The sequence below is a fragment of the Brevibacterium zhoupengii genome, from assembly GCF_021117425.1.
Taxonomy (GTDB): Bacteria; Actinomycetota; Actinomycetes; order Actinomycetales; family Brevibacteriaceae; genus Brevibacterium; species Brevibacterium zhoupengii.
Window position 1 is genome coordinate 2,704,095 of record NZ_CP088298.1, and the last position, 57,671, is coordinate 2,761,765.

The 57,671-nt window shown below is 62.5% G+C and carries 45 protein-coding genes and 2 rRNA genes (2 of these 47 cut by a window edge); 12 read left to right on the forward strand and 35 right to left on the reverse strand.

Annotated elements, in window-relative coordinates; all coding sequences use genetic code 11:
• Nucleotides 1-704: the 5' portion of an MFS transporter gene (locus tag LQ788_RS12335; RefSeq protein ID WP_231441388.1), read on the reverse strand. Its footprint begins 535 nt before the window's first position; 704 of the gene's 1,239 nt are visible here — the first part of the coding sequence; its start codon is at nt 702-704; its stop codon lies beyond the left edge, outside the window.
• Nucleotides 701-2,131, reverse strand: coding sequence for a sodium:proton antiporter (locus tag LQ788_RS12340; protein ID WP_231441390.1), 1,431 nt, complete (start codon nt 2,129-2,131; stop codon nt 701-703). The genes LQ788_RS12335 and LQ788_RS12340 overlap by 4 nt, the downstream gene beginning before the upstream one ends.
• Nucleotides 2,132-2,157: 26 nt before the next feature.
• On the opposite strand from LQ788_RS12340, the gene LQ788_RS12345 reads away from it, so the two are divergent.
• Nucleotides 2,158-3,849, forward strand: coding sequence for a sugar porter family MFS transporter (locus tag LQ788_RS12345; RefSeq protein WP_394801307.1), 1,692 nt, complete (start codon nt 2,158-2,160; stop codon nt 3,847-3,849).
• 52 nt (nt 3,850-3,901) lie between these two features.
• On the opposite strand, the gene LQ788_RS12350 is transcribed toward LQ788_RS12345, so the two are convergent.
• Both LQ788_RS12350 and LQ788_RS12355 read right to left on the reverse strand, forming a co-directional pair.
• The gene (locus tag LQ788_RS12350; RefSeq protein WP_231441393.1) at nt 3,902-4,402 is read right to left on the reverse strand and encodes a DedA family protein; all 501 of its coding nucleotides are present in this window, start codon (nt 4,400-4,402) and stop codon (nt 3,902-3,904) included.
• A 180-nt stretch (nt 4,403-4,582) separates the two neighbouring features.
• Nucleotides 4,583-5,797, reverse strand: coding sequence for a metal-dependent hydrolase family protein (locus LQ788_RS12355; RefSeq protein ID WP_231441395.1), 1,215 nt, complete (start codon nt 5,795-5,797; stop codon nt 4,583-4,585).
• A gap of 334 nt (nt 5,798-6,131) precedes the next feature.
• Here LQ788_RS12355 and LQ788_RS12360 point away from each other — a divergent pair, with 334 nt between their 5' ends.
• Entirely contained in the window at nt 6,132-10,124 is a 3,993-nt protein-coding gene (locus tag LQ788_RS12360) for a Pls/PosA family non-ribosomal peptide synthetase (protein WP_231441397.1), read from the forward strand.
• Entirely contained in the window at nt 10,054-11,415 is a 1,362-nt protein-coding gene (locus LQ788_RS12365) for a M1 family metallopeptidase (protein WP_231441399.1), read from the forward strand. Before LQ788_RS12360 ends, LQ788_RS12365 begins: the two co-directional genes overlap by 71 nt.
• Before the next feature lie 81 nt (nt 11,416-11,496).
• Here LQ788_RS12365 and LQ788_RS12370 read toward each other — a convergent pair whose 3' ends face one another.
• Both LQ788_RS12370 and LQ788_RS12375 read right to left on the reverse strand, forming a co-directional pair.
• A complete protein-coding gene (locus LQ788_RS12370) occupies nt 11,497-12,264 on the reverse strand; it encodes a GNAT family N-acetyltransferase (protein WP_231441401.1) in 768 nt (255 codons plus the stop codon).
• Nucleotides 12,261-13,577 carry an MATE family efflux transporter gene (locus LQ788_RS12375; protein ID WP_231441403.1) on the reverse strand — a complete coding sequence of 439 codons (1,317 nt, stop codon included), beginning with the start codon at nt 13,575-13,577 and terminating at the stop codon, nt 12,261-12,263. Before LQ788_RS12375 ends, LQ788_RS12370 begins: the two co-directional genes overlap by 4 nt.
• Nucleotides 13,578-13,869: 292 nt before the next feature.
• On the opposite strand from LQ788_RS12375, the gene LQ788_RS12380 reads away from it, so the two are divergent.
• On the forward strand, nt 13,870-16,380 hold the full coding sequence (locus LQ788_RS12380; protein WP_231441405.1) for an HNH endonuclease signature motif containing protein: 2,511 nt from the start codon (nt 13,870-13,872) through the stop codon (nt 16,378-16,380).
• A gap of 39 nt (nt 16,381-16,419) precedes the next feature.
• Here the strand turns inward: LQ788_RS12380 and LQ788_RS12385 are convergent, their stop codons facing one another.
• Nucleotides 16,420-17,619: an acetyl-CoA C-acyltransferase gene (locus tag LQ788_RS12385; RefSeq protein ID WP_231441407.1), complete on the reverse strand. Its 1,200-nt coding sequence runs from the start codon at nt 17,617-17,619 to the stop codon at nt 16,420-16,422.
• 126 nt (nt 17,620-17,745) lie between these two features.
• Nucleotides 17,746-18,489, reverse strand: a complete 744-nt coding sequence (locus tag LQ788_RS12390; RefSeq protein ID WP_231441409.1) for an SDR family oxidoreductase — start codon at nt 18,487-18,489, stop codon at nt 17,746-17,748.
• Nucleotides 18,490-18,948: 459 nt separating this feature from the next.
• Here LQ788_RS12390 and LQ788_RS12395 point away from each other — a divergent pair, with 459 nt between their 5' ends.
• The 5 genes from LQ788_RS12395 to LQ788_RS12415 all read left to right on the forward strand — a co-directional run bounded on the left by LQ788_RS12395 (nt 18,949) and on the right by LQ788_RS12415 (nt 23,688).
• Nucleotides 18,949-20,172, forward strand: a complete 1,224-nt coding sequence (locus LQ788_RS12395) for an ABC transporter substrate-binding protein (protein ID WP_231441411.1) — start codon at nt 18,949-18,951, stop codon at nt 20,170-20,172.
• Between the two features lie 102 nt (nt 20,173-20,274).
• Nucleotides 20,275-21,141 (forward strand): branched-chain amino acid ABC transporter permease, encoded by an 867-nt coding sequence (locus LQ788_RS12400; RefSeq protein WP_231441412.1) that lies wholly within the window; start codon nt 20,275-20,277, stop codon nt 21,139-21,141.
• Nucleotides 21,138-22,214 carry a branched-chain amino acid ABC transporter permease gene (locus tag LQ788_RS12405; RefSeq protein WP_231441414.1) on the forward strand — a complete coding sequence of 359 codons (1,077 nt, stop codon included), beginning with the start codon at nt 21,138-21,140 and terminating at the stop codon, nt 22,212-22,214. Before LQ788_RS12400 ends, LQ788_RS12405 begins: the two co-directional genes overlap by 4 nt.
• The gene (locus tag LQ788_RS12410) at nt 22,211-22,984 is read left to right on the forward strand and encodes an ABC transporter ATP-binding protein (RefSeq protein WP_231441416.1); all 774 of its coding nucleotides are present in this window, start codon (nt 22,211-22,213) and stop codon (nt 22,982-22,984) included. The genes LQ788_RS12405 and LQ788_RS12410 overlap by 4 nt, the downstream gene beginning before the upstream one ends.
• Nucleotides 22,984-23,688, forward strand: a complete 705-nt coding sequence (locus LQ788_RS12415; protein ID WP_231441418.1) for an ABC transporter ATP-binding protein — start codon at nt 22,984-22,986, stop codon at nt 23,686-23,688. The genes LQ788_RS12410 and LQ788_RS12415 overlap by 1 nt, the downstream gene beginning before the upstream one ends.
• Nucleotides 23,689-23,848: 160 nt before the next feature.
• Here LQ788_RS12415 and LQ788_RS12420 read toward each other — a convergent pair whose 3' ends face one another.
• The 24 genes from LQ788_RS12420 to LQ788_RS12535 all read right to left on the reverse strand — a co-directional run bounded on the left by LQ788_RS12420 (nt 23,849) and on the right by LQ788_RS12535 (nt 48,879).
• Nucleotides 23,849-24,469, reverse strand: coding sequence for an L-threonylcarbamoyladenylate synthase (locus tag LQ788_RS12420; protein ID WP_231441419.1), 621 nt, complete (start codon nt 24,467-24,469; stop codon nt 23,849-23,851).
• Nucleotides 24,470-24,597: 128 nt separating this feature from the next.
• Nucleotides 24,598-25,998: an AI-2E family transporter gene (locus LQ788_RS12425; RefSeq protein WP_231441421.1), complete on the reverse strand. Its 1,401-nt coding sequence runs from the start codon at nt 25,996-25,998 to the stop codon at nt 24,598-24,600.
• Nucleotides 25,999-27,510, reverse strand: coding sequence for a ribosome biogenesis GTPase Der (der, locus tag LQ788_RS12430; protein WP_231441423.1), 1,512 nt, complete (start codon nt 27,508-27,510; stop codon nt 25,999-26,001). It lies immediately after the preceding gene.
• Nucleotides 27,507-28,166: a (d)CMP kinase gene (cmk, locus tag LQ788_RS12435; RefSeq protein ID WP_231441425.1), complete on the reverse strand. Its 660-nt coding sequence runs from the start codon at nt 28,164-28,166 to the stop codon at nt 27,507-27,509. The genes der and cmk overlap by 4 nt, the downstream gene beginning before the upstream one ends.
• The gene (locus LQ788_RS12440) at nt 28,163-29,263 is read right to left on the reverse strand and encodes a prephenate dehydrogenase (RefSeq protein WP_231441427.1); all 1,101 of its coding nucleotides are present in this window, start codon (nt 29,261-29,263) and stop codon (nt 28,163-28,165) included. The genes cmk and LQ788_RS12440 overlap by 4 nt, the downstream gene beginning before the upstream one ends.
• Entirely contained in the window at nt 29,260-30,120 is an 861-nt protein-coding gene (locus tag LQ788_RS12445) for a pseudouridine synthase (RefSeq protein ID WP_029416991.1), read from the reverse strand. The genes LQ788_RS12440 and LQ788_RS12445 overlap by 4 nt, the downstream gene beginning before the upstream one ends.
• An 18-nt stretch (nt 30,121-30,138) precedes the next feature.
• Nucleotides 30,139-30,771, reverse strand: coding sequence for an SMC-Scp complex subunit ScpB (gene scpB, locus LQ788_RS12450; protein WP_231441429.1), 633 nt, complete (start codon nt 30,769-30,771; stop codon nt 30,139-30,141).
• Nucleotides 30,768-31,646 (reverse strand): segregation and condensation protein A, encoded by an 879-nt coding sequence (locus LQ788_RS12455; RefSeq protein ID WP_262908353.1) that lies wholly within the window; start codon nt 31,644-31,646, stop codon nt 30,768-30,770. The genes scpB and LQ788_RS12455 overlap by 4 nt, the downstream gene beginning before the upstream one ends.
• Nucleotides 31,643-32,512 carry a ParA family protein gene (locus tag LQ788_RS12460; RefSeq protein ID WP_231441433.1) on the reverse strand — a complete coding sequence of 290 codons (870 nt, stop codon included), beginning with the start codon at nt 32,510-32,512 and terminating at the stop codon, nt 31,643-31,645. Before LQ788_RS12460 ends, LQ788_RS12455 begins: the two co-directional genes overlap by 4 nt.
• A 39-nt stretch (nt 32,513-32,551) precedes the next feature.
• On the reverse strand, nt 32,552-33,499 hold the full coding sequence (gene xerD, locus LQ788_RS12465; protein WP_231441435.1) for a site-specific tyrosine recombinase XerD: 948 nt from the start codon (nt 33,497-33,499) through the stop codon (nt 32,552-32,554).
• Nucleotides 33,500-33,508: 9 nt separating this feature from the next.
• Complete coding sequence (locus LQ788_RS12470; protein WP_231441437.1) at nt 33,509-34,156, reverse strand: NUDIX domain-containing protein; 648 nt, start codon at nt 34,154-34,156, stop codon at nt 33,509-33,511.
• 11 nt (nt 34,157-34,167) lie between these two features.
• Complete coding sequence (locus LQ788_RS12475) at nt 34,168-35,850, reverse strand: CTP synthase (protein ID WP_394801340.1); 1,683 nt, start codon at nt 35,848-35,850, stop codon at nt 34,168-34,170.
• 8 nt (nt 35,851-35,858) lie between these two features.
• Nucleotides 35,859-36,995, reverse strand: coding sequence for a group 1 glycosyl transferase (locus LQ788_RS12480; RefSeq protein WP_231441442.1), 1,137 nt, complete (start codon nt 36,993-36,995; stop codon nt 35,859-35,861).
• 33 nt (nt 36,996-37,028) lie between these two features.
• Entirely contained in the window at nt 37,029-38,189 is a 1,161-nt protein-coding gene (locus tag LQ788_RS12485; protein WP_231441445.1) for a glycosyltransferase family 4 protein, read from the reverse strand.
• On the reverse strand, nt 38,186-39,919 hold the full coding sequence (gene murJ, locus LQ788_RS12490; RefSeq protein WP_231441446.1) for a murein biosynthesis integral membrane protein MurJ: 1,734 nt from the start codon (nt 39,917-39,919) through the stop codon (nt 38,186-38,188). Before murJ ends, LQ788_RS12485 begins: the two co-directional genes overlap by 4 nt.
• A complete protein-coding gene (locus LQ788_RS12495; RefSeq protein ID WP_231441448.1) occupies nt 39,916-40,785 on the reverse strand; it encodes a hypothetical protein in 870 nt (289 codons plus the stop codon). Before LQ788_RS12495 ends, murJ begins: the two co-directional genes overlap by 4 nt.
• Before the next feature lies 1 nt (nt 40,786).
• Complete coding sequence (locus tag LQ788_RS12500; protein ID WP_231441450.1) at nt 40,787-41,737, reverse strand: copper transporter; 951 nt, start codon at nt 41,735-41,737, stop codon at nt 40,787-40,789.
• Nucleotides 41,730-42,968 (reverse strand): putative cytokinetic ring protein SteA, encoded by a 1,239-nt coding sequence (gene steA / locus LQ788_RS12505; RefSeq protein WP_231441452.1) that lies wholly within the window; start codon nt 42,966-42,968, stop codon nt 41,730-41,732. The genes LQ788_RS12500 and steA overlap by 8 nt, the downstream gene beginning before the upstream one ends.
• A gap of 15 nt (nt 42,969-42,983) precedes the next feature.
• Nucleotides 42,984-44,687 carry a DNA repair protein RecN gene (recN, locus tag LQ788_RS12510; RefSeq protein ID WP_096146996.1) on the reverse strand — a complete coding sequence of 568 codons (1,704 nt, stop codon included), beginning with the start codon at nt 44,685-44,687 and terminating at the stop codon, nt 42,984-42,986.
• Nucleotides 44,688-45,629 (reverse strand): NAD kinase, encoded by a 942-nt coding sequence (locus LQ788_RS12515; RefSeq protein WP_009883072.1) that lies wholly within the window; start codon nt 45,627-45,629, stop codon nt 44,688-44,690.
• Nucleotides 45,626-46,429 carry a TlyA family RNA methyltransferase gene (locus LQ788_RS12520; RefSeq protein ID WP_231441454.1) on the reverse strand — a complete coding sequence of 268 codons (804 nt, stop codon included), beginning with the start codon at nt 46,427-46,429 and terminating at the stop codon, nt 45,626-45,628. The genes LQ788_RS12515 and LQ788_RS12520 overlap by 4 nt, the downstream gene beginning before the upstream one ends.
• Nucleotides 46,426-46,629: a hypothetical protein gene (locus LQ788_RS12525; protein WP_231441456.1), complete on the reverse strand. Its 204-nt coding sequence runs from the start codon at nt 46,627-46,629 to the stop codon at nt 46,426-46,428. Before LQ788_RS12525 ends, LQ788_RS12520 begins: the two co-directional genes overlap by 4 nt.
• A complete protein-coding gene (locus LQ788_RS12530; protein ID WP_231441458.1) occupies nt 46,622-47,656 on the reverse strand; it encodes an HAD-IIA family hydrolase in 1,035 nt (344 codons plus the stop codon). Before LQ788_RS12530 ends, LQ788_RS12525 begins: the two co-directional genes overlap by 8 nt.
• Complete coding sequence (locus tag LQ788_RS12535) at nt 47,653-48,879, reverse strand: hypothetical protein (RefSeq protein ID WP_231441460.1); 1,227 nt, start codon at nt 48,877-48,879, stop codon at nt 47,653-47,655. Before LQ788_RS12535 ends, LQ788_RS12530 begins: the two co-directional genes overlap by 4 nt.
• A 285-nt stretch (nt 48,880-49,164) precedes the next feature.
• Here LQ788_RS12535 and LQ788_RS12540 point away from each other — a divergent pair, with 285 nt between their 5' ends.
• The 3 genes from LQ788_RS12540 (at nt 49,165) to LQ788_RS12550 (ending at nt 53,895) form a co-directional block, all read left to right on the forward strand.
• On the forward strand, nt 49,165-49,824 hold the full coding sequence (locus LQ788_RS12540) for a hypothetical protein (protein WP_231441462.1): 660 nt from the start codon (nt 49,165-49,167) through the stop codon (nt 49,822-49,824).
• 1,016 nt (nt 49,825-50,840) lie between these two features.
• Nucleotides 50,841-52,319 carry an aldehyde dehydrogenase family protein gene (locus LQ788_RS12545; RefSeq protein WP_096146993.1) on the forward strand — a complete coding sequence of 493 codons (1,479 nt, stop codon included), beginning with the start codon at nt 50,841-50,843 and terminating at the stop codon, nt 52,317-52,319.
• A gap of 13 nt (nt 52,320-52,332) precedes the next feature.
• Nucleotides 52,333-53,895, forward strand: a complete 1,563-nt coding sequence (locus tag LQ788_RS12550) for a GMC family oxidoreductase (protein ID WP_231441464.1) — start codon at nt 52,333-52,335, stop codon at nt 53,893-53,895.
• A 256-nt stretch (nt 53,896-54,151) separates the two neighbouring features.
• Here the strand turns inward: LQ788_RS12550 and LQ788_RS12555 are convergent, their stop codons facing one another.
• From LQ788_RS12555 to LQ788_RS12565, 3 genes are all read right to left on the reverse strand, one after another.
• On the reverse strand, nt 54,152-55,948 hold the full coding sequence (locus LQ788_RS12555) for a BCCT family transporter (RefSeq protein ID WP_009883059.1): 1,797 nt from the start codon (nt 55,946-55,948) through the stop codon (nt 54,152-54,154).
• 284 nt (nt 55,949-56,232) lie between these two features.
• A 5S ribosomal RNA gene (rrf, locus tag LQ788_RS12560) occupies nt 56,233-56,351 on the reverse strand.
• 157 nt (nt 56,352-56,508) lie between these two features.
• Nucleotides 56,509-57,671 (reverse strand): 23S ribosomal RNA (locus LQ788_RS12565); it runs 1,951 nt beyond the window's last position.

Sequence of the window (57,671 nt, forward strand, 5' to 3'; positions counted from 1 at the left end):
AGTGCCATGAGCAGAATGGCTCGCTTCGAACTGGGATGCTTCGCACTTGCAGCATCGCTGGAATCTGCAGCCTCGCTGGGACCGGCGCCAGCCTCGGCGACGTCATCGAGACTGGAATTCGCAGGACCGTTGCGAGGAACGGTATCGCCGATCAGTCGACGAGCCAGCAGGATCACGATAATGGATGCCACCGTGATCAGTGCCAGGTGGAGCCTCATGTCCATCCCATTGGCAGCGGCGATCGTGGCAAGGGCACCGCTGACGAGCCCACCCAAGCTCCACAGCGCATGCATCGACGAGAGGATGACTCGCGACAGGCTCTCCTGGACCCCGATGCCCACGACGTTCTGGGCCACGTCCACAATGGCATCGAAGAAGCCGACGAGGAACAGACAGACGGCCATCATCCATCCGTTGACCGACCACGCCGTTGTGGCCGCCGACAGGCCCAGCAGCACGGTGCCTCCGACGACGACGGCGTTGGCTCCGAACTGTGAGATGAGGTGCGCCGGTACGACTGAGGACACGATCGCGCCGAGCGCGAACGATGCGACGACGAGTCCGAACTCCCACGAGCTCAGCCCCAGCCGCTCGACCAGCAGCGGATACCACGGCAGCAGCGCCGCAAACACGAAACCATTGCAGCTGAAATAGAGCCCGACACCGGCGATTGCGCGCGCACCGGCGCTGGGCCGAGGACTCATTGGCCGGACTCACTCGCCCGGTCGTTCGAGCCTGCCCCCTTCTTTGCCACGAGCCTGCCCTCTCGCATGTTCAGACCGGCACGTCCGAGCACCAGCAGAGTCACCAGGATGCCGAGGAGCTTCCACCAGAGACCGTCGGTCATGAACAGCAGCACCATCGCGGCCAGAATCGGAACCAAGTGGGTCATCGACCACCCGACATACCCGCCGAAGCTCGGCATCGTCACGTTGGCCGAGTCAGCAACGGATTTCACCATGAAGTTCGGACCATTGCCGATGTAGGTGATCGCCCCGCCCATGACAGCGCCCAGGGACACTGCGATCAACAGAGTTTCCGCGACGCCTGCCACTCGGGGCTCGCCCGGCACCTGGGCGGCCATTTCGAAGAAGGTCACATACGTCGGAGCATTGTCGAGCACCGAGGAGAGTCCACCGGTGAATACGAAGAGCGAGATCTCGTTGAGCGGAATCCGATGCGCAATCTGACCGAGGTAGGCCAGCGCGGGCATCATCGTGAGGAAGATGCCGATGAACAGTGCCCCGACCTCGAGGATCGGTGTCCACGTGAACTTGTTGAGGTTGAATCGGGCACCGCGGTCGCCGAAGAGGAATGAGGCGAGTGCGGCGGCGAGCATCACGATTTCGCGCCAGGGAACGAATTGGGCGAAGCTTGCGTGCCCGGATTCGACCGCATGCATGTCGATCGAGGGGATGAACGCGACGGCGATGATGATCACGGCAAGATAGATGAGTCCGCTCGCCCCGCGCAGCCCGAGTTTGGTGGCGTACTCCGCGTCCTTTTCCAGCGCCTCGGCGGGTTCCTTCGCATACATCTTGCGATCCAGGGCATAGAAGCTGATCAGCAGCAGCGAGTTGACGAAGAGCCAGTAGGGCCACAGTCCGAACGTCCATTCGAAGGGCACTCCACGCAGCATTCCGAGGAACAGCGGCGGGTCGCCCAGTGGGGTCAGCAGACCACCGCAGTTGGCCACGATGAAGATCGTGTAGACGACGGTGTGGGTCCGGTGCTTGCGGTCCTGGTTCGTGTTGAGGATCGGACGGATGAGAAGCATCGCAGCCCCGGTGGTGCCGATGAACGAAGCAAGCACCCCACCGACGGCGAGGAAGATCGTGTTGTTCTTCGGAGTCGCCTTGATGTCACCGACAAGGAAGATTCCTCCGGAAGCGACGAACAGGCTGCCGACCAAGACGATGAACTGGAAGTACTCCACCAGAGCGTGGGAGACAGTGGAACCGGCTCCGCCGATGACGAACCACACGGCGATGGGAACACCGAGGACCAGAGCCACGGTGAGTTTGACGAGATTTCGGTCCCAGATCTTCTCGGTGGCAGGAATGAGCGGCAGGACCGCAATGCATCCCAAGAGCAGAACGAATGGGATGATACTCCACCAGGCAACAGCCATGCGGCGGTCCCTTTCTCATAGTGGTGATGACGAGTTCCACCGAGCTCGTCGACGGCGACGTGGCACTTACTCTACTGACAATTCGGCTCCGCTCCCCGCAGTCGCTCATTTCTCGGACAGTCGGGCTTCTCGGACAGTCGAGTTTCTCGGACGATCATGTGCCGGACATCTTCGCAGTGGCATACCCTGGGGTGCAGCTCATCGACGTCGCATTCGCACCAGGTGCCGAATGTCATTCACAGGAGGAGTCCCACTTGCCTCACAACGACCCATCCCCCGACGGCAGACTCCACGGTCGAGAACGGGTGAACTCCCGCATCGTCGGGATCTCGCTGGCCGCCGCATTGGGCGGATTCCTCTTCGGATTCGACACTGCCGTCATCAACGGCGCCGTCGACGCCTTGGCCGAGGAATTCGCCCTCGGTGCCGGAGTGAAGGGCTTCGCGGTCTCCTCAGCCCTGCTGGCGTGCGCGCTCGGAGCCTGGTTCGCGGGCAGCCTGGCCAATCGCTACGGCCGCCTCCCGGTCATGGTCGTCGCAGCAATCCTGTTCCTCGTCTCTGCCATCGGATCAGGTTTGGCCTTCGGCGTCACCGACCTCATCATCTGGCGCATGGTCGGCGGTCTCGGTGTAGGTGCCGCATCCGTCATCGCCCCTGCCTACATCGCCGAGGTGTCTCCCGCCCGAGTGCGCGGTCGCCTCGGTTCCCTGCAGCAGCTGGCGATCGTGACCGGCATCTTCGCCGCGCTCCTGTCGAATGCCCTGTTGGCGTCGCTGTCCGGCGGGGCCGCCGATCCCCTGTGGTTCGGCATCGAGACCTGGCGCTGGATGTTCATGGTCGAGGCTCTGCCCGCGCTGGTCTACGGGCTCATGGCCCTGGGACTGCCCGAGTCCCCACGGTTCCTGGTCGCCCGCGGCAGAGAGGACGAGGCGGCTCGGGTTCTGCGCGTCTTCACCGGGGTCACCGACACGGATTCGCTCATCGAGCGCATCCGCGATTCGATCCGACGCGAGGACAAAGAGTCCTTCAAGGACCTCATCGGTCGCCGTTTCGGGCTCAAGCCGATCGTCTGGATCGGAATCCTGTTGTCCGTGTTCCAGCAGTTCGTCGGCATCAACGTCATCTTCTACTACTCCACGACGCTGTGGAAGTCGGTCGGCTTCGACGAATCCAGTGCCCTGCTGACCTCGGTGATCACCTCGGTGACGAATATCGTCGTGACGATCGTCGCGATTCTCCTCGTCGACAGAGTCGGGCGTCGGAAGATGCTCTTGGCCGGTTCGTTCCTGATGGGAATCTCATTGGCGATGATGGCGGTGTCGTTCTCGTTCGCCGAGCTCGCCACGGCTGCCGATGGCACCACCAGTGCCCAGCTGGGTGCGCCGTGGTCGATCATCGCGCTGATTTCAGCGAATGTGTTCGTCGTCGGATTCGGCGCCACCTGGGGTCCCCTGGTGTGGGTGCTGCTGGGAGAGATGTTCCCCAATCGGATTCGCGCCGGCGCGCTTGCCGTGGCCGCCGCAGCCCAGTGGATTGCGAACTTCGCCATCTCGACGACGTTCCCGATCTTCGCCGATATCAGCCTGACCTTCGCCTATGGCTTCTACGCCTTCTTCGCGGTGCTGTCGTTCTTCTTCGTCTGGTGGAAGGTGCCAGAGACGAAGGGAATCGAGCTGGAGGATATGACCGAGGATCTCCCGGCTCGCCCGCGAGACTGAGTTCGCCGAGGTGGCTCGCCTTTCAGGGGACCGCGCCGAGGTGGCTCGCCGTTCAAGCCGAGCCGTGAGCGGCGTGTTCGGGCTTCTCGTCCTTCTTCTTCAGACCAATCACGAGTCCGACGATCGCCAGCGCGAAGCAGGCGCCGAGACCGACAGTCAGGCCCGGCTCCGCATTGTAGGCGGTGGCCAGGGCCTTGAACCCGATGAGACCGACAGTCGAGTAGATCAAAGCCCACAGCGAGCCGCCGACGACGAGCGCGGGAATGTAGCGGCGATAGCTCATGCCGCTGGTTCCCGCTGCCAGGTTGAGAACGGTCTGCACCCCGATCATGAGGAAGCTCAATGCGATCACCGGGGCGCCGAAGCGTTCGATCATGGCCTCGGCCTTCCGGTACTTCGGTCCCGACATGATCGCGTCGATGCGTTCGATCTTCCTGATTCCCTTGCGCGCCAAGCGCCCCAGGAGGAAGGTCCCGCCGGCCCGGGCCAGAATGATGCCGAAGAGAATGAGCCAGGTGACGGCGATGGGAAACGACCAGTCCAGTGGGTTCATCGCATATCGACGCCTCTGCCAACGTCCCGGGCGCTGTCCCTGCCATTGGCGCTGCACGGATGGTTTCGATTGCTCACGCCGCAATTGTACGCCAGGTGAGGTTAGTCTCCCCTCACCTGGCGCACATGGTCAGCCTCGTGAGCGAGTCACGTCAGTCTTCTCAGTCGAACGTCAGTCTCCTCAGACGAGTTCGCCGCCCAGATGAACCGAACTGACACGTGACTCGATTCCTCTGACGTCTGCGGTGCTGAGATCACCGTCGACGACGACCAGGTCGGCGAGCGCACCTGCCTCGATCCGCCCGACGTTGTCATGGCCGAGCAGTTCGGCCGCAATGGACGTGCCGGCCGCCAGGGCTTCTGTAGTGGAGAGGCCGACCTCGGCGAGAAGGCTGATCTCTTCAAGGTTCTCCCCGTGCGGGCCGACGCCGGCATCGGTGCCCATCGCAATCCTGACTCCAGCCTCATGGGCCTTCGTGATCGACGCATAGTGGGCTTCGATGACGGAATACGCCTTGTCGACCACGGACTGCGGCAGAGCTGAACCCGCCTCGGCGGCCTTGATCACTGCCTGCGGAGCCTGCAGGGTCGGGACCAGGAAGGTGCCGTTCTCAAGCATCAGGTCGATGGCTTCGTCATCAAGGTAGATGCCGTGTTCGATGGAACGCACCCCCGCGCGGACCGCGTTCTTGATTCCTGGGGCACCTTGGGCATGGGACATGACGTGCGCGCCCTGGGCAGCCGCCTCGGCGACGATGACGGCGATCTCAGCCTCGGTGAACTGGGAGTGCCGGGGATCATCACGGGGTGAGAGCACGCCACCGGTCGAGCAGATCTTGATGTGATCGGCACCGGCTCGCAGCAGCTCACGGGTCTTGCGCTGCACTCCCTCGAGCCCATCGGCCACGCCAGAGGGCCGACCAGGGTGAGGGGCGAGGAATGGCGAATCGGCGCCCGAGACCAGGTGGAAGTCACCGTGTCCTCCTGTCTGGGACATGATGTTCACGGCAATCGACATACGCGGCCCACGGACGATGCCCGTCTCGGCTGCGACCTTCGCACCGAGATCGGTGCCACCGGCATCGCGGACAGTGGTCACTCCGCCCTTGAGCGTCTTGCTCATATTGTCCACGGAGTTGTAGAACTGCAGTGAGAACGGGTCATGGAATGACGAGGAGTTGCTGGCCCCCGTGCTCATCAGGTGCACGTGGCAGTCGATGACGCCGGGAATGACTGTCTTGCCCGCACAGTCGATATAGGTGTCTCCGGCATCATGTGAGCCCTGGCCGCCCTCGGTGACGGCGGTGATGGCTCCCCCATCGACGACGATGTCTCGCACCCCCGGCAGGAACCGGAATCCGTCGAAGACCTTGGCGTTCTTGAAGACTGTGACCATTGACTCTCTCCTCATCATTGAAAATCGCTCGGGTGACGTGTCTCACGCCCGCACTTCAGCTCTATCACGGACATCTGCGTCTCGTCATGCTGTGGTTGAGCCGTCATGCTGCGGTTCGGCCCACACGCTGTGGTTCACACAATAGTGAAGGCTCTGCACCATAGTGAAGATGCCCATGGTCCGAGACTCACCTGCGATCAGGATCGAGACCGCGCCACACCCTGTTGCCGGGCTGCGTGTTCACATTCACGACACCTTCGAGCTATAGAGTGTTGGTCGATGATGGCTGGCACGTAGGCCGCTGTCCGTTTCTCACGCTCGACCCGGAAGACCTGTGACTGTATATTCTGCGCAATTTCCCGCACCTCCGCGACCACGCGAGGATCGCACCCTCATCGACGTTCTCCTGGAGATCGCCGGAGCTCATGGCGACCAGCCCGCCATCGATGACGGACAGCAGGTTCTCAGCTATTCCGAGCTGATCGTTGAGATACGTGACCTCGCACTGCGGTTGGCCTCTGTCGGAATCGGCCCCGGGGACAAGGTCGGCGTGCGTGTGCCCTCCGGTTCGGTCGACCTCTACGTGTCGATTCTTGCCACCATGATGCTGGGCGCAGCGTACGTTCCCGTCGACGTCGACGACCCCGATGAGCGGGCACACACAGTCTTCACCGAGGCGGCCGTCACCGGCATCATCACCGCCGACCGGTCGATCGAGTCTCGCACCGACCGGCCACCGCTGCAGAACTCGGAGCTGCGCCGTCCCACTCCCGACGACGACTGCTGGGTCATCTTCACCTCCGGCTCGACAGGCAAGCCCAAGGGTGTGGCTGTCTCTCACCGCAGCGCAGCGGCATTCGTCGACGCCGAGGCCGCCATATTCTGCCAGGAGGAGCCGCTTGGCCCCGGTGATCGGGTATTGGCCGGACTGTCCGTGGCCTTCGATGCCAGCTGCGAGGAGATGTGGCTGGCCTGGCGCCATGGTGCCTGCCTGGTACCTGCGCCCCGCACATTGGTGAAGTCCGGGATGGACTTGGGGCCGTGGCTGTCCTCGCGCAACATCACGGTGGTCTCGACCGTGCCCACCCTCGCCGCTCTCTGGCCGGCCGACAGCCTCGATGCTGTCCGCCTCCTGATCTTCGGCGGAGAGGCCTGCCCGCCGGAGCTCGGGCGCCGACTCAGTGATGAGAGCCGGGAGGTCTGGAACACCTATGGCCCCACCGAGGCGACCGTGGTGGCCTGCGGTGCCCAGCTCGACGGCTCCGACCCGGTGCGGATCGGACTGCCCCTGGCCGGTTGGTCCCTGGCCGTCGTCGACGCGGCCGGCATTCCGGTGGCCGAAGGCGAGACCGGCGAACTCATCATCGGTGGGATCGGGCTGGCCCGCTACCTGGATCCTGAGAAGGACGCCGAGAAGTACGCGCCGATGCCGTCCTTGGGCTGGGATCGGGCCTACCGTTCGGGTGACCTGGTCGTCAACGACCCCACAGGACTCATCTTCGTCGGACGTGCCGATGAGCAGATCAAACTGGCCGGTCGCCGGATCGAGCTCGGCGAGATCGATGCCGCCCTGCAGGCTCTGCCCGGTGTCGAAGGTGCCGCAGCGGCCGTCAAGCAGACCCCGGCCGGCACCGACATCCTCGTCGGCTACCTCGCCTCGAGCGCACCTGATCCGGAATCCCGCATGTCCGAGTGGGAACAGCTGCTGCGCGCCGAACTGCCTGCTGCCCTGGTTCCCCGGCTCACCCTCATCGAGGAGCTGCCGACGAAGACTTCGGGCAAGGTCGATCGCAACGCCCTACCGTGGCCGATGGGCGATGCCGCCGAGGTGGAGGGAAGCTCCGAGGTCTTCGATCCCGAGGTGGAATGGATCGCCGAGCAGTGGTCCTCTGTGCTCGGGGCTCGCCCCGGCTCGGACACGGACTTCTTCACCGCCGGAGGTGGATCGCTGGCCGCCGCGCAGTTGGTCTCACGGCTGCGGACCGAGCACCCCAGCGTCACGGTCGGTGACATCTACTCCCACCCGCGCTTCGGGGCGCTCTCAACCCTATGTCTCGTCGACAACGGGGCCGCCGCGGCCTCGGCACGTCCACGACGGACGATCGCACGCACGTCGAAGGGCATGCAGGCATTCCAGACGCTGCTCGCGATACCTGTCCATATCCTCGGCGGTGTGCGCTGGGTCGTCATTGCGATGGTGCTGGCGAACATCGGCAGCAGCCTCGGCGCGGATCTTCCGGTCACTCCCTGGCCCGTGATCATCACCCTGTTCCTCGTCTTCGTCACTGCCTGGGGCCGTATGCTCATCTCTGCCGGTGCCGCACGCGCCCTCATGGCCGGCATCAGGCCAGGAGACTATCCGCGATCGGGATGGGTGCATAAGCGCCTGTGGTTGGCCGAGCACATCGCGGATCTCGCGGCGGCCGTCTCGGTGGCGAGCGCACCCTGGGTGACCTGGTACGCGAAGCTTCTGGGCAATAAGATCGGCTCCGATGCCGATCTGCACTCAGCGCCTCCTGTGACGGGGTTCCTGACCCTGGGCGAGGGTGCCGCGATCGAACCCGAGGTCGACCTCAAGGGCTGGTGGGTCGACGGTGACCTGCTGCGCATCGGCACGATCGAAGTCGGCTCCAATGCGACGATCGGAGCCCGCTCCACCCTGATGCCGGGCACCCGCATCGGTGAAGGCGCACTCGTCGAGGCCGGATCGGCTGTGACAGGCAAGGTGCGCCGCAACCAGATCTATTCGGGGTCCCCCGCGGTCCGGATCGGCAAGGCCAAAAAGAGTTGGCCCGCTCCCCCACCTCGGCGCCGGCTGCCCTTCCTCCTCTATGCTCTGGGCTCTCAGATCAATGCCGCTCTGCCGTATCTGGCAGCCCTGCCCGGCATCGCGCTCATGCTCGGTGTCTCAGGCATCGACGTCGTCGAGTCTCCGTGGCTCGTCCTCGCCTGGTCTCCTCTCATCGCGTGCCTGTGGTTCGTCTGCACTGCACTGCTGATCCTGGTGTCAGTGCGACTTCTGTCAATCGGCATGGAAGAGGGAGAGTTCCCGGTCCGTTCGGCTCGCGGCTACCGCGTCTGGGCGACCGAGCGCCTCCTCGACCTGGCCCGTGACCTCCTCTTCCCGCTCTATGCTTCGATGCTCACACCCTGGTGGCTGCGAATGCTCGGCGCGAAGGTCGGACCGGGCACGGAGATCTCAACAGTGGTCTTCGTCCCCAAGATGACGACCATCGCCGCCGGCGCGTTCCTCGCCGATGACACCATGGTCGCCAGCTACGAACTCGGACACGGATGGATGCGCGCCGGTCGCGCGAAGGTCGGCAAACGTGCCTTCCTCGGCAACTCGGGAATCGCCTCCCCCGGACGACGAGTGCCGAAGAACGCACTGGTCGCGGTGCTCTCCGCAGCCCCGGCGAAGGCGAAGAAGGGCTCCTCATGGCTGGGCTCTCCCCCGGTGCAGCTGCGCAGAGCCGCCGTCGATGCCGACGAGGCGCTCACCTATGCTCCGAACTTCGGCGTCAAAGCTGCCCGCGGATTCTTCGAGACTCTGCGCATCACCTCGGTGATGGTCGCCGGGCTTCTCATCGCCGCAGTTCTCCTCACGATCGAGTTCCTGCTGGGACTGCCGAACTCCGGCTCCGCTTCGGGAGCTGCCGGTGGAGCCGGTGCTGCAGGCGATGGCGGTTCGTTCCTGGCCTCTGTCGGTCTCGCGCTGCTGACCTCGGGCATCGTGATGATGGCCGCCGGTGCTGTGGCGGCAGGACTCGCGATCGCAGCCAAGTGGATCTGCGCGGGTCCGATCAAGGCAGGCGAACACCCACTGTGGTCATCGTTCATCTGGCGCAACGAGGTCGCCGACTGCTTCGTCGAGCTCATCGCCGCACCATGGTTCGCGCGGAACGCTGTCGGGACACCTGCCATCGTGTGGTACCTGCGTGCCATGGGCGCGAAGATCGGCCACGGGGTGTGGTGTGAGACCTACTGGCTGCCTGAAGCCGACCTCGTCAGCCTCGGCGACAACTCCACGATCAACCGCGGCTGTGTGGTCCAGACGCACCTCTTCCACGACCGGGTGATGAGTTTGGACACCGTCGAGCTCGAGGACGGGTCGACCCTGGGACCCAACAGCGTGATTCTGCCTGCCTCCAGCTTGGGCACGAATGCCACAGTCGGTGCGACGTCGCTGGTCATGCGCGGAGAGTTCGTACCCGCGCATGCCTATTTCAGCGGCAATCCTGTCATACCCTGGGTGGATGCACCAGAACTTCCTGAAGTCGGATCCAGCGAACCGGAAACACCAGCAAGGCGGCACCACGATGCTTGATCCCTACACTCCCGACGTCGGCAACTCCGACCTCACCATCGACCACTACGACCTCGACCTCGACTACCGGATCGGGCCTAACCGCCTCTCCGCACGCGCGAGCCTGACCGGGAGGGTGCTGCAGGAGACGAAGACGATCGTCCTCGACCTCACAGGCCTGCGGGTCACGAAGGCTCTCGTCAACGGCAAGAGGGTTCGGTACTCGACGCGGGGCAAGAAGCTGCGGCTGACCACCGATCTCCTGCCCAAGAACCAGCCGGTGCGCATTGACATCTCCTACGTCGGCAACCCGCAGCCCGCGATCGGGGCCTGGGGCGACGTCGGCTGGGAGGAGCTCGAAGACGGCGTCCTCGTCGCCGGGCAGCCCGTCGGCGCATCCACCTGGTTCCCCTGCAACGATCACCCGTCGGATAAGTCGAAGTACCGCATCCGGGTGCTCACCGAATCCGAATACACCGTCGTGTCCAACGGCGAACTCGTCGACAAGGTCCGCAAGGCCGGGCGCACCCTGTGGACCTACGAATCCCGGACTCCGTTGGCCACCTACCTGGCAACGGTGCAGATCGGGCGCTACCGCTACTCCCAGATCGACGCCGAGGACGGCGCTGCGGCCTCCCCGATCCCCCTGGGTCTCTACGCGGGCGAACATTGGCCGAAGGCATCGACGCGGCTGCAGGTCCAGCATTCCATGATGAACGAGTTCATCGACCGGTTCGGGCCCTACCCCTTCGACCGCTACGACGTGGTCGTCACCGATGATGAGCTCGAGATCCCGCTGGAGTCACAGCCCTTGTCTGTGCTGGGGCCCAACCACCTGGGCGAGGAATGGGAGGCCGAACGGCTCGTCGCCCATGAGATGGCCCACCAGTGGTTCGGGAACTCACTGACACCTCGGCGCTGGTGCGATATCTGGCTCAACGAGGGCTTCGCCTGCTATTCGGAGTGGGTATGGTCGGAAGCCTCGGGTCGCAGCAGTGCCCACGAGTGTGCGCAGACCTGGAGGGAAGCCCTTTCCGACGAACCGCAGGACTTCCTGCTCAGCGACCCGGGCGGTCCCGACATGTTCGATGACCGCGTGTACAAGCGCGGAGCGCTGTGCCTGCATGCGCTGCGGCTCGCGATCGGTGACGAGGATTTCTTCACCGCGATCTCCGAGTGGACGACGAAGTATCGTCACTCCTCGGTCGAGACCTCGGATTTCCTCACGTGCATATCCGGTGTGGCCGGTCGCGACCTCGCCGAGGTTGTCCATCCGTGGCTGTACGAAGAGGAACTTCCCGAACTGGCTTAGCTGGTTTAGCCGACTTAGTTGGTTCGGGTCGGTCGGGTCGGCTCCGGACAGCTTGGGCCGGGGCGGCTCGGATCAGCTCGGCTATTTCAGCCGGCGGACGAGGATATCGGCATCCCCGTTGCGGCCGACCGCAACGAATCCACGGTCATGGTAGAGACGAGCCGCGCCGTTTCCGTCTTCGACCGAGAGGCTGACGGCTGGGAAGCCGCTCATCTTCGCCAATGTGCACACCACGTCGAGGAGCATGCCGCCGATGCCCTGCGACTGGTAGTCGGGCAGGACAGCCAACGACAGCTCGGGGATGTCCGCGGCCACCCAGCCGTACCCGGTGAACCGCGGCCCCACCTCGGCGGTGGTGCCGGTGGCATTGCCATCGTCTGAGTCATCGGTACCGCCTGTTTCATCGGAATCAGCGGGGGCCTGCGCGTCTGCGGCGGCCTGGTCAGTCGCGGTGGTCTGGTCACTCGCGGTGGCCTCGGGCGCGGCAGCCGACCTTTCGATCACTGCATCGAACTCGGCCAGACGCAGCCATGCGAGGCCCACGATCTCCGGGTCCGAACCGACAACGGAATCGTTCTCGGCGGCGTCACCCGTGTTCGGATCTGGCGCATAGGCGGCGACGGCGATGTCTCCGTTGCGGCCCCAGTCCTTGAAGTAGAAGGCGGCATCGTCGCGTTCGAGAAGCTCTTCGACCTCGATCCGAGGTTTGTCCATCGACCAGTTGAAGCACAGGTCGAGGAACGGCAGAAACACCTCGTCCGAGGTCTCTGTGCCCAGCGGACGGATGCGTGATCTCAGTGCGCTCCGGCGTTCCGCCTCGGCGGGATCCAGGTTCTGACGTTCGTTCATGAGGTTCCTTTCTCGACCGCACGAGTAATCCAGCTGCGGTTGCGCACACGCCAGCCCAATGTCAGCGCCCGCAGGCCGACGAAGCCGATGCAGAACGCCGCCCACAGCCCCAGAGCACCGGGCCAGTAGAGGACGACCGGAATCAGCAGGATCGCATATCCGCCTACTGCCACCAATTGTGCCAGAGCGAGATATTTCGCGTCCTCGGCACCCATGAGGACACCGTCGAGGACGAAGACATAGCCGGCGATGGGCATACTCAGCGCAAGCACGGGAAGCAGGCTCGTCATCAGCGCGATGACCGCGGGGTCCGAAGAGAAGCCGCGCGGGATGATTCCGGCGCCCGCAAAGAGGATGAGTCCGACCACGACTCCGAAGACGATGCCCCACAGACACAGCCTGCGATTGATCGCAGCCACCGCATCGACCTTCCGCGCACCCAGCTGCAGCCCGATCAGAGCCTGCCCCGCAATGGCCAATGAGTCGAGGGCGAGCGCCAGGGCGAAGAAGAGGCTCTGGGCGACTTGGATCGCGGCCAGCTCGGTGGTTCCCATGGCTGTGGCGAGAAAGACGAGGATGATCAGTGCCGCGCGCAGGGAGGCGTTGCGCACCAGCAGCCAGCCGGAGGTCTTCGCCGAGGCGAGCACGCCGGACCAGTCGGGGCGGAAAGTCGCATGGAATCGTCGTGCGGCCCTGATAGAGATCAGCACGTAGACGGAGCACATGCCGGCTTGGGCGATGACGGTGCCCAGCGCGGAGCCGGCGACTCCCATATCGAGACCATAGATGAAGATCGCGTTCAGCCCGATGTTGGCGATGCACCCGGCCGCGGCCACGATCAAGGGCGTCCGCGTGTCCTGGAGTCCGCGCAGGAGTCCTGTGGCGGCGATGACGACGAGCATGAAGGGCAGACCCCACCAGGAGATGGCGAGATAGGAGTGCGCTCCCTCGGCGATCTCGGCACCGGGCTCGAATGCTGCGATGACTGGTTTGAGCAGGGGCAGCCCAATGGCCAGCAGCACCACAGAGGTGCACAGAGCGAGCCAGATCCCGTCAAAGCCTGCGTTGATGGCACCGGAGCGGTCCCCCGCTCCCATGCGCCTGGCAACCCGCGGTGTGGTGGCGTAGGCGAGGAAGATCATCAGTCCCAGAACGGTCTGCAGGATCGTGGACGCAATGGCCAGCGACCCCAAAGCACCGGCGCCGAGGTGGCCGACCATGGCAGTGTCAGAGAGCAGGAAGATGGGTTCGGCAATCAGCGCTCCGAGGGCCGGAAGTGTCAATCGGAGAATGTCCTTGTCGATCGCTGCCACGAATCGAGTCTAACGAATCAATCGAGTCCGACGAATCGGGAGGCTTCGGCTCTCGTGTCAGTGGCGAATGAGATCATATAGCAACAAACTGATCCTTACATCGAGACATGAGAGAAAGTAACTGATAGCGGATATTTGTGGGTCATCTACGGTTCACGTTCTATAGCTGCAACTATTTTCTGTCGCCCTATATTCGAATCTCTCTATCTTTCAGTTCTATTTATAGATACACTGTTTATAGACACCAATGCCCTCGAAGGTCTCCACAGAGCGGTGGAGAGGAGGCAACGCAATGAAGCACATGAACGACAGCAGCTCGCACTACAGCGTGCATTCTGACGACACCAGTTCGTCAGCCTCCAACGGCCGTTGCCTCGATATCGACGAGGATTCTCCATTCAGCGACCTGTCGGCCGTCTACGCCTGCAGCGACCAGGCACAGTTCGCAGCGCTCGATGCCACCAGCGGCATCTTCGTTCGCGAGGTTGCGCACTACCTCGGTCTTGCTGGTCCCGATCTGACGGTCCCCTATGACTTCGCGCCTCTCGCGGAGACCGTCCGCCGACATTGCCGTCGCAAACGCCCACGCCCCCACACGACCTCCACAGCAGACGCAGCAGCCAGCGCACAGTCTCCCGCTCATTCCACACCTTCTGCTCCGAGCGCCTCGTCCACTTCCCGCCGAAAGAAGGATCGCGGAGCTGGTCGCAGAATGCGTCGTGAACAGAGGGAAGCACGGGAGCACCCTGAGCCGCTTCCAGACTTTCCTGCATTCAATCCCGCGTCGACGTTCAACGGCTGGACCCATCAATACGCCTGTGCTGAAGACATCTGCGAGTACTCGACGCTCCTCGGTGCCACCACGTCGGGGGCCTATAAGCACATCACGTCTGCAATGACGCTGGTCCACGGGCTTCCGAAGTTCCACCAGCGCTGCATCGATGGCGATTTCACCATCGAACACGTCGCATTTGTGACCCGACGCTGCCGGGATGTCGCGTTCAGATACCTGCCCAACATTGATGACTACCTGGCCGACAGGCGCGCAGACATCACGATCGAAACGTTCAAACGATCGCTCGCACTGAAGATCGCGGCACTTCAACCAGCACAGGAGACACTGGAGAAGGTCGCGGTCCGCCGCCGGGTTGACATCAGCACGGGTGATGACGGGACCGCATACCTCACGCTGACTGGTCCAGCTCCAGATCTCCACGCCTGCTACAGAAGAGTCGAGGCATTCGCTCGAGCCGTCTACAAGGGAAATATCGATGCATTCGGCGACCAACTGAACGACGGTGAGTCCTTCGACGACGATCGCGGCATCGACGCGCTCATGTTCGACATTCTCACTCGCACCCGACCCCAGCTGAAGCTTCGGATCACCAGCAACAACACGACAACGGGCGACATATCGAGCACGGACTTTCCGATCGATGGCCTGTTCACTGGACCTGACGGTGTCCCCATGTCGCCCGAGGAATCTCTGCTCGACTACATCGAACGGACCTTCGGTCAGATGAACGACGAGACTTCAGCACCGGCCGGCGCCAACAGCAAAGATCCTGTTGCCGGCCAGAAACAGTCTGCCGGCCAAAGACAGGGCGACAGCCAGGAACAGACCACCAGCCAAGGACAGGCTGCATCCGACTACTGGTTACGGGACCCGCGATTCTTCGAAGCCATGATCAAGGGTCGGCCGACGCCGGGTAGGGCATTCTGGCCGCCCGGGACCGACCCGCAGACACCACTCGACGATGATTCCTCGTCCCCGTATGACGGATCGACAAGTCCGGTCAGCTACGAGGTTCTCCTCGACTTACCCACCCACGAATATTGGCTTTCCCACCAAGCACGCACGACGATCACCGTCCCCATGTTCACGCTGCTCAGTCAGTTCCTCGGCACTTCAGGTGACGGCACAAGTGCCGAACCGGCCCGGACGCCGGCGACACCTGCCGACGCAGAGTCTGCAGAGACGACTGCGTCGACATCATCATCGGCCAACGCTGCCGGTGAGCAGTGGGCAGATGCAGATGTTTGCGATCTGGCCGGGATGCTTCCGGACGGCTCCCCACTGCCAGCCGATATGGCACGCAGGCTCGCCGGATATGCGTCAACATGGACACGTATCCTCACGGATCCAGCGACCGGCACTCCACTGGATGCGAAGGCAATCAGTTACACGATCCCCAACAGCGTTCGCCAGCCTCTTGCCGCCCAGTGGATGAACTGCACCATGCCCGGGTGCACCCGCCGGGCCGAGCTCACAGAAGTCGATCACATCATTCCCTTCGACCACAGCAGCCCACAAAGCGGTGGCCACACCCGATTCGGCAACCTGCATAATCTCTGCAAACTTCATCACCAGGCAAAGACTGACCAGAAGTTCTCGGTCAGAATGACCGAACCTGGACGGCTTGAGTACATTTTCAGACACGGGATCACGACGGAAGTCATGCCGCCTGACAATCCGATCAATGTCGAGCATGTCAAGCTGTTCCTCAAGTATTTCGCGACGCCTCCACCGCAAACGGCTGCCCCACCCCCATCTGCAACCTCGACGAGAGCGGCTCCGTGTGCCACAGAGAATCCCCCACGGCAGGCGGACGAACAGATGAAGCCCGAGACGGCAGAAGAAAAGCCGCCGACCGCGCAGTCACAAACTGCGCAGCCGACGACTGCTTTTACCGGGAAAGGTCACTCCCCCGTTTGGGCCGAGTACGTTGACCCCTTCTCTGGCCAACCCGAGCAGAACGCGAAGAAGCAGATCTGGGATTCGGGTGAGAAGCCACCCTTCTGATGGTTAGTCAGATGGTGAAGCTTCAGCCAGCGTATTGGGTCAGCAGACTTCGAAGAGTCCGGCCGCGCCCTGACCGCCGCCGATGCACATCGTGACGACGACATACTTGACCCCGCGGCGACGCCCCTCGATGAGAGCGTGACCGACCAGGCGGGCACCGGTCATTCCGTAGGGGTGACCGACTGAGATTCCTCCACCGTCGACGTTGTACTTCTCTGGATCGATCCCGAGGCGGTCACGGCAGTAGAGGGCCTGGACCGCGAATGCTTCGTTGAGCTCCCACAGACCGATGTCATCGATGGAGAGTCCCTGCGCCTTGAGCAGCTTCGGAATCGCGAAGACGGGCCCGATCCCCATCTCGTCGGGATCACAGCCAGCGACGGCCATACCCCGATAGACGCCGAGTGGTTCCAGTCCACGTCGGCTCGCTTCATCACTCGACATCAGCACCGAAGCAGAGGCTCCATCAGACAGCTGTGAGGCATTGCCTGCTGTGATGCTTGGGACCTTCGAAGCTTCGCCGGGCTTGAGGACTGGGTTCAGTCCAGCCAAACTCTCCAGGGTCGTCGATGGACGGTTCCCTTCATCGCGTTCGAGAGTCACCTGCTGAGCCGAGGTTTCCTTGGTCTCCTTGTCCACGACGATCTTCGTCGTCGGCAACGCGACGATTTCGTCGTCGAACCGGCCGGCGTCCTGGGCGGCTGCGGTCCGCTGCTGCGAAGAAAACGCGTACTCATCCTGTGCTTCACGGCTGATGCCATAGCGTTCGGCCACAACCTCGGCGGTGGCGAGCATCGGGTAGTAGATTCCGGGAACATGTTCGACCAGCCACGGGTCCTTCGCCCGGAACATATTCATCTTGTCGTTCTGCACCAGGGACACCGACTCCACGCCGCCGCCGACTGCAATCTCCTGTCCATCGAAGAGGATCTGCTTGGCGGCGGTCGCGATTCCCATCAGCCCGGAGGAGCACTGACGATCAATTGTCATTCCTGGGACCGTTGTCGGGAGACCGGCTCGCAGCGCCGCCTGGCGAGCGACGTTGGTGGATTGGCTGCCCTGCTGCAGGGCTGCACCGAAGACGACGTCTTCGACTTCGCCCCCTTCCAGACCTGCCCGTGAGACAGCGTGGGAAATGGCGTGGCCCGCCAATTCCTGGGCTTGGGTGTCGTTGAACGCCCCTTTGTACGCCTTTCCGATCGGAGTTCTGGCGGTGGAGACGATGACTGCTTCGCGCATGACGTGCCTTTCTTCAGTGAGGTGCGCCGGACCGGAGTTCGTCGCGATGTCAGTAGGTCCAGAATGTTAGTAGGACCCGAATCTCAGTGAGACCAGAGTGTCAGTGGGACCAGAGCCCGCTGCTGGTCAGTCTTTCGGCCCTCCGGCCACATAGATGACCTGACCGGAGACGAAGCCGGCTCCCTCTGAGGCGAGGAATGATGCCGTGTGAGCAATGTCTTCGGGCTTTCCCGTGCGCGCAACGGGAATCTGTCCGACTCCCGCTGCGATGAAGTCTTCGTAGTTCACACCCATCCGCTCAGCGGTGGCTTTGGTCATGTCGGTTTCGATGAGGCCGGGAGCAATCGCGTTAGCTGTGACTCCGAACTTGCCGAGCTCGATCGCCCAGGTCTTCGTCATTCCCTGGATTCCCGCTTTGGCCGCGGAGTAGTTCGTCTGGCCACGGTTGCCCAACGCTGATGTCGACGACATCGATACGATGCGCCCGTATTTGGCCTCGACCATGTAGGCCTGAACGGCCTTGGCCATCAGGAACGCACCGCCGAGGTGGACGGAGAGGACCTTCTGGAATTCTTCGTGCGTCATTTTGAACAGCAGGTTGTCTCGCAGGATGCCGGCGTTGTTGACGAGGACTGTCGGTGCACCAAGAGTTTCGGCAACGGTCTTCAATGCTGACTCGACGGAGGCTTCGTCGGAGACATCGGTGTCAATCCCCAGTCCCTTCACGCCGGCGGCTTCGACGGCCTTGACCGTATCTTCGGTCGGACCCATGTCGAGGATCGCGACATTCATTCCATCCGCTGCCAGGCGTTGGGCGATAGCGGCTCCGATGCCGCGGCCGCCACCTGTGACGATTGCTGTCCGAGTCATGACGATTTTCCTCCGAAATGCTGGTTCGTGATTGGGGGCGACAACAGTGATATGGATCTCACCTCTCGCTGCTTCCACCATAGACCACATTTGTCACTGAACGATTGCTTGCTCAGAAATTGGGATCCCGACTTTTCGCCGCCTCTGACCGATTCACGCTTCGCCCCCGGCCCCTGGTCAAACAATCCCAGCTCCTGTTCCTGCCCCGGCACCCCAGTCGATCGACCCCAGTCCGTCCACCACAGGAACACCACGCGAGCCAGCCAGACTGCACCACATTGCGGCGTGAGAACAAAGGTCAAAGATTTTCACAATGAGATTGACATCACATTTGATGATGTATAGGTTCCATTCTAAGCCTCAATCGAATATTCGTTCAGATGGGCTTCGGGCCTGCTTTGGCATCCCGACAATTTCAAGGAGCGCTGTTGCTCCGTCTCACTTTTCAAAGGAGAAAAGATGACCTCAATCCCGCGAAGGGCGAGCCGTCCTGTGCTTGCTGCGGCCGTCATCAGCACATTTGCACTAGCTCTCGGCGCATGCGGTGGGGGCGGTGGAAGCGGAGACTCCGGCGGTGACGAGTCTGTGGTCATCGGCTATACGGGTCCTCTGAGCGGCGGCGGTGCAGCTTACGGAGAGAACGTCCAGACCGGTCTCCAGATGGCTGTCGACGATCTCAATAAAGATGGACTCGAAGTCGACGGGAAAAAGGTCACCATCGAGCTCAAGTCCCTCGACGACAAGTATGCCCCGTCCACCGCAGCCAGCAATGCACAGCGACTGGCAGATCAGGACAAAGCCCCTGTCGTCGTCTCCCCCAACGCCGGGGCAATCAAAGCGATCCAGCAGATCAACGACGGTCGCTCCAAGTTCCTGATCTCCGCGTACACATCGGATCCTGCAATCGTGCAGTCCGACAATCCACTGACGATGATGATTCCGCCGAACTTCGAGTCCTATGCCAAACCGTTCACTGAACAGGGAATGAAGCATGGCGGCAAGAAGCTTGCTCTTCTCGGAACCCAGAGCGAATACGGTCAACAGTGGACTAAGGCGATCACGGACGAGTGGAAGAAGGCCGACGGCAAAATCGGTGCAGACAACAGCATTGACTATGCCACCGTCTCGGACTTCGCGGGCCCAGTCTCGAAGGCCCTGTCAGAAAAGCCGGACAGCATCTTCGTCGGTGGACCTTCACAGCCGACCGCACTGATCATGGAAGAGGCGAAGAAGCAGGGCTTCAAGGGCAGCTTCCTTGTGATGGACCAGGCGAAGCTCGACGAGATGGCAACCGTGACCAAGATCGAGAACCTGACGAACTCCGTTGGGGTGCTTCCAGTCAAGGAATATGAGGATCCTGGCACAAAGGACTTCCTCAAGCACTTCGCGGAAGTCGCCGGTGAGAAGAAGGTCGCGACCAGCGAAACTGCCCTGAATTATCAGAGCATCGCCATCATCGCCAAGGCGATGGAAGAAGCGGGTACAACCAGCGATCCTGAGAAGATCCGGGCAGCGATACCCGACGCGCTCGGCAAGGTCGATGACAAATACAAGGTCAACGGCTTCCCGACCGAGATCTCGGATGAGGGCCACCTGGTCAACCCTGAGCTGGAGGTCACCTACCTGGACAAGGACGAGAAGTACACGAAGGTGCCCGTAGAGCAGGTATCCGACGCCAAGTAGTCACCATCGTCTAGTTGTCACCATTGTCGGCGCTTCCCGCAGCGGGGTATGAGCTTCATGCCCCGCTGTGGCGCCGTCTGACGTCCTGTGAGGATTCGCTTCATGACCCTTTTCATCCAACAGCTCTTCAACGGCGTTGCACTCGGCGGTGTGTACTGCCTTGCCGCAATCGGTCTCACCTTAGTCTTCGGTGTCCTGCGCATCCCCAACCTCGCACACGGGTCGCTGTACATGCTCGGCGCCTATGTCACATACTTCTTCCTGACCACGGTCGGTGTGCCCTATGTGGCTGCCATCGGCATCGCCGCACTCATCCTGTTCGTCCTCGGTGTGCTGCTCGAACGCTTGGTCTTCCACCCTCTGCGCAACTCACCGCACACCCATCACATGATTGCGGCCATCGGCGCCATGTTCTTCTTCCAGGCCGTGGCACAGGCAATCTGGGGGGCCGACTTCCGGCGGATGGAGACACCGATTTCGGGAAGTCTGCATATTCTGGGCGCTGAGATCTCGGCACAGCGCATCGTGATCATCGTGACTGCGGTCGTCGTACTCTCTCTGCTGACATGGTTCATCAAACGCTCCATCCACGGCCAGACGATCGAAGCCATCGAACAGGACCGGACAGGATCGGCTCTGGTCGGAATCAATCCCGCCATGGTCTCAATGCTGACTCTGGGCTTGTCCGCGCTTCTGGTCACAATCGCGGCCGGCCTCGTCTCCCCCATCAACCTCCTCTCCCCCACGATGGGTGACTCACTCAACCTCAAGGTGTTCGCGATCATCATCCTCGGCGGCCTCGGGTCACTGCCGGGCGCCATCGTCGGCAGCTTTGCGCTGGCGATAGCGGAGACGATGACCTCGACCTACATCTCTTCGGCTGTCGGCGAAGCGGTGGCCTTCATCGTTCTGGTGGCGGTGCTGGCGATCAAACCCACAGGCCTGTTCGCAAAGGCGGTGCAACGATGAATGCTTTGAAGAATCCCCGCATCCTCGGAACTCTGGCCGTGCTGCTCATCATCGCCCTGACTCCGCTGGCATTCGGCGACGAGAATTACATCATGCGTGTGATCACCGTCGGACTGTGTTCGGCGATCGCGGTCTATGGCATGAACATCATCCTCGGCTTCACCGGGCAGCTGTCGCTGGCCCAGGGGGGCTTCTTCGGGATCGGCGCATACACGGTCGGCTTGCTGACAACCGATTTCGACTGGTCATTCTGGCAGGCCTTCCTCGTCGGCGTGGTCGGCACATCCGCCATCGGATACCTGTGCGGACTCATCGCTCTGCGGACGAAGGACGAGTACTTCGCCATCTTCACGATGGCCATCGGCTTCATCATCTATCTGACCATCAGCCGATGGGAATCGGTGACACACGCTCATTCCGGAGTCAACAATGTGAAGTTCCCCGAGGGAGGGGAACTGGTGGATTTCAGTAACCCGACGGCGATGTTCTACCTCGTCTTCATCATCCTGCTGGCCTGTGTCTACGTCACGTACGCGATCCGGCGCTCCAGCGTTGGTCGCACTCTGCTCACGATTCGCACCAGCGAGGACCTTGCCGACGCGATCGGTGTGAATGTAGGACTGAGCAAGCAGCTCGCCTTCGCTGCGTCAGCCTTCTTCGGCGGTATCGGCGGCGGCCTCTACGCCTCGGTCGTCGGTTTCATCGGCCCCGATGCTGCGACGGTGGACAAGACATTCGAGTTCCTGATGTTCATCCTGGTCGGAGGCATGGGAACTGTGGCCGGGCCGCTGGTGGGCACCATGATTGTGACGTTCCTGTTCGAACTTTTCCAGGACTTCCAGGCTTACCGGTTCATTGTGCTCGGACCCATCATCATTGCGCTCGTGATCTTTGCACCGCGCGGAATCGTGGGGTATCTGGGTGGGTTCATCGACAAACGAGCGCGAAAGCGACGAATCGGCTCCGCCCGCAAGGACGGCTCCGCACCCACCAGCTCTTCGAGCAGCGCTGACGCTGCCGGTCACCGAGGTGCTTCTGCCGACACCATCACCACTACCGAGGAGAAGAAGTGACGCTGCTCGAAATCAGAGGCCTCGGGAAACGCTTCGGCGGACTTGATGCCGTGAAGAATGTCGATCTCGATGTGCAGGAAGGTCAGATCACAGCGGTGATCGGTCCGAACGGTGCTGGGAAGTCAACGCTGTTCAACCTCATCCACGGGTTCTACCGCCCCACCGCTGGGACTGTGTCCTTCAACGGGCGGGATATCACCCACTCGTCTCCGCATAACTCAGTCAACGGGGGAATTGCGCGAACCTTCCAGACGACGCACCTCTTCGACGATTCCACACTGTTGGAGAATGTGCTGGCCGGTCGCATCGTCCGGTCAAAGTCCAATGTCTTCGACGCGATCTTCCACACTCCGCGCCATCGCCGCGAATCGGCACTCAACCACGACAAGGCGCTCGAAGCACTCGATTTCTGCGGTGTCGCCGAATTCCGCCACGACCTTGCGTCCAATGTCCCACAGGAAGTGCAGAAGCGCACGGCCGTCGCCATGGCTTTGGCGACCGAGCCTGAGCTGATACTCCTCGATGAACCGGCTGGAGGCATCCCCGAGGAAGAGACCACTGACTTCGGCAATCTCATTCGCTCCCTGCCCAGTCGCGGAGTGTCTGTGCTGCTCGTCGAACACAAGATGTCGATGATCATGGGCCTGGCAGACACGATCCTCGTTCTCGATCACGGTCAGAAGCTAGCGATCGGCTCCCCCGCGGAGATTCAGAGCAATCCGGACGTGATTCGTGCCTACTTGGGATCGACCAAGGATGAGGAGAACTGATGCTCTCGCTCGAGAACATAAGCGTCGGATATGACGCGACTGATGTGCTGCATGGGGTGAGCATCACTGCCCAGCCCGGTGAGTTGACGGTGATCCTGGGAGCCAACGGCTCGGGAAAGACCACCTTGTTCAAAACCATCAGCGGTCTTCTGCGTACGCGTTCTGGAAAGATCGAATACAACGGGCAGGCGATCCAACGAACGCAACCGAGCACCATCGTCAAACGCGGTATCGCACATTGCCCCGAGGGCCGACACTTGTTCGGGAAGATGTCGGTGGAGAAGAACCTCCGCTTGGGCACATACCCGCATAGGAACCGCACCCGCACCGAGGAGATCCTGAGTGAAGTCCTCGAGCTGTTCCCCATCTTGAAGGAGAAGTCAGCCCAGCCTGCAGGATCGCTCTCAGGTGGACAGCAGCAGATGGTGGCGATCGGTCGTGCACTGATGTCTGACCCCAGCCTGCTGATCTTGGACGAGCCATCTATGGGTCTGGCTCCCCTGGTTGTCGAACAGGTGCTCGAATCGATTGCGCAGATCAACAGGAACGGTATCGGAGTGCTGCTCAGTGAGCAGAATGCGAAAGCCTCCTTGGCGATCGCTCACCGTGGATATGTGTTGGCCGAGGGACGAGTCGTGCTTGCCGATGATGCAGAGAAGCTGCTCGACAATCCTCAAGTGCAGGCAGCCTACCTAGGGCTGTGAGCCAGTCGTGGGCAAGCATCATGCACACGGTTCCGCACAGATACTGCCCGCAGACATCGTCGACCTCTGGCGCCTCGCAATCGCCGCGAGGCACCAGAGGTCGATGGAACACTGCTACCGGTTGAACGAGCACTGCCGCAGATCGAAGAACCGCTGAAGCTCATTCGAAGCGTGAGACGTCTCCGGCCCCGACGCGTGCAACCACCGGTTCCCGACCGGTGAAGTCGATGACGGAGGTCGGGACGTTGCCCGGAACTCCGGATTCGATGACGGCGTCCAATTCGTGGCCGATCTGATCGACGACCTCATCGGCCTGGGTCAGCGGGTCCTCAGCACCGGGAAGCAGCAGGGTCGATGACAGAATCGGTTCGCCCATCGCTTCAACGAGCGCCAGGGCTGTCACATTCTGAGGAATACGTGCACCGACCGAATGCTTTTTGGCGTGCATCATCCGACGTGGAACTTCCTTCGTCGCCTTCATGATGAATGTGTACGGTCCCGGTGTCATCGATTTGATGACCCTGAAGTCCGAGTTGTCGACGATGACGAACTGCCCCAACTGAGCGAAGTCACGGCACATCAGTGTGAAGTGATGCTTCGAGTCCAACTGCCTGATGCGGGTGATCCGTTCGATGCCTGCCTTATTGTCCAAAGCGCAGCCCAAGGCGTAGCCCGAATCTGTGGGATAGGCGATCAGTCCGCCGTCCCGCAGAGTCTGCACGGCCTTGTCGATCATTCGGTTCTGTGGATTCTCAGGATGAATATTCAGTAAGGTCGCCATACTTCATGCTAACCACTCACAGCATGTGTGGCGAGAGGCCTGACTGAATCGATTGCACTATTCTGCGATCCCAACCGCCCGAGGCTTCGCCGGCCGACCATTCGGGTCAGCTCCTCGGACCAATCAGGTCAGCTCCTCGGTCCGGACGTGTCCTGCTCGGCTTCACCCTGCGGCGGCGTTGTCAGGGATCCGTCGTCAGCAGGGGATGCGAGGGACTCCGCGGGCTTCGAATCATCAGGTCTCGAACCCTCGGTACTCGCTTCTTCAGAATCAGGCGTCGACCCATCCGAATCCGCTGTCGAATCCTCCGCCTCTTCAGAATCAGACTTCCCCAATGGCGATCCGAGGGTGTCGCCCAATGATTCGGTCACGGGTGACACCGGTGGCTCCTCCGTCGAACTGTTCGCAGTCGTCGGGTCCGAGGCGAGGAGAATGTTTACCCATTTGGCCTTCGGATCCGCGTCGACGAGCAGCGCCTTGAGCAGCAGCGTCGCAGGCAGTGCGAGGAGCGCACCGAGCCATCCGAGCACCCACACCCAGAACAGCAGCGACAGGAAGGACACCAATGGTGTGACCCCGACCGACTCTCCCGTGAACTTCGGTTGGATGATCGATTGGATGACGAAGTTGAGCACGCTGTAGGCGATGACGACCCACAGCGCCGACTGCCAACCGCTGTCGACGAGGGCAAGCAGCGCCGGAGGGATGAGGCCGATGACGAACCCGATGTTGGGAATGTAGTTCGTCAGGAACGCGAGCACGCCCCACACCCAGATCAGCGGGACGTCGATGATCGCCAAGGCGATGACGTCGAGGATTGCCACGATGAGGCCGAAGACTGTGGCCACGACCCAGTAGCGCCGGACCCCACTGGCGAATCCGCCGAGCGAAGCCGCCAGCGAGGGCTTGACGTCGAGGAGCATCAGCATGCGCCGGTCGATGCCCATGGAGTCCATGGCGACGAAGAACACTGCCATGACGACAGTGGTCAGCAGCCCGGCGACCAGTGACACATTGGTCAGCAGCGGATACACGGCGTCGATGAGGGATCTGACGTTGAACTGCTGGAACTGCTGCTGGAGCACTGAGGACGTGACACCGATGTCGGACAGGAACGCCAAGGCGCTCTGGTAGGTCGCGACGAGCTGTTCACCGTAGCTGGGGATCAGGAGCACGAGTTCGGCGACCGACCATGCCGTCAGCCCGAAGAAGCCGAAGATCATCACCAGCACGAGGAGCACCGAGATGGTGGCACCGATTGCACGCGGCACCTTCAACTTGGTCAGATACTTCTGCAGCGGATAGACGACGATGTAGAAGTTGAGCGCCAGGAACACGGGAGCGACGATGTCCTGGAGTCCTTTGAAGAACATCAGGGCATAGGCCAGACCGGCGATCGTCAACGCGATGACCAGCGCCCTGGCAGGCCGGCTGGCGTGCCAGGGACGCTGTTCACGAGTCAGCTCAGGCTGCTGCTCACGATGATGCGGCTCCGACTGCTGCCCGTGGAACTGCCCGTCAACGCTCACTCAGCGACCTTTCCGCTTCTCCCTGATTCGCATCGACACCTCGATGGGGGTTCCCTTGAACCCGAACGTCTCACGCAGACGCCTGATGATGAAACGACGATACCCCGGATCGAGGAAACCGGAGGTGAAGAGCACGAACTTCGGTGGCCGGGACTGCGCCTGGGTTCCGAACAGGATCCTCGGCTGCTTGCCACCGCGCACCGGGTGAGGGTTCGCGGCGACCAGTTCACCGAGGAACGCGTTGAGTCGCCCGGTCGGGATGCGTGTGTCCCATCCCTCCAGAGCCGCCTCCATCGCTGGGACCAGCTTGTCGGCGTGGCGACCCGTCTTCGCGGAGATGTTCACTCGCGGAGCCCAGGCCACATGTGCCAGGTCCCGCTCGATCTCACGTTCGAGATAGTAGCGACGTTCGTCATCGAGGAGATCCCATTTGTTGAACGCCAGCACCACGGCACGGCCGGCTTCGGCAGCCGTCGTGACGATGCGAACGTCCTGTTCGCTCAAGGGTTCCTGGACCTCGAGGAGAACCAGAGCCAGCTCAGCGCGTTCCAGAGCGGTCTGGGTGCGCAGCGCGGCATAGAAGTCAGCACCGCTGGCCTGGTGAGCACGACGCCGGATGCCGGCGGTGTCCACGAAACGCCACTGCTTGTCACCGAGTTCGATGAGTTCGTCGACCGGGTCGCGGGTGGTGCCGGCGACGTTGTCCACGAGCACACGGTCGGAACCGATGAGCTGGTTGAGCAGGGAGGACTTTCCGACGTTCGGTCGGCCCACCAGAGCGATCCGACGTGGACCGCCCTCTTCGATGCGGGTTTCGACGGCAGAGACCTCGGGCAGGATTGTGAGCACCTCGTCGAGGAGGTCAGCGACCCCGCGACCGTGGAGGCCGGACACCGTGAACGGCTGCCCCAGGCCCAGACCCCAGAGTTCGGCGGCCATGAGCTCGCCGCGTTCGTCGTCGACCTTGTTGGCGGCGAGGATGACGGGCTTCTTCTTCCTCCGCAGCATCTTCACGACCATTTCATCGGTCGCGGTCGGTCCGGTCGTAGCATCCACGACGAGAACGACTGCGTCGGCCATGTCGACGGCGACTTCGGACTGGATCGCAATGCGCGAGGCCATGCCCTTGGAGTCCGAGTCCCAACCGCCGGTATCGACGAGGGTGAATTCCTTCGTGTTCCATTCCGCCCGGTAGCTCACCCGGTCACGGGTGACTCCGGGAACGTCTTCGACCACGGCTTCACGGCGCCCGAGGATCCTGTTGACCAGGGTCGATTTGCCCACGTTGGGGCGACCCACGACGGCCAGGACGGGGTCGGCCCCGCGGGTCTCTTCGGCTTCGAACTCGAAACCGTAGGCGTCGAGCAGTGCCCGGTCCTCGTCTTCGAGGTCATAGCTGGAGAGGCCGGCCTCGAGAGCTGTCGCCCTCTTCTCGGCCTCCTCGTCGCTGATGCTCTCGAGACGCTCGGCCAGTTGCTCGTCCGGGTTCTCGTGGAATTCTGATTCAGTCATTGTGAGTCCTTCACCAGTTTCAGCACCGTCTCGACCACCTGGTCGAAATCGATGTCACTGGTATCGAGTGTGTAGACGCCTTCGGAGGCTTCCAGGAAGCTCGTTGTCGCTGAGTCCTTGGCGTCACGGCCGGTGACCTGGGATTGGGTGGCGGCGAGAGCCTCGGCGTCGGCGTTTCCGTGGAGCTCCTTGGCCCGGCGGGCCACGCGAACCTCGTCACGGGCGGTCATGAGGATGCGAACCTCAGCGTCCGGGGCCACGACGGTCGTGATGTCACGGCCCTCGACGACGATTCCCTCCGGTGCCGCGGCGATGATGGTCCGCTGCATGTCGATGAGCTCTTCGCGGGCGTCGACGACGGCAGACACGGTCTGCACGTTCTCCGACACTTCGGGGTCGCGGATCTCTTCACTGACTTCGATTCCGTCGACGGAGACGAAGAACTCGTCCGGATCGGTCGAGATCTCCAGATCGACCCCGCGGACCTGCTCGAGGACGTCGACCGGGTCGGTCACGCCCCGGTTGAGGCACAGCCAGGCCATCGCACGGTACATGGCCCCCGTGTCGAGGTAGCGGTAGCCCAATCGGCGGGCCGTTTCCTTCGCGGTGCTCGACTTGCCGACCCCGCTTGGTCCGTCAATGGCGACGACGCTCATGCAATTCCCTCTTTCTCGATGGCGGATTCGGGAATCTGCCATCCCTTCGACAACAAACCGACTTCAAGTTCCTGCTGGGTGGCCGGCACCACCGAGACATCGACGATCCCGAGCTTCTGGCCCGGCGCGTGATCCATCCGGAAGTCCTCGACGTTGATGTTCAGGTCACCGATGTCCTTGAACAGTGTGGCCAGGGTTCCCGGGGTGTCGGGAACCAAGATCGTGACTACAGCATATTTGGTCGGAGCCTGTCCGTGCTTGCCCGGAATCCGATCGTGACCTTCATTGCCCAACGCGATGGCCTTAGCTAGGGCACCTGTCGAGCCGGGCCCCAACTCCAGAGCCGTGATGACCTCGTCGAGTTCGGTGCGCAGATCCAGCAGCACCGAGCGGACCTCCTCGGAGTTCCCGGCCAGGATCTGCGTCCACAGACGTGGATCCGAGGCCGCGATCCGAGTCACGTCGCGCAGTCCCTGCCCCGCCAATTCAATTTCCTCCAACGGCGCATGGCGCAGCTGCGAGGCCACCAGCGAGGCAACGACCTGCGGCACGTGGGAGACCTTCGCGACCGCGGCATCGTGGATGCGCGGATCCAGATGGATGACCGAGGCACCGGTGGCTTCCGCCATGGCCACGACCTCGCCGAGGCGGTTGCCCGGTGTCTCCTCATCCGAGCAGATCACCCAGGGTCGGGCCGTGAACAGGTCCGACCGGGCAGCGATCGCTCCCGACTTCTCCCGGCCCGCCATCGGGTGACACCCGATGTAGCGGCTGAGTTCGGCCTCTCCGACCAGTTCCCGCACCGCTTCGAGCAGACGGGTCTTGACGCTGGCGACGTCCGTGACCGTGGCGTTCGGGTAGGTCTCCAGCGCCGTCGCAATCGTCTGCGCGGCAACATCCGGTGGAGTGGCCACGACGACGATCTGCGGATCCTCGGCATCGGGACGTGCAGAACCGACAGTCCCCGCCCCCAGATCCGCCGCCAGCTGCTGGGCGGTCGGTGAGGTGTCTTCGAGGCTGACCTGGTACTTCTGTGCACTCAACGCCAGTCCGAGGCTCGCGCCCAGCAGACCGGTGCCGATGATGTGGATTCTCACAAGCCGACGGCCTCGAAGAGCTCGCCGATCTCGTCCGAGCGCAGCGGGCGGATCTTGCCCTGCCTCTGCTCGTCCAAGGTGATGGGACCGAACTTCGTGCGCACCAGACGTTCGACCGGGTGGCCGACCTCTTTGAGCAGGCGGCGCACAATGCGGTTGCGACCCGAATGCAGAGTCAGTTCGACCACGGACTTGCCGGGCGTCGAATCCACGAGCTTGAACGAATCGACCTTGACGAAGCCGTCGTCGAGGTCCATTCCTGCCTTGAGGCGAGAGCCCACGTCCTTGGCCAGCTGTCCCCTGACCTGGGCCAGGTAGGTCTTCGGGATCTCGTAGCGCGGGTGAGCCAAGCGGTTGCTCAGCTCCCCGTCGTTGGTCAGCAGGATGAGTCCCTCGGTCTCGGTGTCGAGTCGTCCGACGTGGAAGAGACGGTCGACGCGGTTCTTGACGTAGTCGGCCAGGCAGGGACGCCCGTCCGGGTCGCTCATCGTCGACACGACTCCCGCCGGCTTGTTCAGCACGAGGTAGACCTTCTGAGTCTGTGTCGAAATTCTCACTGCGTCGACGTACACGGCTTGGGTTTCGGTGTCGATTCGGGTGCCCAGCTCGGTCACGATGGAACCATCCACTTCGACCCTGCCGTCGAGGATCAGCTGCTCACATGCACGACGTGAGCCCAGGCCCGCCTCGGCGAGGATCTTCTGCAGTCTCACACCCCCGCTGACATGGGCATCCGACTTCTCGCCCGTGCCTGACTGCGACCGCTGGGAGCCTCGTGCAGAGGTGCTGGATCGCTGTTTTCGGGTCGGACGATTGTTGCGCCCGCCTGGCGCTCGGGGATCACGGTATGGACTCATAATGTCCATTCTCTCAAATCAATCGTCAACTCGTGACATCTCATCGTCGAGATCGGCCATCTCGTCCTCGACGGAGGCCAGAACCTCCGTGTTGTCGGCCCCCAATTCGGCGACGTCGGCGTCCTCCGGGAGGTACGGGGCGATCTCCGGCAGGTCGTCGATGCTGTTCATTCCGAGTGCATCGAGGAACTGGTGGGTAGTGGTGTAGAGCAGCGCCGAGGTGGTCGCTTCCTTGCCCGCTTCGACGATGAGTCCGCGCAGCAGCAGGGTGCGGATGACGCCGTCGACGCTGACTCCGCGGATGGCGGCGATGCGCGGGCGCGAGATCGGCTGCCGGTAGGCGATGACGGCCAGGGTCTCGAGTGCGGCCTGGGACAGTTTGGCGCTCTGTCCGGAGGTGAGGAAGTCCTTGACGATCTCGTGATAGTCCCCGCGGGAGAAGATGCGGAAACCTCCTGCGACGAGGCGGATCTCGAATCCGCGCTGGCGGCTGTCCTCTCCGCCGTCGTAGTCGGCCTTGAGCTCGGCGATGGCATCGGTGACGGTGTCCTCATCGAGTCCGAGGGCGGTGGCCAGCTCGGTCGCCGAGACAGCGGAGTCGCTGATCATGAGGACGGCCTCGATCCCGGCCAGGATTTCATCGTCGATCATGCCAGTTCCTCTTCCTCGTTGGTTGCGTCTACCTCATTGTCGCCACCGTATTCCTCCACGGGAGCACCGTCCCACTCCCCCTCGGTGCGCAGGTCGACCCCGTCGTCGGTGGAGTCGGTACGAGAGATGAGCAGCGGTCCCAGCGGCTCCTCCTGCGCGAAGTCACAGAGGCCGACCTTGAACAGCTCCAGCAGCGCCAGGAAGCGGGCGACGACGACCAGCGTGTTGTCGGCGGTGTCGAGGAGTCTCTGGAAGTGCAGGTCCCCGGCCCGCAGCAGGCTGAGGATGTGGCCGCGCTGCTCGGAGACGCTGACCAGCGGCAGATGGATATGGTCGACGGCGACGCTCGGGGGCGTGTGATCGCGTTGGAGCACGGTCGCGTAGAGTCCGGCCAGCTCACCGGGTCCGATGTGCATCTGCAGCGGCGGCAGCACGTCCTGGAACTCGGGCTCGAGTCCGACGCTGCGTGGTGCCCTGACCGAACCCGCGGCCATGGCCTCGGCGAAGAATCTGCTCACGGACTTATAGGCCCGATACTGCAGGAGACGGGCGAACAGAAGGTCACGGGCCTCGAGCAGTTCGAGATCGAGGTCCTCCTCGCCGTCCTCGTTGGGCAGCAGTCGCGCCGTCTTGAGGTCGAGGAGGGTCGCGGCCACCAGCAGGAACTGGGAGATCTCGGCGAGGCTGGACCCGGCTCTGGCACCGGTGCGCTCACTCAAACTCGTCGTGTACGCGATGAACTCATCGGTCACCTCGGCGAGAGCGATCTCTGTGACGTCGAGGCGACGTTTCGAGATCAGGCCGAGGAGCAGGTCGAAGGGACCGGAGAAGTTCTCCAGCTCAACCTGGAACCCCTCGTGGACGGTTTCGCTCAGGGTGCGCCTCCGCGGGCGATGAGCTCCCGGGCCAGGCGACGATAGGCTTCGGAGCCTGCATGCTTGGGCGCGAAGCTCGTGATCGGTTCGGCGGCGACCGAGGCGTCCGGGAACTTCACGGTGCGGTTGATGACCGTGTCGAAGACCTTGTCGTCGAAGGCCTCCGTGACACGCGACATGACCTCTTTGGAATGCAGTGTGCGCGAGTCGAACATCGTGGCCAGGATCCCGTCGACGACGAGGGAGGGATTGAGCCGGTCCTGGATCTTCTCGATGGTCTCCACCAGCAGCGCGACACCGCGGAGGGCGAAGAACTCGGTCTCGAGCGGAATGATGACGCCGTGCGCGGCCGTCAGCGCATTGACGGTGAGCAGGCCCAGGGAGGGCTGGCAGTCGATGAGGATGACATCGTATTCGTCGGCGACCTTGGACAGCACACGAGAGAGGATCTGCTCACGGGCGACCTCGCCCACGAGCTGGACTTCGGCAGCGGAGAGGTCGATGTTGGCCGGGAGGATGTCGATGTTGTCGAAATCGGTGCCGACGATGACCTCGTGAGGATCCATACGCGAGTTCATCAGCAGGTTGTAGATGCTGATCTCGAGATCGTAGGGGTTGACGCCCAGCCCCACCGACAGTGCTCCCTGCGGGTCGAAGTCGACGAGGAGCATCTTGCGGCCGTAGGCGGCCAGTGAGGCGCCGAGGTTGATCGACGAGGTCGTCTTGCCGACGCCGCCCTTCTGGTTGACCATCGCGATGATGCGGGCGGGCCCATGAGTGTCCAGCGGTGCTGGTTCGTCGAAGTCCTGCTGCTCAGGGACAGTGGATTTCGATTTGGGAATATCCAACGCCTGTTGCGTATTCATCACTCGGATGGCCACCTTTCATTGCTCTCTGGTCCAACCCTACCGCGCCCGAGGGTGCGAGGTCGCGTACACTTCCCGCAATGTTTCCTCCGACACCTTGGTGTAGATCTGCGTGGTCGTGACTGAGGCGTGTCCCAGCAGTTCTTGGACGACGCGGATATCGGCCCCGCCTTCGAGCAGGTGTGTCGCAAACGAGTGTCGGAACGTATGCGGTGACACCTCGGCCTCCAGCCCTGCCAGTTCCCCGGCGTCCTTGACGATCTGCCACGCGGTCTGGCGTGAGAGCCGAGTTCCCCGTGCATTGAGGAACAGCGCTCCGGCCGGTGCCGATGATCTGGCCTTCGCGGCCATGCTCGGCCTGGTCCGTGACACCCAGGCGCCCAATGCTGTAGCGGCGTGGGAGCCGAACGGCACGATCCGTTCCTTCCCGCCCTTGCCGTAGAGGCGCACGAGGCTGGTCTCAAGGTCGAGGTCGTCGAGATCGACCCCGACGGCCTCGGAGATCCGCGCACCTGTTGCGTAGAGCAGCTCGAGCAGCGCGGCCGCACGAATCTGTGCTGGTTCCTCACCACCGGTGGTTGCCAGCATCGCTTCGATATCGTCTAAGGACAGGGCCTTGGGCAGACGCAGCTCTTCCTGCGGTGGGTTGACCTCGGAGGCCGGATCCGTGCCAGCCAGTCCCTCGCCGAGGGCGAATCCGTGGAAACGGCGCACCGCGACGAGTGCTCGTGCTCGAGTCCGTGGGGCCAGGTTCTCGTCGAGGAGGTGAAGCGCGAACGCTTCGACGTGCGTACGTTCGACCTCGCCGAGGCGGCTCATCCCCTGCCCGTTCAGCCACGTCCCGTACCTGGCGAGGTCACGGGCGTAGGCGTCGATGGAGTTCCGGGAGAGCCCACGTTCGAAGCGCAGCGAGTTCAGGTACGTCTCAAACGCACGAGCCAGCGACTGCGGAAGTTCCGGGAGAAGTTCGGCACCGTGCCGGGCCATGGCGTGCCCTCAGGCCTGCGGTCGGCCGTCGACGAGGCGGCGGGGTGCGTCGACGCTGCGAGTCTTAGTGGGCTCACCGGCGGCTTCTGCGCGCAGGACGCGGGCCACCTGCAGGATCGCCAGCTGTGCGATCGAGTTCGTGATCTCACCGGCGCTGACAGCATCGAGTGCCTCATCGAGACTGGCCCACCGGAACTTGAAGCCGGCTTCCTCTTCGCTGCGTTCGTGCCGGTCTTCGTCGGCGATGAGTTCGAGGCCTCTGGCCAGGTACAGCCGGATCGTCTCGCTGCTGCCGCCGGGCGTGAGACAAGAGTCGGTGAGGACCTCCCAGCGAGTGGCCCGGAGATCGGCTTCCTCCGCCAGCTCCCGCTTCGCCGCGGCGAAGGGTTCCTCGCCGGGCACATCGAGGAGACCGGCCGGTACTTCCCAGAGCCTGGCCCGAACAGGGTGGCGGTACTGCTGGATGAGCAGGATCCGCTCCTGCTCATCCACGCACGCGATCGCGACAGCACCGGTGTGAGCCATCATGTCGCGCACCAACCCAGTTGCTTCGGGCAGGTCGAAGGTCTCGCGTCGGATGTTCCACACCGCACCGTGGTAGACGACCTCGGAGTCGGTGACGTCCGGCGTATAGGCTTCGTCGCGCAGATCGCTCACATTGGTCCTGACTACTTCTGGGCCTTCAGGGCCGCTGCCACGAGTCCGGAGAACAGCGGGTGGGGCTTGGTCGGACGTGATTTGAGCTCGGGATGAGCCTGAGTCGCCACGTAGTAGGGGTGCTCGGATTCCGGCAGCTCCACGAACTCGACGAGCTCACCGCTGGGCGAGGTGCCCGAGAATCGGAGACCGGCCTTGGCCAGATCCTCGCGGTAGGAGTTGTTGACCTCGTAGCGGTGACGGTGACGTTCGGTGATGAGCGTCGAGTCGTAGACTCCGGCGACGACGCTGCCTTCGTCGAGCTTCGCCTCGTAGGTGCCCAGGCGCATGGTGCCGCCCAGGTCGCCTTCGCCTTCGACGATGGAGAGCTGCTCGGCCATCGTCGCGATGACGGGGACCTGCGTCTCGGGGTCGAACTCGGAGGACGAAGCCTCAGCGATTCCGGCGATGTTGCGGGCGTACTCGATGACCATGCACTGCAGGCCCAGGCACAATCCCAGTGTCGGGATGCCGTTGGTGCGTGCGTACTTCAGCGCACCGAGCTTGCCTTCGATGCCGCGGATGCCGAATCCGCCGGGCACGCAGATCGCGTCGAGGCCTGCGAGCTTCGCAGCCGCACCGTCCTCGGACTCGCAGTCATCGGACTGGATCCACTCGACCTTGACCCGAGCGTCGTTGGCGAAGCCGCCGTGACGCAGCGCTTCGGTCACCGACAGGTAGGCGTCGGGCAGGTCGATGTATTTGCCGACGATGCCGATGCGCACATGGTGTGCGGGATTGTGGACGCGTTCGAGCACCCAGTCCCACTTCGTCCAGTCGACGTCGCGGAAGGGCAGGTTGAGCCGACGGATCACGTAGACGTCGAGGCCTCCGTCATGGAGGACCTTCGGGATGTCGTAGATGCTCGGTGCGTCCACGCAGGACACGACCGCATCGGATTCCACGTCGCAGGAGGAGGCGATCTTCGTGCGGATCGAGTCCGGCAGCTCGCGGTCGGAGCGCAGCACGATCGCGTCGGGCTGGATGCCGATCGAGCGCAGTGCGGCCACAGAGTGCTGGGTCGGCTTCGTCTTCAGCTCACCGGAGGGTCCCAGGTACGGGACGAGGGAGACGTGGATGAAGAAGACGTTGTCGCGGCCGATGTCGTGTCGGACCTGACGTGCGGCCTCGAGGAACGGCTGGGATTCGATGTCGCCGACGGTGCCGCCGATCTCGGTGATGATGACATCGGGACGTTCGTCGACAGGACGTTCGGCCTGGGCCCGCATCCGTGATTTGATCTCATCGGTGATGTGCGGAATGACCTGCACGGTGTCACCGAGGTAGGCGCCGCGACGTTCCTTGGCGATGACCGAGGAGTAGACCTGTCCGGTCGTCACATTGGCCGCGCCGTCGAGGTTGACGTCGAGGAATCGTTCGTAGTGGCCGATGTCGAGGTCGGTCTCAGCACCGTCTTCGGTGACGAAGACCTCACCGTGCTGGAAGGGATTCATTGTTCCCGGATCCACATTCAAGTAGGGATCCAGCTTCTGCATTGCTACCGAGAGTCCGCGCTGAGTGAGCAGGTGACCGAGGCTCGAAGCCGTCAGTCCCTTGCCCAACGAAGAGGCAACGCCTCCCGTGACGAAGATGTGCTTTGCCGTATTTGTGCCGCCTGGGCCAGTTCGATTCACCACGGGATTTGATTCTATCAAAGTCCGGCTCACGAATCCGACGATTCGGCGACTTCGGCGTAGAGATCAAGCAGAGTCGCAGAGATCGCGGCCCCGTTGTTCACGTCGATCACGCGCTTCTTCGCGGCCACAGCCTGCGAACCGCGTCCGGCCGGGTCGTCGATAAGATGATTGATCTCACTCAGAAGTGCGTCCGTGTCGTCGGCGGCAACGGCCTTCGCTGCCGCACCCCAGATGCCTGCCCGTCGCGTGTTGCCGATGAAGACCGCCGGCTTCGACAGCTGCATGAGGTCCTCGTGGCTGAGTCCGGTCATGGTCTCGCTGGCGATGACGACGTCCGCAGCTGCTGCCACGTCGACGAGGTCACCGGCGGGGGCGACGATGACGTGTCGGTCTGCGAAGGCAGACTCGATCGTGCTCCGGTCCCTGCCGGTGCCGGTGAGCACCGTGACGACGGGGCGTCCGGGCCGTTTCGTATTGATCTGGTCGGCAGCGTCGAGAACCGTGGCCAGGGCCGTGTGGTCGCGCAGGGCGATGGGGCTGGCGACCATCCAAGTGCCCTCTGGAACGCCGAGTTCCTTGCGCACCTGTGCCCGCGGTGTCCTGACGGTGAGGTCGACGTCGATGTCCGGATGGACGAGCTCGGCCCGTTCGACGACGGGAACCTTCTCCCCGAAGTAGTCGACGACGGGTTCGGTGGTGCCCAAGATCGCGGTCGCGGTGCGGCCCACGATCTCGGCGCCGGTCTTCTCGATGACATTGGCCGCGTCGAAGGACTCGACCGTTGCGACGACCTTCGGGTGCAGGCGGGCCGGGAGGCCAGTGAAGGCCAGGCCGGCGAGCGTCGCGGCATGCAGTCCGTGGGCGTGGACGATGTCCACGTGCTGGTAGTACTTGTGCAGAGTGAATGCGGTGTTGGGATCTGCCAGCGTGAAGCGTCGTCTGGCCGCGAGTTCGATCTCACGGAAGTTGTCTGCCAGTTCCTCGGGGACTCCGAAGGTGCCCAGCAGCGAACGGTGGGCGGCGACCGCTACCTTGAAGCCTGCGCGCAGATGCCCAAGCACTGCGAGTTTCGCCACTTCGACAACGGGACCCGTAGTTTCGGCGAGCACATGCAGAATCCTCGTGTCTGCGCTGAGTGGGTGGACCTCGCCGGATTCGCTCATTTCCTCATCCTTTTCAATAGATCGACGCTGCTTCTACCCTACCTGGGAGGGCATGAGTTCCGTGTATATGCCCACCAGTTCTTTGGCCACTTCCCTCTCATCGGGAAGTTGCGCTCCACGAGCCTGGGCGCGCGCAGCCAGTTCGGCCCGGCGGGCGGGATCGGTGGCCAGTTCGGCAATGGCGGCGGCCAGTCCGGTGTCGTCGTCGAGGTCGATGAGAATGCCCGCGTCATCGACGAGTTCCGTCGTTCCACCAGTACTCGTGGCGATGATGGCCTGCCCGGAGATCAGTGCCTCCTGCAGCACGAGGGCACGGGCCTCCCAGACGCTGGTGAGGACGTAGAGATCGGCGGCCGCATTGAGTGCCGCGATGTCATCACGCGGGCCCAGGAAATGCAGAGCCGGAATCGCCGAGGTGGCCGCGAGGCTCTCGTACTGCCCCTGCACCTCGTCGAGGACAGTGGGATCCGCGGTTCCCGCAATGAGAAAGACAAGCTCGGGAGTCTCGGAGTCCGGAGACTGAGCCTCGCCGAGGTGGCCCAAGGCCCTGACCAGCATCGGGTAGTTCTTCTGCGGTGCGACACGCCCGACGGCGAGCACGATGACAGCCTCGGGTCCGAACCCGAATTCCTCGGCCAGGGATGCACGGGTGGCCAAAGCCGCCTCGGCGCGGACAAGGTGAACTTCCGGAGCAGCGGCGGGCAGGAACCGGGCGTCACCGGCACCGAGCTCTCGGGCTCGGTCCACAAGATCGGTGCTCGCCCCCAGCGTCAGGTCCGCGCCCTTGGCCAGCAGAGTCTCGATGCCGGTTTCGACGGTGCCGCGCAATCCGTGGCCGCTGGCCTGGTTGTGCAGGCTGATGATGAGGCGGGGACGGTGTCTCGTGGTGCGGACGGCCAGGAGAGCGACGAAGCCGGCCCGGAAGCCGTGGGCGTGGACGATATCGGCGTTGAAGCTGCCGATGAGGCCGCGCAGGCGGATGATCAGCGCGGCATCGCGGACACCGATTCCAGTGCCCATATCGAGGGCGGCGAAGCGCACTCCGGGCAATGATGAGAAGCCGAAGTGTCCGTCGGTGGAGGCGGGTCCGATGATTCCGATCTCATGGCCGACTGCGGCGACGTCTCTGGCCAGGGCTCTCACATGGGTGCCCACTCCCCCGGTCGATGTGCCGAGCACGTAGACGATTCTCATCTCTCATCCTCATTCTCGTTGGGGGTGATCGGTGGGGCGGCCTGTACGGCAGGATCGGTCTGTTCGGCAAGGTCAGGGCCACCTCGGCGACTTGCGAGCACCGTTCGCACCTCGGAGATGAACCCTTTGTCGAGGATGACGATCGCTGCGAAGATCGCGCAGCCGATGAGCGCGGAGATCACGCCGTTGGCCACCGAAGACAGTGCGTCGATGCCCAATGGCCCCGCCAAGCAATGCGAGACCAGCGCGCCGGCAACCGACGCGAGAGCAGCGGCAACCAGAGACAGCAGTCCTCGGCGCACCACTCTGTGGAGCCCGGTAGGCCCCAGCACCCGCCGCATCGAGGTCAGCAGGAAACCTCCGGCGACGCTCATGCCGATTGCGTAGCCGATGCAGATGGAGACCAGCGTCAGCCCGTCATCGCCGTCGGCGTTGATGACCAAGACTGCCAACAGCATTCCGACGATGACTAGTAACCAGCCGGTCGTCGTCGCCACCGCTGAATGACGCGAATGTTCCAGCGCGTAGAACACGCGGGTGCCCCAAGCGACGAAGGACCAGCCAGGCACAGCAAGAGCCATGACCATGATCGCCTGACTCATTGCGTCGAAGGGCGCATCTCCGCTTTCGCCTGCAGCATCGATTGCGGTGAAGAATGTCTGCAGAGGCCCTGCCGCGCTGACGAGGATGACCGTGCCCAGCAGACCGATGCTGATGATCAGCGCGGTTGTCGTCGAGGTCAGACGTCGCAGTTGAACTCCGGCATTGTCTCGATCCGTGTCGCTGACATCGGGGTCTTTGGAACGAGCGACCCAGGATGACAGGGAAGGGAAGACTACAGTGGCGACTGTCACCGCGAGGACGCCGTAGGGCAGAAGATAGACGGCGTTGATGTAGCTGAAGAGAACGAAAGTACCCTCGCCACCGGAATGGTTCGACAGGAGCATGGTCGCCAACATCGCGGCCTGCTGTGCCAGCAGCGCCGCCATGCCCGCACCAGCCAGACGCAGTGCCCGATGAGCGACTCCGGGTGGGAAACTCCAGGTGGGCCTGATGCGCAGCCCGGTGGTGCGCATGGGCAGAGCCAGCGGCAGCGCCAGTGCGGCGACGCCGATGGTCGTACCCCAGCCGAGCCAACCGATGTGGTCCCGCCAGGTTTCGTCGGAGCCGCCGACCATGTTGTAGGCGATGTAGCAGCCGATGACGACGAGGCTTGAGAGCAACGGCGCAAAGGCCGGCCATATGAATTTCCGATGGGCCTGGAGCACACCGGTGAGCACGGCCCCGATTCCGTAGAGCACGAGTTGGGGGGAAAACATGAGCAGGAACACGACAGTCGCCTCAAGTTGGCCTGCCTTGTCGACATCGGTGCCGATCAGCAAGCTTGCGATCGGGTGCGCGAAGACCGCGAGAATGATGCTCAACGGCAGCGTCACCGATACTGCCCAGGTCAGCAGTGCCGAAGCGATTCGACCTGCCGTCTCTTTGTCCGATCTGGCCAGCGGAATCGCGAGCAGTGGGATGACGGCACCCGCCAGGGCGCCACCTGCGACGACTTCGAAGAGGATGTTGGGGACCAGGTTCGCGGTCTGGTAGGCGTTGCCGACCGACCCGGCGCCCACATTGGGCGAGAAGACGAGCCACCTCAGGAACCCGACGAGCCGGGTGAAGAGGGTGATGACCGAGACGAGCAGCGCCGCGGAGGCGAAGACTCGAACCAGCTTACTCACACGACCTCGCGGCCGAAGGCGTCGATCTCTCGCAGTCCCGGGGTCGATTCGATGATCGAGGTGAAGGAGACCTTCTCGCTGAGCAGAGTGAGACCGACCAGTCCTGTGAGGACCAGCGCACGTTGTTTGGCCGTGGAGTTCTCGACCAGGACCGTGCCCAGCGCCGCACCGAGTGCGTTGGCGCCGGTGTCGCCGAGCATGACGGCGCCGTCGAGGTCATCGGGCCAGGCCGCCGCGCTGGCCCCGGCGATGGCTGCGCCGGGTGCCCAGGTCAGGCCATGTCTGTGGGGCATGAAGGCCAACGTCAGCAGTCCCGTCTTGAGGGCACGTCCGGGACGCAGATCGAGCAGATTGAACAGGTTCGCGGTGCCGGCGATGACTCCCCCGGTGACGACGACGTCGACCGTGGACCCCCACCATGTCTGGTCTTCGGTCGTCCGATGGGAGGAGAACAGCCCGTGGTTGTTTACACCGGTGCGCAGGATCGTCGCTGCAACGATCGAGGCTATGGGAATGCCGATGACTTTGATCGCACCGGTGGTGATCTCGCCGCGGGCCAGGGCGTCGAGATGGCCGCGCAGCCCCTTCGAGTCCCCTGATTCGAGGAAGTCATCGACTGCGCCCAAGCCGCCTGCGACTGTGGTCACCAGCAGGGTGGCAGCGCGCTGGCGTGGTTCTTCGATGAGGAGGCTGCCGGCGACCAGTCCGGCGGTGACGGCAGGACCCTCGACGAGAGAGACGTCATTTCCGGCATGGTTGGTGCGCACCACCTTGTCATGGGTGCGCAGTTTCGAGTTGAGGATTGCTCTGGTCGCCGTGTAGCCGACGAGGCCGGCGACGGCGGAGCTGACGAGTGAACGGATCATCTCAGTCCTTTCCGGGCATGATCTCTTCGGCGTCATCGGAGAAGCCGTAGTGGCCGTGGGTTCCTGCCTCGCCTGCGGCAAGGGCCCGAACTGTGATGACAGCGCCGGCTCCCAGACCGAGTCCGTCGACGGTGCTGGCCCGCGACTTCTCCGTCCGGAGGATCGAGACGAGGCCGTTCTGAGCCGAACCGGCATCTCCGGCCACGACCACGGACTTCGAGTCCGAGGTCAGCGCGTTGACGAAGTCGGTGATGAGGGTGCGGTTGGCCTTGTCACCGGTCGCTTCGGGACTGGGTTCGGTCTCCTCGGCGAGCTTTGAGTTCTCGTCATCGATGACGACGAAGAGCGGAGTGGGCTTGTGGTCGGTGTCGGTGCGCAATCGGCCTGCGTCGACGAAGGCGTCGAAGATTCCGGAGGACTTCTTCTCCGCAGCTTTCCGGTCCTCGCTGTCCTCAAGCATTGAGGCGTTGCCGGTCAGTGCGATGACGAGGGCGGCCCGCAGCGCGGTCGAATCGTCCTTGGGCAGGCTCGGAACAGATTCCCGCAGAATCTCGAGGAAGTCCTTGGAGTCCGCCAGCGACAGGGTGTTGTCGACGAAGGAGACGTCTCCGCCGATCTTGCCGCCTGCTTCCTTGATCCGGTTGGTGACCTCTTCGACCTGCTCGGGGTCGGCCTTCGGTGCGCCGATGATGCTGACTTCCTCGCCCTTGAGTGTGTCGCCGATGAGTTCGGGGGCGGCGGAGGTCACGAATTCGTTCTGTTTGTCGATATTGCCGTTGGCGGCATCGATCTTCGTGCGCAGATCGTCACGGTCTGCGCGCAGCGAGTCGACCTGGCTCTGCAGGGACTCACCGATCGGTTCCTTCAGCGGTCCGGCGCCCAGGACGATTCCCACCGCCAAGGCGAGGAAGACCGAGACGAGAGAGACGAGATGGTAACGAAAATCAATCACTGGTCAGTCCTTGAATGATGCTGGCAGATTCTGAAGATGCAGCAGGGTCGCCGCCGAACAGGGAGCCGATCCAGCCGAAGACCCCGTCGAGCTGGGCTCCGATGAGTCCGATGAGGGTTTGGCCGGCAGCGGTCGCGAACAGGGCTACACCGAGTGCAACGAGGCCGGCGATGATCAGGACACTCAGCTGCAGGCTGGAGATCCTCTGCCGGTACAGCAGGGATACGCCCTTGGCATCGATGAGCTTCGAGCCCACCCGCAGGCGCGTAATGAACGTCGAGGCCATGCCCTTACGGCCCTTGTCGAGAAACTCCATCACGGTGTCATGGGTGCCCACGGCCACGATCAGGTCGGCACCCTTGTCGTCGGCCAGCAGCATGGCGATGTCCTCGCTGGTGCCCGACGCCGCGAAGGCGACGCATTCGACGCCGAGGGAGTGAACACGTTCGGTTCCGGGAGCGTTTCCGTCCCGGTAGGCGTGGACGACGATTTCGGCTCCGGAGGTCAGCGCCGTGTCGGAGACGGAGTCCATGTCGCCGACGATCATGTCGGGCTTGTAGCCGGCCTCGATGATGGCGTCGGCACCGCCGTCGACGCCGACGAGGAGCGGACGGTATTCGCGGATGTAGGAACCGAGGATCGCGAGATCCTCTTTGTAGTGATAGCCGCGGACGACGATGAGGACGTGTCGACCCTCGAACTTCGTGGCCACCTCGGGAACGACGAGTTCGGCCGAGAGCAGGTCGGAGTCCTTGCGGATGTATTCGATCGTGTTGTCGACGAAGTCCACGAGCACGGAGTTCATTCCGGCCTCGGCAGCGTGCATGTCCTCCGCGATCGTCTCCGAGGTCTGGACGATGCCGGTGGCGATCTCCTTCTCGTCGAGGAACACGGTGTCATCGGAGATGCTGATCTGGGCGTTCTCGTCGACTAGGTCGAAGATCTCGGGGCCGGTGGCGTCGAGGAGGGGGATGCCTGCGTCGACGATGATTCCCGGTCCCAGGTTGGGGTAGCGTCCGGAGATCGATTTGTCCGCGTTGATGACGGCTGCTGGTTTGCAGGCCACGAGCGCCTCGGCGGAGATTCGGTCGATGTCGCCGTGTTTGATGACCGCGATATCGCCTGCGCTCAGCCGTTTGGTGAGGTCTTTCGTCCGCCGGTCGAGCCTGGCGGGAGCCGGGCCTGACCTGGTCGGGACTATGTGCTTCTCCCGGGTTCTACGCGCTCTCATGGTGAGCCTATTCTCTCATGTCAGCGCAGCTGAGCCGGTCTTGACCTGCCGGGCCGAGTCCAGCAGTTCGGCTGCATGGGCCTTCGCTGAGGAGGAGTCCTCCATGCCTGCCAGCATCCGTGAGAGTTCGATGACCCGTTCGTCCTCGCTGAGCTCTCTGACCCCGGACATCACCGTCTCGGCGTCATCGTCCTTGACGATGGTGACGTGCGTGTCGGCCCAGGCCGCGACCTGCGGCAGGTGGGTGACGACGATGACTTGGGCGTTCTCGGCCAGCTTCGCCAGTCGTCTCCCGATCTCGATGGCGGCCTTTCCGCCGACACCGGCATCGACTTCGTCGAAGACGTAGGTGGGGATGGCCTCCCCTGCCGCGCGGACGACCTCGATGGCGAGCATGACGCGTGAGAGCTCACCGCCGCTGGCGACCTTGCCTATGTCGTCTCCGGCCGAGGAGTCGTGCGGAGCGAAGGTCAGTCGCACGTCGTCACAGCCGTGGGCTGCCGGCTCCCGGTCGGTGAGTTCGAACGTCACTTGGGCCTTCGGCATCGACAGGGCTGCCAGTTCTGCGCTCACGGCGCGGGAGAACGATGCTGCGGTAGCTGTTCTGATCTCGGTCAGGCCGCGAGCCGCCTCGACCATCGCGCTGTGGGCTTCGTCGAGTTCGGCGTCGAGCTGGTCAAGGTCGCGGTCATCGGCTTCGAGCTCTGCCAGTTCCTGAGCTGACCGGGTTTCGAAGTCGAGTACCTCGGTCACGTTCTGGCCGTAGGCGGCCAGGGACCCGAGTTCGGCCCGGCGGGCCTCGGTCTCTTCCAGTGAGGTCTCCCCCAGTTCGTCGAATCCGGTGAGGTAGGAGCTGAGCTCCGCGGCGGAGTCGGACAGTCGCAGGACGGCGTCATTGAGGGCGGCCTTGATGCGGGCCAATTCCGGGTCCGCGGATTCGACGTCGGACAGTGCGCTGATCGCCTGGTGCACGTGATCGACAGCGGCACCGGCATCGTCGAGTTCGCTGCCGAGCAGGAGGTCATGGGCGCTGCCGACGGCCTGCGTGATCTCGGCGGCGGCACCGAGTTTCGCGGCCTGCGCGGTCAGAGCTTCGTCTTCGCCTGGAACCGGGCGCACCTTGTCGATGGCTTCGAGGCAGCCGTTCAGCCACAGGATCCTCTCCCGCCTGGCCGCGGTGCTGTCCTTGATCCGGGCGACCTTGGTCTGGGTCTCGCGCCAGTTCTCAAATGCCGCGTGGTATTTCTTGGCCACAGCTTCGAGTTCGGGGCCTCCGGCTGCGTCGAGGAGCTGGCGCTGCTGGGCGGGGCCCTTGAGTCGCAGCTGTTCGGACTGTCCGTGCAGGGTGATGAGCTCATCGGAGATCTCGGTGAGCACGGAGATGGGGACGGTGCGTCCTCCGGCGGTGGCGCGGGCTCGGCCCTTCTGGGCCACGGTACGGGAGATGATCGCTTCGTCTTCGGCGCTGCCGCCGGCTTCTTCGATGCGGGAGCGCACAGAGTCGGTGACCGAGGAGAAGATGCCTTCGACCTCGGCCTTCTCAGCGCCCTTGCGGACCACGCCGGAACCGACCTTGCGGCCCATGAGCAGGCTCAGCGCGGAGACGAACATCGTCTTGCCGGCACCGGTTTCACCGGTGACGACGGTGAAGCCGGTGGAGAGTTCGACCTCTGCTTCGGCAATCACGCCGAGGTGGGAGATCCTCAGTTCGGAAATCATCTACGCCTCCTCGATCGGTCCCCGCCAACCGGAGACGGGCAGTCGGAACTTCGCCACCAATCGATCGGTGAAGGGACCGGTGTGCAGCCGGGCCAGTTTGATCGGAGACTGTGAACGCTTAGCTTCGATCCGTGCCCCGGCGGGCAACTCCAGGGCTCTGCGTCCATCGCACCACAGGACTGCTGAGAAGTCCGGGTTGCGTGGGGAGATCTCCACGCCGAGGCGGGAGTCGGGGTTGACGACGAGTGGCTCGGTGAAGAGGGCGTGGGCTGAGATCGGGATGAGCAGCAGCGCTTCGACCTCGGGCCAGACGATGGGTCCACCGGCAGAGAACGCATAGGCGGTCGATCCGGTCGGCGTCGCCAGGATCACTCCGTCACAGCCGAAGGAGGACACCGGTCGGGCGTCGACGCCGAGGACGACGTCGATCATGCGGGCCTTGGAGGTCTTTTCGATGGTGGCCTCGTTGAGAGCCCAGGCGTTGTAGATCGCCTCCCCTTCGTGCCAGACGGTGACGTCGAGTGCGAGGCGTTCCTCGACGAGGTAGTCACGTTGGGAGGCTCGATGGACCGCCTCGGCGAGGTCCTCTCTCTCACTTTCGGCGAGGAATCCCACATGTCCGAGGTTGACGCCCATGAGCGGCACACCGGACCCGTGGAAGCGTTCGGCCGCGCGCAGGATCGTGCCGTCGCCGCCTAAGACGATGACGAGTTCGCATTTGGTCTTCCAGATCGCCAGCTGGGCTGGGTCGATGACCTCGCAGCGGCTGAGCAGCTCCTGTTGCACGTCGGCGTGGGAACTGCGTTCGGCGAAGTTGAGGACCTCCTCGTCGAGGACGACTGGGGTGATTCCGTCGTCGAGGAGCGCCTTCCACACGCTCACTGCTGCCACTGCTGATTCCTCGCGTTGGGGGTGCAGCAGCACCATGATGTGTCGGCTCACGGCTCTCCTCTCATGATCTGATCCAGATGGGTTTCGATGTCCGCCTCGTTGAGCCTATCGGACTCGGTTCGTGTTTTCCCTGGTCGAACACGCAGGAAATACTCCCGGTTTCCGCTCGGACCTGGGAGGACGGAGGGCGCGATGTCGGTTACGCGAGCCTCGTGTTCGCTGATGCCGGCGAGGACGGAGTCCAGGGCGCGGCGCCGTTTGGTCGCGGTCGCCACGACACCGTGTTTGTCGAGTGCGCCGCGGGCGAGTTCGAATTGGGGTTTGACCATGAGCAGCAGCTCACCGGTGGGTCGTGTGGCTGCCAGCAGCGGGGCCAGCAGGAGGCGCAGGGAGATGAAGGACACGTCGGCGACGACCAGATCGACCTGCGGTACATCGGAGTCGTCGAGCTCGCGGAGGTTGAGGCCCTCCCGGACATGGATACGCGGGTCCTCGCGGAGTCCGGCATCGAATTGGTCGTGTCCGACGTCAACGGCCCAGACCTCTGCCGCGCCGCGGTGCAGCAGAACCTGCGTGAAGCCGCCGGTAGAGGCGCCGGCGTCGAGTGCGCTCAGTCCTGTGACGTCGTCTATTGAGAACGATTCAAGCGCGCCGAGGAGTTTGTGGGCGCTGCGTGCCACCCACGGATCGGGTTCTGTAACGCTGAGTTCATCGGAGTCGGACACGACCTGCGAAGGCTTCGACACGGTGTGGCCGTTGACGCTGACGCGTCCGGCAGCGATCTCTCGTGCCGCACGGGAGCGTGTGGCGATCAGTTCCCGTTCGACCAGTTCGCGGTCGAGTCTGCTCACAATGAACTCACCTGCGAGTCGAGGTCGTCGAGGAGTGCGGAGAGGTGGTCGTGCCGTTCGGCACTGGGTGCCTCGCCGATCTGTTCGAGGTCGCGACGCCAGGCTTCGACCGGCACATCACCGTTGACCGAGGCGGGAGTCGGTGCGGGTGTTGGGGTCGGTGCGGCAGGCTGCTGTGGCTCGTGGCTCGGTTCAGTCATGGATCCTCCGTGGCAGATTCCCTGGAGCCACGTCCTCGCCGCGGTCCATCGCCTCCCATGCTAATCGGAGTGCGCTCTCGACCGTTGAAACACTGTCCTGGGCAGACTCGTCCACACGGAGTTCACCGTCGACGATCTGACATGCTGCCGACCCCGAAGTCTCGTCCGACGCTGGTTGCGCGCTGCCGGTGATCAGAGTCGGCAGACTCCGCAGACTGGGCAGGATGTAGGTGGGGCGCAGCTCGGAACTCGTGTGGAGTGCATCGTGGATGTCGTGGACGCCGGTGAGGACGAGAGCGGTTTCGAACCCTGCTGAGTTGCCGCCTTCGATGTCGGTGTCGAGACGATCGCCGACCATGAGGGGACGTTGAGCTCCGCACCTGTGGGCTGCGAATTCCATCATGTGCGGAGAGGGTTTGCCGACGACGGTCGGCTGCGTGCCTGTGAGTCGCGCGAGCATGTCGATGAATGCCCCATTGCCCGGGACTCGGCTTCTAGGTCCCACCATCGAATAGTCGGGGTTGGTTGCCCACCATTCGATGCCTGCCGTGATCGCCTCGCAGGCGGCCACGATCTTTTGATACGTGATCTCCGGGTCGAGCCCCTGGGCGATGGCCACTGGGCCATCATCAAGGGTGCGTGTGACCTGCAAGCCCTCGGATTCCAGTGCGGTTGCCAGTCCGGTGGTGCCCAACAGGTAGATGGGTGCGCTGGTCCCGAATTTCTCGGCGAGCTTCCCCGCCAGCACCTGCGCCGAGGTGGTCACCTCGGCAGGTGTCGTGCTGATTCCCAGCGTGGAGATGTGCTCGGCCACCACCTCGGCGGTGCGGGTGGCATTGTTCGTCACATAGCTGACGGGGATGGACTGATCGTGGAGGAAGTTGATGCCCTCCACGGCTCCGGAGATCGGTTCCGGACCGTGGTAGACAACGCCGTCGAGGTCGAACAGCACACAGTCGATCGGTGCGCCCGATTCCTCAGGCGCACGTCGATCGACTGGTGCTGCTGCATTGGCGACTGGCGTCACTGATGACCGTTCAGCCGATACGAGACGTTCGTCTCCTCTGAGCTCGCGTTGTCTGCAGGCTTGAGGCTCGTGCCCGATTCTTCGGGTTCCGCGTGAGCTTCTTCGTCGGAGGTCTCGGAAGTCTCCTCACCGGAAGCGGCGCTTTCCTCGGCGTCCTCGAGAAGTTCGTCGAGTTCAGCTTCGATCTCCTCGTCAGAGACCTTGACCTTCTTCAGTTCCTTCTCTGAGACGTGCGTCTTCGACTTCGCCGGAACGTGATCGTCTCCAGCCGCGTCAGCAACGGCATCTGTGATGGCGTTGTCTGCGACGAGGCTGGCTGTAGGGGAATCGTCGGCCTCGGCGTCGCCAGCGTCCTCGTCGAACTCTGCTTCGTCCGCGACCTCAGCGTCTGCGTCGTCGAAATCGACATCGTCGGCGCCTGAACCAGCCGCGGTCGAAAGTTCGGTCTCGGCATCGTCGAACTCAGCGTCTTCGAGTTCTGCAGCGTCCCTGTTGTCAACGTCAGCCATGCCAACAGCATCAGCATCGTGTGCCGAGCCGTGCTCAGCCTCAGCAGGAGCATCGTCGAGTGAGGCAGGCTCGTCATCTTCGATCTCTTCGACGGTCTCGATTTCCACGCCGAGGTTGGGGTCTGGCTCTTCGTCCCCGAAGAGAGTGCCCGTGGCCTTGGCAGTGCGACGCGAAAGCTCCTCGTACTTGTCGGCCATCTCGGTTTCTCCGTGCAGGCGCAGCACTTCGGAATATGCGGCCATCAGTCGCACCAGTGCACCGCTTGGCTTCTGCGTGAAGTCCTCGGCTTCGATCAGAGCGCGTGCGCCCTTGAGGTCACCGAGGTCCGATTTCGCTCCGGCTGCCACGATGACGAGTTCGGTGCGAGCATCGTTGTCGAGGTCGAGCTCTGCTGCCGACTCGAACAGTTCAAGTGCCTTCTGAGGCTTCTCACGGCCACGTTCGGCATCGGCGATGAGCGCGATGTTGTCGTCCGAACCGGAGATGCGACGGTGAGTGCGCAGTTCGCGCACCGCCTCGTCGTACTTCTCCACGTGGTAGGCGGCAATGCCGAGGGCTTCTCGGACGAGACCGACGCGACCCGCGCGAGCCATGGCTGCCTTTGCGTGTTCGTAGGCGCGTTCCGGATCGACGTCCAGGAATCCTCCGGCGGAAACGAGATGCTTGGCAACTGCCGCAGCATTCTCCTTGTCGAGAGAACGCAGCTGGCCCAACAGCTCCTTGTCGAGCTCCTTGCCGGTGACCTCTTCGGGGATCGGCGGTTCTTGTATCCGCGGACGACGGGCACGCTGCTCACGTGCGTATTCGCCGGTGTCGGTTGACCGAACGGCCCTACGGTCGTTGTTGTTACGACCGAATCCACCGCGATCACTACCGCCGCCTTCACGACGTCGGTCTCCTCCGCGGTCATTACGGCGATCGCCCTGGTATCCCCCACGACGATCGTTGCGACGGTCGCCGCCGAAACTGCGACGTTCACCGTCATTGGAGCGGTTGCCTTGGTACCCGCCACGACGTTCACCATCATTGGAGCGGTTGCCCTGGTAGCCCCCACGGCGTTCACCGTCGTTAGAGCGATTGCCCTGGTACCCCCCACGACGCTCACCGTCGTTAGAACGGTTGCCCTGGTAGCCCCCACGGCGTTCACCATCATTACGACGATCACCTTGGTAGCCCCCACGACGTTCACCGTCGTTGGAGCGATTCCCTTGGTACCCACCTCGGCGATCGTCCCGACGGTCTCCGCCGAAGCTGCGACGTTCACCATCATTGGAGCGATTCCCCTGGTAACCACCACGACGCTCACCGTCGTTCGAACGGTTGCCCTGGTAGCCACCGCGACGCTCGCCGTCATTGCTGCGATTGCCCTGATAACCGCCACGACGCTCACCGTCATTGCGACGGTCGCCGCCGAAGCTGCGACGCTCACCATCGTTAGAGCGATTGCCCTGGTAACCACCACGACGTTCACCATCGCTGGAGCGGTTACCTTGGTAGCCCCCACGGCGATCACCGTCATTGCGACGGTCACCACCGAAGCTGCGGCGCTCACCGTCGTTACTGCGATTGCCCTGGTAACCTCCACGACGCTCACCGTCGTTAGAACGGTTACCTTGGTAGCCGCCTCGGCGGTCGTCGCGACGATCGGAGTTACGTGACCCGCGCTCGTCCCGGGACTGGTGAGAGTCCTGTCGACGATTGTGATTGCTGTCGCGATCTGAGCGGCGCCCGCCGTCCGAACGGCGGTTGTGCTGGCTGTCTCGCGAATCCCCTGGGGCCACGATTCTCCCTATAAAGTCTTTTCAATGATTCCGCACCATTCTAGTCCACTGGAAACCGGTAAGTCCTGTGCGTGAGAACACGTATTTATGGTGAACCGAGCACAGCAACAGAGCCGACAAGTTCTCATAAGCCGCATGAGCCCGCGTCAAGGCGAAATATCCGACGGGTTGCTCGCAGTCCCGATCGACCACGCAACCCGTTGGCGAATGATTAGACCACCGTCACTCCTATTAGGAGTTTGGGCCCGACAAAACCCTGGGGACGTTTTCAAACGCTCTGTTAGAATCGTGGCGAGCCGTCCCGCTGGCAGTGGCCTGCGGGACGTACGGTCATCTCATCGAGGTCAGTAGAGGGTTGATGAAGCCTGGCGTGGAAGATTCGAGCATGTCGGTCAATTCCTTGTGCTCGCCCACATCAATTTCATTATCATCCCATCACACTACATCGGCAATTAAATGCATTCGGTATGCACGCACAAATTCCCGACGTCATTTCAAACGCCACCACACGATTGCCAGTCCGATCAATAGCGGTAACTTACTTCCGACATTTGTGCTCATTGTCACCGTAACCGCCGAGCCCGGAACGCAGGACAGCGCTCGACGCGATACCGAGAGCGCCAACGTTCCCGAGCCCACCCGCGGTCATTCGAATGTCGACAGCCGATATTGCTCAGTCCCGCATAAGCGCCTCCTGGCGCTCGATTTCTGTGATCCGGTTCATTCGATTAAGCATCGGACGCCCCTGTTCGCATATCGTGGCTATCGGAAGCGCCACCACCAGCGGAAAGAGGAGGCATGCTCACAGTTCTGACTCCCCCGCCCACACTGGTGGACTGCACAATCTCGAACTCAATCTCAACGACTTTCACCATCAAGGAATAGGAGACATCGTGCCCAACACGCTTTTCATCGATGGACAGTGGGTTTCGGCCCAGAACGGCGGGATCAGAGAGATCCATAATCCTGCCGACGGCAGCTTCGTCGCCGAGGTGGACGAAGCCAGCCCAGCCGACACCGAGCTCGCGATCGCTGCCGCCCGTCGCGCCTTTGACTCGGGTGTCTGGTCAAGCGTGCCCGCCAGCGAGCGGGGCGATCTTCTCCTCAAGTTCGCGTCGGTCCTGCGGGAGCGCAAGGCAGAGTTCGCTCGTGCCGAGTCACTCGACACGGGTAAGCGCTATGTCGAGTCCGAGATCGATATGGACGACATCGCCAACTGCTTCGACTACTTCGGCAAACTGGCCGCAAACGACGCGGGCCGCGTCGTCGACGCCGGCACCGACACGGTCGCCAGCCGCATCGTCCATGAGCCAGTCGGCGTCTGTTCCCTCATCACCCCGTGGAACTACCCGCTGCTGCAGGCCGCATGGAAGATCGCTCCCTGCATTGCAGCCGGCAATACGTTCATCCTCAAGCCTGCTGAACTCACCCCGCACACAGCGATCCTGACGATGCAGGTGCTCGAAGAGCTGGGACTGCCGGCAGGAGTCGGCAACCTGATCCTCGGCGCCGGCGCCGATGCAGGAGCACCGCTGTCGACACATGAGGACATCGACATGGTCTCCTTCACCGGTGGCCTGGTCACGGGACGCCTGCTCGCAGCCAACGCAGCGGCAACCGTGAAGAAGATCGCCCTCGAACTCGGCGGCAAGAACCCGAACGTCGTCTTCGCCGACGCGGACTTCGAGGCCGCTGTCGACAATGCTCTCAACGCCGCTTTCGTCCACTCCGGTCAGGTCTGCTCTGCAGGTGCCCGACTCATCGTCGAAGAATCGATCGCCGAGAAGTTCGTCGACCGCCTCGTCGAGCGTGCTCAGCAGATCCGCCTCGGCGGACCCTTCGATGACAACGCCGAAACCGGACCTCTCATCTCCGCAGCCCACCGCGACAAGGTCACCGCCTACGTCGACAAGGGCGTCGCCGAAGGCGCCCGTGTGCGCTGCGGCGGCACCTGGGGCGAAGGCGAACTGGAGAAGGGCTACTACTACCTGCCCACCATCCTCGACCAGGTCGAACGCGGAATGTCCGTTGTCTCCGACGAAGCCTTCGGCCCTGTCGTCACCGTCGAGACCTTCTCAACGGTCGACGAGGCCGTCGAGATCGCCAACGACACCTACTACGGTCTCGCCGGTGCGGTCTGGAGCCAAGATGCGGGCAAAACTCAACTGGTCGCCCAGCGCCTGCGCCACGGAACCATCTGGATCAACGACTTCCACCCCTACCTGCCGCAGGCCGAGTGGGGCGGATACAAGCAGTCGGGCTTCGGCCGTGAACTGGGACCGACCGGTCTGGCCGAGTACCAGGAAGCCAAGCACATCTACCAGAACCTCGAGCCCGCCGTCACCGGTTGGTTCCCCGATCACAGCAAATAAGGAGAGTCAGAACGTGGAAACAACTCATAGCTTTGACTATGTCGTCGTGGGCGGAGGCTCCGCGGGTGCCGCTGTGGCAGCACGCCTCAGCGAGGATCCCGACGTCAGCGTCGGTCTGCTGGAAGCGGGCCCGACCGATGTCGGCGAGGACGTCATCCTCAGCCTCAACCGCTGGATGGAACTGCTCGAGTCCGGCTTCGACTGGGACTACCCCATCGAGGAGCAGGAGCACGGCAACTCTCATATGAGGCATGCCAGGGCAAAGGTCCTCGGCGGCTGCTCCTCGCACAACTCATGCATCGCCTTCTGGGCACCGCGCGAGGATCTCGACGACTGGGAGACCAAGTTCGGCGCCACCGGGTGGGGATCAAAGGACACCTTCGGCCTGTACAAGAAGCTGGAGAACAACGAGCTTCCCGGTGACCACCACGGTCACGATGGCCCCGTGCACTTGATGAATGTGCCGCCGAACGACCCCTGCGGTGTTGCCCTGCTCGACGCCTGTGAGCAGGAGGGCATCCCCCGCGTTCAGTTCAACGAAGGCGAAACCGTCATCAACGGTGCCAACTTCTTCCAGGTCAACCGCAAGGCCGACGGCACACGTTCGTCCTCCTCGGTGTCCTACCTGCACCCGATCCTCGACCGTGAGAATCTCACGATCCTCACCGACACTCAGGCCAAGGTCCTCGAGTTCGATGAGCAGGAGAACTGCACCGGCGTCCACGTCGTCAACAACGCCTTCGGTCACACCAAGCGCATCGAAGCCAAGCGGGAAGTCATCGTCTCCTCTGGTGCGATCAACACCCCGCAGCTGCTGATGCTCTCCGGTATCGGACCCAAGGACCACCTCGCCGAGGTGGGTATCGATGTTCGCGTCGATTCGCCGGGAGTCGGTGAACACCTCCAGGACCACCCCGAAGGTGTCATCGCTTGGGACGCGAAGAAGCCCATGGTCGACGACTCCACCCAGTGGTGGGAGGCCGGCATCTTCACCCCTACCGAAGAGGGCTTGGACCGCCCTGACCTGATGATGCACTACGGTTCCGTGCCGTTCGACATGCATACGCTGCGTCAGGGTTACCCGACGTCGGAGAACACCTTCTGCCTGACACCCAATGTCACGCATGCCCGTTCACGCGGCACCGTACGTCTGCGCTCACGTGACTTCCGGGACAAGCCCCACGTCGACCCTCGGTACTTCACCGATCCAGAGGGCCACGATATGCGCGTCATGATCGCCGGCATCCGCAAGGCTCGGGCCATCGTCGCCCAGGACGCCATGTCCGAGTGGGCCGGTGAGGAACTGTTCCCGGGCAAGGACGTGCAGACCGATGAGCAGATCGAGGACTACCTCACCCGCACCCACAACACCGTCTACCACCCGGTGGGCACAGCACGTATGGGTGCCGCCGATGATCAGTCGTCGCCGCTGGATCCCCAGCTGCGGGTCAAGGGCGTCAACCGACTCCGCGTCGTCGATGCTTCGGCCATGCCGGAGATCACGACGGTCAACCCCAACATCACGGTGATGATGATGGGTGAGAAGTGCGCCGAAATGATCAAATCAGGATCCTGATACCTCGTCTCATGACACTGATCGATCGAGACCGAACAGTGTTCTGACGCAAGGAGATTAGACCGTCTGGGAGGGCTCCGCTGACAAGCGGGGCCCTCCTCGTCATCTGTCAGGCGACAAGCTCATCGCCAGGGCCTCAGTCCAAGCAGCCGAGCACGCGCGGCGAAGCTCGGGTTGGTGGATAGAGAAGGGACTGGCCACACCCGGCACGCAGGTATGACCAGCCCCTTGCCCGTCTTAGACGGACCTCAAGAGATCACTCGGATGAGGACGGACGATCCGGCTCGTTCTTCGCGCTGCCGGTTCGACTGGCCAGCGTTCCGTAGCGTTTCTTCTTCTTTCCATCTTCAGAGATGTAGGGGTCGCGGAACTCCGGCGCCGGCTCAACAGCTTCGGGAGCAGTCACGACCTCTTCCTCATCGTCGTATTCATGAGCGAAGACGTCGTCTTCATCGGCCCTGCGCTCGACCTCTTCGGGTGGGAGCACCTTCTTCCACTTGCGCATTCGCACTCGTGGCAGTTCACCAGCGTCCTCACGCAACGCTCGCATGAGGGCGTAGATCTGGAAGTACGCGATGATGAAGAACGGGAGCCCGACGAGGATGATCGTCGACTGCAGTGCCTCGAGTCCACCCGAACCGGAGAAGACGAGCAGCGCCGCGGTGACAACGGCAATAGCCAGAGCCCAGAATATTCGCTGCCCCAGCGGATTGAAGTCTTCGTGACCGTTGTTCATCGTGTCCACCACGAGAGCCGCAGAGTCCACCGAGGTGACGAAGAAGATGATCACCAAGATGATGGCGATAACGGACACTGGCGCAGCTAGCGGGTAATGCTCGAGGAATGCGAACAGCGCACCAGGGACATCACCCTGTTCCACGACGCGATCGACGAGTCCACCACCCTGATTGAACTCGATGTCAAAGGAAGCGTATCCGAAGACTCCGAACCAGATGACGGAGAAGGCCGACGGAATCGCGAGAACTCCGATGACGAACTGCCTGATGGTACGACCGCGGGAGATCCGGGCGATGAAGATACCCACGAAGGGCGACCAGGTGATGGTCCAGGCCCAGTAGAAGACCGTCCAGGTGTTCTGCCAGCCTGTGTCGGCGAAGGTGTCATTCCACAGTGCCAGTTCCGGAAGCGTCTGGATGTAGGTGCCCAAGGATTCGAAGATGCCGCGAGCCATGAACAAGGTGGGCCCGAGGACGATGATGAAGATCAGCAACAGGACAGCTACCACGATGTTGATGTTCGACAACACTTTGATGCCCTTGTCCAGACCCATTGACACAGAAATAGTCGCCAAGCCGCAGACCACGCCGATGATGATGAGCTGCCAAAGTGCATTCTCCGGGATGCCGATGACCTGGGCCAGACCACCGTTGATCTGCAGTGTGCCGAGACCGATGGATACCGCAATACCGAAGACGGTGCCGATGATGGCGACAACGTCAATGAACTTGCCGATGGGACCATGGATCTTCTCACCGAGGATCGGCTGGAAGATGGAGCTCACACGCGGTGGCAGGTTCCTCTTGTGAATGAAGTAGGCGAAGCACAACGCCGGCAGGGTGAAGATCGTCCAGGTATGCAGGGTGAAGTGATAATAGGTGAAGTTCATCGCGTCGGTGGCAGCTTCGACCGTACCGGGTTCGATGCCCAAGGACCCACGAGGTGGGTCGCCGAAGTGGCTGACCGGTTCCGCGACTCCCCAGAACATGAGGATCGATCCGATGCCGGCGGCAAACAACATCGCGAACCAGGCACCATTCGAGTGCTCCGGTTCCTCGTTGTCCGGGCCGAGCTTGGCCCGACCGTACCGTGATGCGGCTATGTAGATGAGGAAGACCAAAAAGACGGTGACGCCGAGGATGTAGAACCATCCGAGGTTCGTCAGCAGCCAGTCCGACGCGACAGAGACACCACTGTCGAGAGCGTCGGTGAAAAAGATCGTGGCGAGCACGAACAGAATGATGACCGCGGCTGACGAAAAGAAGATTGCCGGGTTGGTCCGGAGCCTAAGGGTATCGTGCAGACGGTTGAGCATGAGCGGTACCTTCCTACGTGTTGTGACCACCACACTACCTATACGGTCCATCATTGTGGACTGAACCACGCGTAGGAATTTGGGAAAGTTCAACCGATGGTCAGGCCCAGAATTGAGAGAATCTCCTGCTCGTAGGCGCTCCGAGACCTCGAAGCCGTGAATGAAGAATGGTGGAGGAGCCTCCGCTGATTGGAATCAGGAAACACTCCCCCACCACACCACTCGTGAATGCAAGGAAGGGGCCATCCCACCGAAGTGGAATGACCCCTCACTCTTAAAGAATATTGCGGCAGTCACCTACTCTCCCACAACCACCAAGTTGCAGTACCATCAGCGCGAATGGGCTTAGCTACCGGGATCGGAACGGTTAACCGGGCGTTTCCCCACCACTATCACCACCGCAAAACCAACAAACCACCACCACCCGAATCACAAAGACTCAAGGATGTAGTAGCGGTCCAAGAACCGTACAGCGAACGCGAACACCACACATAATGTGACTCATAAAGTATCTCGTAAAACCCATAGCGTAAACACGCACACACCAACCAAAATGAAAGGTTGATGAGTGATCGGCGTATTAGTACCAGTCAACTCCACACCTCACAGTGCTTCCATACCCGGCCTATCAAACCCATAATCTATAGGACACCTCACCCCAACTTAATGGATTGGAAATCTCATCTCGAAGCAGGCTTCCCGCTTAGATGCTTTCAGCGGTTATCCTTCCCGAACGTAGCCAACCAGCCATGCACCTGGCGGTACAACTGGCACACCAGAGGTTCGTCCGTCCCGGTCCTCTCGTACTAAGGACAGGCCTCCACAAATTTCCTACGCACGCAGCGGATAGGGACCGAACTGTCTCACGACGTTCTAAACCCAGCTCGCGTACCGCTTTAATGGGCGAACAGCCCAACCCTTGGGACCGACTACAGCCCCAGGATGCGACGAGCCGACATCGAGGTGCCAAACCATGCCGTCGATATGGACTCTTGGGCAAGATCAGCCTGTTATCCCCGAGGTACCTTTTATCCGTTGAGCGACCACGCTTCCACAAGCCATGGCCGGGTCACTAGTCCCAGCTTTCGCTCCTGCTCGACACGTCCGTCTCACAGTCAAGCTCCCTTGTGCACTTACACTCGACACCTGATTGCCAACCAGGCTGAGGGAACCTTTGGGCGCCTCCGTTACTCTTTAGGAGGCAACCGCCCCAGTTAAACTACCCATCAGGCACTGTCCCTGAACCCGATCAGGGTCCGAAGTTAAGAAATCCAGTATAATCAGAGTGGTATTTCACTTGACGACTCCACCACCACTAGCGTGATAGCCTCACAGTCTCCCACCTATCCTACACAAACCACACCGAATCCCAATACCAAACTATAGTGAAGGTCTCGGGGTCTTTCCGTCCTGCTGCGCGTAACGAGCATCTTTACTCGTAATGCAATTTCGCCGAGTTCGTGGTTGAGACAGCAGAGAAGTCGTTACGCCATTCGTGCAGGTCGGAACTTACCCGACAAGGAATTTCGCTACCTTAGGATGGTTATAGTTACCACCGCCGTTTACTGGGGCTTAAATTCTCCGCTTCACCCTTACGGGTTAACGAGTCCTCTTAACCTTCCAGCACCGGGCAGGCGTCAGTCCGTATACATCGACTTACATCTTCGCACGGACCTGTGTTTTTAATAAACAGTCGCTTCTCTCTGGCCTCTGCGACCACCAC

What these genes read in the sequence shown, in the direction of transcription:
- LQ788_RS12340 (WP_231441390.1), bottom strand. Translation starts at nt 2,131, where the DNA reads ATGGCTGTTGCCTGGTGGAGTATCATCCCATTCGTTCTGCTCTTGGGA.
- LQ788_RS12345 (WP_394801307.1), top strand. Translation starts at nt 2,158, where the DNA reads ATGACGAGTTCCACCGAGCTCGTCGACGGCGACGTGGCACTTACTCTA.
- LQ788_RS12350 (WP_231441393.1), bottom strand. Translation starts at nt 4,402, where the DNA reads ATGAACCCACTGGACTGGTCGTTTCCCATCGCCGTCACCTGGCTCATT.
- LQ788_RS12355 (WP_231441395.1), bottom strand. Translation starts at nt 5,797, where the DNA reads ATGGTCACAGTCTTCAAGAACGCCAAGGTCTTCGACGGATTCCGGTTC.
- LQ788_RS12365 (WP_231441399.1), top strand. Translation starts at nt 10,054, where the DNA reads ATGCACCAGAACTTCCTGAAGTCGGATCCAGCGAACCGGAAACACCAG.
- LQ788_RS12370 (WP_231441401.1), bottom strand. Translation starts at nt 12,264, where the DNA reads ATGAACGAACGTCAGAACCTGGATCCCGCCGAGGCGGAACGCCGGAGC.
- LQ788_RS12380 (WP_231441405.1), top strand. Translation starts at nt 13,870, where the DNA reads ATGAAGCACATGAACGACAGCAGCTCGCACTACAGCGTGCATTCTGAC.
- LQ788_RS12385 (WP_231441407.1), bottom strand. Translation starts at nt 17,619, where the DNA reads ATGCGCGAAGCAGTCATCGTCTCCACCGCCAGAACTCCGATCGGAAAG.
- LQ788_RS12390 (WP_231441409.1), bottom strand. Translation starts at nt 18,489, where the DNA reads ATGACTCGGACAGCAATCGTCACAGGTGGCGGCCGCGGCATCGGAGCC.
- LQ788_RS12395 (WP_231441411.1), top strand. Translation starts at nt 18,949, where the DNA reads ATGACCTCAATCCCGCGAAGGGCGAGCCGTCCTGTGCTTGCTGCGGCC.
- LQ788_RS12400 (WP_231441412.1), top strand. Translation starts at nt 20,275, where the DNA reads ATGACCCTTTTCATCCAACAGCTCTTCAACGGCGTTGCACTCGGCGGT.
- LQ788_RS12405 (WP_231441414.1), top strand. Translation starts at nt 21,138, where the DNA reads ATGAATGCTTTGAAGAATCCCCGCATCCTCGGAACTCTGGCCGTGCTG.
- LQ788_RS12415 (WP_231441418.1), top strand. Translation starts at nt 22,984, where the DNA reads ATGCTCTCGCTCGAGAACATAAGCGTCGGATATGACGCGACTGATGTG.
- LQ788_RS12420 (WP_231441419.1), bottom strand. Translation starts at nt 24,469, where the DNA reads ATGGCGACCTTACTGAATATTCATCCTGAGAATCCACAGAACCGAATG.
- der (WP_231441423.1), bottom strand. Translation starts at nt 27,510, where the DNA reads ATGACTGAATCAGAATTCCACGAGAACCCGGACGAGCAACTGGCCGAG.
- cmk (WP_231441425.1), bottom strand. Translation starts at nt 28,166, where the DNA reads ATGAGCGTCGTCGCCATTGACGGACCAAGCGGGGTCGGCAAGTCGAGC.
- LQ788_RS12445 (WP_029416991.1), bottom strand. Translation starts at nt 30,120, where the DNA reads ATGAGTCCATACCGTGATCCCCGAGCGCCAGGCGGGCGCAACAATCGT.
- scpB (WP_231441429.1), bottom strand. Translation starts at nt 30,771, where the DNA reads ATGATCGACGATGAAATCCTGGCCGGGATCGAGGCCGTCCTCATGATC.
- LQ788_RS12460 (WP_231441433.1), bottom strand. Translation starts at nt 32,512, where the DNA reads ATGAATACGCAACAGGCGTTGGATATTCCCAAATCGAAATCCACTGTC.
- xerD (WP_231441435.1), bottom strand. Translation starts at nt 33,499, where the DNA reads ATGGCCCGGCACGGTGCCGAACTTCTCCCGGAACTTCCGCAGTCGCTG.
- LQ788_RS12480 (WP_231441442.1), bottom strand. Translation starts at nt 36,995, where the DNA reads ATGAGCGAATCCGGCGAGGTCCACCCACTCAGCGCAGACACGAGGATT.
- LQ788_RS12485 (WP_231441445.1), bottom strand. Translation starts at nt 38,189, where the DNA reads ATGAGAATCGTCTACGTGCTCGGCACATCGACCGGGGGAGTGGGCACC.
- LQ788_RS12495 (WP_231441448.1), bottom strand. Translation starts at nt 40,785, where the DNA reads ATGATCCGTTCACTCGTCAGCTCCGCCGTCGCCGGCCTCGTCGGCTAC.
- steA (WP_231441452.1), bottom strand. Translation starts at nt 42,968, where the DNA reads ATGAGAGCGCGTAGAACCCGGGAGAAGCACATAGTCCCGACCAGGTCA.
- recN (WP_096146996.1), bottom strand. Translation starts at nt 44,687, where the DNA reads ATGATTTCCGAACTGAGGATCTCCCACCTCGGCGTGATTGCCGAAGCA.
- LQ788_RS12525 (WP_231441456.1), bottom strand. Translation starts at nt 46,629, where the DNA reads ATGACTGAACCGAGCCACGAGCCACAGCAGCCTGCCGCACCGACCCCA.
- LQ788_RS12555 (WP_009883059.1), bottom strand. Translation starts at nt 55,948, where the DNA reads ATGCTCAACCGTCTGCACGATACCCTTAGGCTCCGGACCAACCCGGCA.